The organism is Acinetobacter sp. YZS-X1-1 (assembly GCF_000804305.1).
Classification (GTDB): domain Bacteria; phylum Pseudomonadota; class Gammaproteobacteria; order Pseudomonadales; family Moraxellaceae; genus Acinetobacter; species Acinetobacter variabilis.
The window spans coordinates 1-44,549 of record NZ_JWHB01000029.1 but is presented as its reverse complement, the minus strand read 5'-3'; the positions used below and the strand labels follow the sequence as shown (position 1 = coordinate 44,549).

Here is a 44,549-nt window from a genome sequence, read left to right as displayed (position 1 = left end):
TTATTAAAAACAGTGAAACGTTTAGGAAGAACTATTTGGAAAAAATGGTCTGGTTATCTTCGTCGAAGTTTGGTCGAAACCAAGATGCATTGCATCAAATGATTAGGCGATAAATTAACAGCAAGGAGTTTTCCTAGTCAGGTCAATGAGATTCATGCACGCATAGCAGTATTAAACAGATTTACAGAATTAGGTCGTCCTCATACCCAAGTTGTCACTTGAGTTCTGTTCAGATAAGCAGGTGCTGTCTTTTAAATCTTTGTGCAACAAAGCCTTTTTGATTTATAAAATACTTTAGCTGCTTAAGTTTTCGGGCATAAAAAAACCCGCTTACGCGGGCTTTGATCAGAGTGTTTTAAGCTGACTTTTTCTTCTGCTTGCCGAGGCGGGTAGCTAAAGCCGTGACTTTCTGATAGCCAGTTGGCATGAGGCGCTGAATTAAATCAATCGTTTTGGCATCATTTCCAATCAGCAGACGGCGTTTGTCTTTTTGTACCGCGTCCAAAATTTGACGGGCTGCTTCTTCCGGTGGGCAACGCAGCAGCTTATTGAAATTCTGTACAGATTTTTCCGGATGCATTCCCAGACTACGAATGCTGTCATTCATTTTCGCTGCAATGGCGATATTGGTGCGGATTCCGCCTGGGTGTACACAGAGTGCGCTTACGCCGCAGTTTTCCATATCCAGTTCCTGACGCAAGGATTCGGTAAAACCACGCACAGCGAATTTAGTGGCATTATAAGCAGACTGGGTTGGCTGGGCAGTTAAACCAAACAGGCTGGAAATATTGATGACATGACCATCACCGGTTTTCTTGATTAAAGGCAGAAACTCTTTGGTGCCATAAACTACACCCCAGAAGTTAATCCCGACGATCCATTCCAGCTCTTCATAGCTAGCACCTTCTACGGTAGAACTAAGAGCTACACCAGCATTGTTAAAGATCATATTCACGCTGCCATGATCTTTCTCGACCTCGGCGGCCCAAGCGTGCATTTCTTCCAGATTAGCCACATTGACTTTTTTGGTTGTGACACGAACATCAGTACCTTTTAGCAGCTCAACGGTTTTAGCCAGGCCTTGTTCATTCACATCACTGAGTGCTAAATGACAGCCCTGCTTTGCTAAAAGCACCGCAAGTTGTTGACCGATACCTGAACCTGCACCAGTAATGGCCGCGACTTTATTATTAAAATTTTTCATTGAATTTCCTTGATTAGAACACTGCCCTTCCATGACAGCCTGTTTTTCTGTCGCATAGGAATACAGCACACCGTTTCAATATAGTTTTGACAATCCTTATTGTCAATAATTCCAGCATGTCTCTACGGGCCAATTTTCAGGTTTGAATTTCAGCATAGGTCAAAGCCGGATTTATTGATAAGATACTTAAAATCTCAAGCACATGAGTCTATGGTCTTTATGACGGATGCAGTAAATTCAGGACAAAAACTAGCGAGTAAAAGTAAGGAACGCCAGTTTAAAGGACTTTCTATGGCTGAGCGTCAGCAGGCGCGTCGTGAAAAGCTAATTGAGGCCGGGATTGAAGCTTATGGTCGTCATGGTTTCTTTTCAGTCACAGTGAAGGATATCTGTAACGAAGCCAAACTGACTGAACGTTATTTTTATGAATCCTTTAAGAAAAGCGAACATCTGTTCCAGACCATTTTCCTCAAGCTAATTGACCAGTTACAGCAGAATGTCATGCAGGCCATGATGCAAGCCTCTTCTGATCCAAAGAAAATGATCGAAGCCGGTCTGACTGCCTTGCTAACGACCTTACGTGACAATCCGGGTATGGCACGAATTATTTATATCGATGCGATGCTGGTTCAGGAACTGCATAATCAGGCCACGATTCATGAAACCATGGGCCGTTTCGACCGTATGATTCAGGCCTTTGTCATGCTGATGATGCCGAACCTTAATCGTTCTGAACGAGAGATTTCCCTGGTCTCGACCGGACTTAATGGTTATGTCACCCAGATTGCGATTCGCTGGGTCATGAGCGGCTTTAAACAGTCACTGGAAGAAATTCTGTCTTCCTGTAGTCTGGTGTTCTTTGCTTTATTAGACACTTTGGGTACAGAAAAACCAGCGGATCCGGTTAAATAATTTTTAAATCAAGATAAGTTCCAGATAGATTTACTTGTAAGTGATCTACAAGCCTTTGAATTAACACCCTCTTATAAAATAACAGCTTAAATTGTGAAAAATCTTTGCAAAAAGTCCCAGAACTACCTATTCTGCAATGATACTGTCATAATTAATCTTTGTAATAAGCCTGTCATAAATATAAAACGGTCCACCGTTTGCATGAAATAGGGTATTGCGCTGTGAAAGATGACTACATTCTAATTGTTGATGATGAACTGCCGATTCGTGAAATGATCCACACTTCTCTAGATATGGCAGGCTTTCAATGTTTACAGGCAGAAGATGCCAAGCAGGCTCATCAAATGATTGTGGACCAGCGTCCAGCATTGATTTTGCTGGACTGGATGATGCCGGGTGGCGTCAGTGGTGTCGATCTATGTCGTCGTTTGAAACGTGATGAAAACCTGTCCGAAATTCCTGTCATCATGCTGACTGCGCGTGGTGAAGAAGATCATAAAGTTCAGGGACTGGACGCCGGTGCCGATGACTATATGACCAAGCCGTTTTCGACCCGTGAGCTGGTTTCACGTATTAAAGCTGTTTTACGTCGCTCCAATGCCCTCAGTGGTGAAAAATCCATTGATGCTAATGGATTGGTATTAGATCCAGTCAGTAAGCGTGTGAATTTTGGCAATACTATACTGGACATGGGACCCACTGAATATCGTCTCTTGGCATTTTTCATGACCCATCCGGAACGTGCTTATACCCGTGCGCAGTTGCTGGATCAGGTTTGGGGTGGCAACGTCTATATTGAAGACCGGACCATTGATGTGCATATCCGTCGCCTGCGCAAGGTACTCGAACCTTATGGCGCTGACCGCTATGTACAAACTGTGCGTGGCACCGGTTACCGTTTCTCGACCCGTGTCGATGTTGCACTCGGTTAATTATTTTTAGGTAAATCTCGTTTTATGTATGAGCCCTATCCTGTTCCCGAACTGTCACACGAGCACAAAAGACTCCGTTACAGCAGCCTATGGGATTTTGCCAAGCAAGATTTACGTCTCCTTCTTCTCTTCCTGGTAATTGCCAGTTGTATTGGCCTAGGCATCGGTTATTTCTGGATCTGTATCATTCTGGCCTTTGTTGCCTTCTTTGGTACACAATTGCGTTCACTCTACCTGGTCAATGAATGGATCTCGAACCGTCCCTATGATGTACCGCCAAATATCAACGGAATCTGGGGCGCTTTACTGTTCAATGTTTATCGGGCCCAGCGTCAGGAACGTGTCGTTCAGGCTGAAATGGTTGAGCTGATTGACCGTGCACAGTCCTCGCTAGTCGCCCTTCAAGAAGCTGTAGTGCTGATTGATGAAAACCAGCAGATTGAATGGTGGAATCCGGCGGCAGGACGTTTACTAGGGATTGGTCAGGAAGATCGCGGCCGTAATATCCTGAGTTTGTTACGTCAGCCAAATTTCATTGATTACTATCATCATATTGATGATGCACCTGATGGCCTTAAAATGAAGTCTTCGATATTCGAAGATCATTATGTGCAAATCAAAATGACCCGTTTTGGCGGTGAAAGCCGCTTACTGGTCGCTTATGATGTGACCCGGATGCATAATCTGGAACAGATGCGTAAGGACTTCGTCGATAATATTTCGCACGAACTGCGTACACCTTTAACTGTGCTCAGCGGCTATATCGAAACCTTTACCGATCAGGAAGATATTAGCCCGCGCTGGAAACGCGCCTTTGACCAGATGCAGTCCCAGACCCGTCGCATGAATGCACTGGTGAATGACCTGTTACTGCTATCCCGTCTGGAAAATGACAAGAATATTGCCAAGAACCAGATTATTGACATGCCGAATCTGATGAACCAGCTGTTTGATGATGCGCAAGCCTATAACGTGGATTATGGCCATACCCTAAATCTGGATATTGACAGTCACTGTGACCTGATCGGCTCAGATATGGAAATTGCCAGTGCCTTTAGTAACCTGATTACCAATGCCATCAAGTACACGCCTAAAGGTGGAACCGTTACCATGGGCTGGCATGATGATGGTGAATCGGCTTATTTTGTCGTAGAAGATACCGGGATTGGGATTGATCCTAAACACTTGCCACGTTTGACCGAACGTTTCTACCGGGTAGATTCTGACCGTAGCCGCCGTACTGGTGGCACAGGACTGGGGCTGGCAATTGTGAAGCATGTACTGATGCAACATCAGGCCCAGCTCGAAATTGATTCCCGTGAAAATCAGGGATCCACCTTTAAGGTGATTTTTCCTAAAGAACGTCTCAGTTTCCCGGACTGATTCAAAAATAAAAAAAGGTGCAAGTCGCACCTTTTCTTTTTTAGCGAAGGTTTTAAGACTTTAATGCCTGCTCTTTGGATAAGGCCCGGAAATAAGCTGCTCGATGCGAGATCCGTTCCAGATAGGCTTGAATCGCCGGATAACTTTTACCAGTACGGCTTTGCATGGCTTCGAGTGGGAAGCTCATCTGAATATCCGCAAAACTGAAACGACCGGCAAAATATTCATGCTGGCTTAAATGATCTTCCAGAAACTGGATATGGTCTTTTAGACGGCTTTGTACAAACTGCTTTTTCACTCCTTCACAAATTGTTTTAGCAACTGGACGAACTAAAAATGGCACTTGCTCAGGAACTTTAGTCATCACCAGTTGCATGACCAGCAAAGGCATCAAAGACCCTTCTGCATAATGCATCCAGTAACGGTATTGCGCCTTGTTCTCGGCACTGATCGGCTGAAACTGATGGGTCGAATCATAGGTTTCTTGGAGATACTCCAGAATGGCGGCAGACTCAGCCAGTACCAGATTCTGATCTTCCAGAATCGGAGCTTTACCCAGAGGATGAACCTGTTTCAAAGAAGGCGGAGCAGAATAGTTTGGCAGGCGTTTGTAATACTTGATCTCATAATCAAGTTCCAGCTCTTCCAAGGCCCACATGATTCGAAATGATCTTGATTGTTCGAGATGATGTAAAACACGCATATTAGACTCATGATTTTATTGTTATTACTGCGTGAGCATAGCAAAAAGTCTGGCTCTAACTAAAGAGTTTATTAGTCTACTTACATTTTCCCTACCGGATATAGCGTACCCTCTTTAGCTTAAATCAGGCTAGTGCGAATCTCCAGACTGCGTAACAGGGTTTTGGTCACCGGGGTTTTGGCACAAATCTCCAGAATTTTCTGCTGCAAAGCCGAATCATGAGTAATATCGAAACTTAAGCGTCGTTCAATCCATTCCTGCCCTTCTTTATTGGCAAAAAATTCTGCTTCAACCTGAAAGTCGCCCAGTTCAATGTCCTTATGTTTGGCATACATGCGCAAAGTAATCATGGTGCAAGAGATCAGACTGCCTAAAAGCAGATCATAAGCTGCAGGACCTGCATCCTGCCCGCCGAAGGATTCTGGTTTATCGGTCAGATAATGATGCTGGCCATGAGTGATTTCTCCCTGCCACGGTATGGTTAAACTCTGTATTTTGGCAATTGCGATACGGGCCATACTGATCCTTTGTTCTTATGATTATGTAAAAGTTATTTGGAAGCTCGCATATGTTCCGGAAATGCCGGTGCTTCCATACGTGGGCCATCATAGCTTGGAATGGTGCCAAAACGCGGGTGTCCCATCATCCACTGTTCACGGGCCAGCTTAAGTTCTTCCACATCACGCCCCACTAGATTCCACCACAATAAAATAGGGCTTTCAAATGGCTCTCCACCAATCAGCAGGACTCGTCCACCGGCATGAATTTCGATATCCACATGCTGTAATCCGGGTTCAAGAATCACCATATTATCTTCAGTCAGTTCATGCCCATTAATACTTGCCAGCCCCTCAAGGGCCATAAAACCATATTCAAATCTTGGATCTAAACTCAGACGGGCACGGGTACTTTCAGCAGCGAATAGATCCACCCCCAAAAGTTCGGTATGAACCTTAACTGGTGATAGTGTATCCAGAAATTCCCCGACCAGGACCGTACATTGAATGCCCTGTTCTTCGATCACAGGTAATTCCGGATAATGATCAAACGCCGGAGCCATATTGATCTTGTCATCAGGCAGGGCGATCCAGAGCTGTGCTGCATGCATTTTGGTTTCAGTTTCCGGTGAAACCTCTGTATGCGAAATGCCATAGCCTGAAGTCATCAGATTAACCTGTTTCGGCCGGATCAATTGCCGGTTACCCAGACTGTCACTATGCATCATGGTGCCTTCAATCATCCAGGTAAAAGTTTGCAGGCCAATATGCGGATGCGGTCCGATATCCAGACCATCTCCCTGAGGAAATTGAGTGGGACCGGCATGATCCAGAAAACACCAGGCGCCAATCATACGTTTATGCCGACTCGGCAAGGCGCGTTTAATGACGGTTCCCTGCCCGATTTCCGCACGCCGTAAAGGAACTTCCTGTATGAACTGATTGATATACTTTTCACAATCATCTGAATTTGACAGTTCAATATCATTATTATTCGACATGGTTGAGCTGACCTCGGCAAGTTCATTCTGGCTGTATGCTGTATCAAGACATCTTTCCCTGATCATCACAAGATGTCTATCTCATAGAACAATGTACCGCGTCTACCCGCAAAATCTATCTTTGGAAATATTTCGATACGTATAAAATGTGCTACTCATCAGAACAGTTCAAATACTTAAAGGCTTCAGTCTTCCAAAGACTGTAATCAAGTTCTTGGTGATGAATTATATAATCATTCAAGTAATCAACATTATCTCATTTAAATCAACTTATTCATCCTGCTCATGTTTCACGTGAAACGCTTATTTTTATTTATATAAACTTTTAAAATCAGCAATCTATAAAAATGTGATCCGTCTAGCTTTATGTTCACAAAACAAAAATTTTGTTACGTTTTCTTTTTAAAAATCGTGCTACCCCCTAATTCTAGGGAGATTGTTTTTTATTCATTTGGTTCATAATAGGGCCCAATAAAAATAAGATTGGATCAGGACATGTCATCCTCGAATGAAAATATATATTCAACGGCGAATATGTCTTTTCAAAACTCGACCACGGATAGATCATTAAAGTTGGCCGAATGTGATCTGCAAAATCGCCAGTTAATTGAAGATGCGCTTGTACATCGCGCTGCACCTATTCCTGCGCAATTCCAGCAGTACTTTTATAACTATCTTTATGTGCATCGTCATCAAAATCTTCGCCAGATTAATTACATGGCACAGATCGCCTTTTTGCTGTATTTCTTTGCCGATATTTTTATTATTCCTGACATGTTTTTCCTGTCTGGCCTGATCCGGGTATCACTGGTCATTGCTGTCATGTTTTGCTGCTATTACCTGTTTAAGCATCAAAAGAATATCCGGGTTCTGGACATGATTTTGCCTGTGGGCACGACTGTGGCTGCAGCGACCTGGATTGGCCTGCTCCTGCTGTCGAGCAGCCCGCATGTGTCGACTTATATCTATGCTTCTGCGATCTTTATTTTAATTACCAACCTCTGTGTACAGACTGAGTTTAAGGGTGCCTTGTATTGTTCCATTTTTATCGCCTTGTTTATCATGATTGGAGTGACTCATCTCATGAGTCTATCGCAGGCCTTTATTTTCACCGTTGTTTTCACACCTCTCTGGGCGTTTAGTATTTATATCAACTGGAATAATATCATCAACATACGGCGATCTTTTCTACGCACTTTGCTGGATGAATGGAACTATCAAACCTTAAAGAATCTTGCCCATACTGATGATCTGACGCAGTTATTTAACCGTCGTCATTTTGTGGATATGGCGGAACGTTCAATCCATCAATGGCCAAAGCCTGCCAGCACCTGCCTATTGATGTTTGATGTCGATTATTTCAAGAAAATCAATGACAATTATGGTCATGATGTGGGTGACCGGGTGCTACAACTGATTGCTGAAATTACCCGTAAAGAAATGCGTTCTAGTGATGTACTGGCACGTTTTGGTGGAGAAGAATTTATTGCCTTGCTGGAAAATACCCAGCTACAGGACTGCCTGATGATTGCAGAACGGATTCGCTGCTCGATTCAAAAGCAGGTGATGCACATCAATTCTGACCAGAAAATCCAGTTCACGATCTCCATTGGTATTGCTGAACTTGAATCTCCACAACAGGAACTTGAAGACCTGATTAAGCATGCGGATATTGCGCTTTACGAAGCCAAAAAAGCAGGACGAAATCGGATTCGGGTCTATCATCCTAATATGCTGCAACCGACTAAACCGCTCTCTCCAAATCCTTGGAATGTATTTAAACCACTGAATAAACAGGAGCAGTCTGGCGCTCATCATAAAGCGAAACAGTCTTGGTCTGCTTTGTAAGTTGAGAGCAAAACCAAGATTGTTAGACAAGAATTTAAGAATTAGACCTAAATCTGTTTGTGATGCTTTTCAAATAATTTCTAAAAGAATAGAATATTTTTCATACAAATATAAGTATTCATCTTATTCATTTCTTTGGATTTAATGTGGGAAGGAGATATGCCAGATAAATATGAAGAAGAAGCTCGCCTCCTGCTTCAGGATACCCTTCACGATCCTCTTGTTCGTATTCCAGAGTCTTTAAAACCTGCCTACTTTAGCCATCAGAAACAGCTCACTCTAAAATATTTGTTGTAGGTAAACCTATTTGCACAGGTGGCATATGCCTCCTACACCCTTGCCGATATTCCGGTACTGAATGACATTATGAATTTGCTCATTCTGACCAAGCTAGGCTATACCTTGGTAATTCTACTGATTACCATCTGGATGTATCATTTTTACCGGAACTTACCTGTATTTGACTTGCTGTTGCCGACCTCGATTATCGGAGCAAGTGCAATCTGGTTTTTTAATCTGAATCAGTCTGAAAGTCCGCATACACTCATTTATCAATATGCTTCACTGGTCTTTATTGTCCTGGCCAATTTATGTGTGCAGATCCGCTTCTGGCCTAGTCTGATTAATTCCGGTCTGATTACATTGGTGATTTATATTGGTGTGTATTTCAATACCCAAGCTGATCTGTATCAGATGTTCTTGTTTTCCCTGATCTATATACCGGTATTGACCTTCAGTTTATATATCAGCTGGAGTTCTACACTAAAATCCCGTTTGGTATTCCTGCAACATACCCTGAATGAATATCATCGTCAGCCTTTTGAAAATCTCGCCCATACTGACTCGCTGACAGGCCTGAATAATAGACGCTGTTTTGAATATCTGGTGCAACAGCTGAGCCAAAAGAATCTCAACCAGCCTGCTCCAATCAGTTTGCTGGTCTTTGATGTCGATCATTTCAAGCAGATCAATGACCGTTATGGACATGATGTTGGAGATCAGGTGCTCCAGATGATTGCTCAAACCACATGCAATGAAATGCGACGCCATGATGTGCTGGCACGCTATGGGGGTGAAGAATTTATCGCATGCCTTACTGAAACTTCACTAGATGATGCACTCAAAATTGCCGAGCGTTTAAGACACAAAATCGAGAATATTATGGTCAATCTGGAACATGGGCATCGTCTCGATTTTCACCGTTTCAATTGATGCAGCCATTCTGGAAAGTAGTGAAACGGATTTAATGGCGCTGATTAAACAGGCTGATATTGCCCTGTATCAGGCTAAAGCCAATGGTCGGAACCGAGTCGAGTGTTATGATCCTGAACTTGACCAAGGTTTGCTTGGAGAACTTCAAAACTGGCAGGTTAAACCGGCTTAAATGTCATTTGAAAAATAATAAAAAGAGCGCCGAAGCGCTCTTTTTTATAGGTAATTTTCGTTAGAAAATTACTCCCATTCAATTGTTGCTGGTGGCTTAGATGAAACGTCATATACCACACGAGAAACTTCAGCAATTTCGTTCATGATACGTGTAGAAATACGGTCTACCAGGTCATATGGAAGATGTGCAAAACGCGCTGTCATAAAGTCGATGGTTTCAACTGCACGAAGTGCAATTACCCATGCATAACGACGGCCATCACCGACCACACCCACAGATTTCACTGGTTGGAATACGGCAAAAGCTTGAGCAGTTTTGTCGTACCAGCCGCTTGCGCGAAGTTCTTGCATGAAGATGTCATCAGCAAGGCGAAGAATATCAGCATATTCTTTTTTCACTTCACCCAGAATACGAACACCAAGGCCTGGACCTGGGAACGGATGACGATAGATCATGCTGTGTGGCAAGCCTAGAGTTGTACCCAATTTACGTACTTCATCTTTAAACAGGTCACGCAATGGTTCAACCAGGTCAAATGCCAAATCTTCAGGCAAGCCACCTACGTTGTGATGCGACTTGATGACATGTGCCTTACCTTGTTTGCTGGCAGCAGATTCAATCACATCTGGATAAATCGTACCTTGTGCAAGGAAGGTTACGCCATCGAGCTTACGCGCTTCTTCAGCAAAGACTTCGATAAATTCGCGACCGATGATTTTACGTTTTTTCTCTGGATCAACTTCGCCAGCCAAAGCAGAAAGGAAACGGTCTTCAGCATCAGCGCGGATCACGCGGATCCCCATGTTGTCTGCAAACATCTGCATCACTTGATCGCCTTCGTTCAAACGAAGCAGACCGTTATCTACAAATACGCAAGTCAACTGATCGCCAATTGCTTTGTGCAAAAGCGCAGCTACAACTGATGAATCCACGCCACCTGAAAGACCTAACAATACTTTTTCATTGCCAATCTGTTCACGAAGCTGTTCTACACGCAGGTCAATAATATGTTCTGGTGTCCACAGACCACGACAACCACAAATCTGGTGTACGAAGTTAGACAGTAATTCTGCACCTTTCGAAGTATGTGTCACTTCAGGGTGGAACTGGATCCCATAGAAACGGCGAGTTTCATCAGACACCATGGCAATCGGACAGCTTGGTGTGCTTGCAGTCACCTGGAAGCCTTCTGGAATACGTGCAACCTTGTCACCATGACTCATCCAGACATGCAGCTGGTTTTCACGGTCTTGCAGCTGACCAATCAGCTGGTCACGTACCACGATATCCACTTCTGCATAACCGAACTCATGTACAGTACCTGGCTCAACTTTACCGCCAAGCTGTTCACACATGGTTTGCAAGCCATAACAGATACCCAGTACAGGTACACCTAACTCAAATACCACTTGCGGCGCACGCGGGCTGCCTTCCAGGTGAACACTTTCAGGTCCACCAGACAAGATGATACCGTTTGGATTAAATGCGCGAATGTCTTCTTCAGACATGTCATAGGCATACATTTCAGAATATACACCAGCTTCACGGACACGACGTGCGATGAGCTGACTATATTGAGAACCGAAATCCAGAATCAGGATACGATCTTCAGTAATTTGAGTATTGGTAGTCATGACAAACAACTATGAAAGGCAAACGAAAGATAAGCGCCGTATTCTAGCATTTTTATTAGGCTTAAGCACACTATTCCCATCCGCATAATAATTAAGCAGTTTATTTTTTTAAATAGAATTAAGCTTTCGATTCAGCAGGAGAGCTTTCCCTTCTCTCCCCAGAATTCAATATATTTACGCTATTTGGATTTCAATATTTTAAGACCGGCCAGTTAAGTTGCTATTGAAGGTTTATTTCGCTTACCTCTATCACGGTCTTCACTGGGATGGCGTTTAGGGTTAAACATGGGAGCCACCTTTTGATTTTTATTTTAATGACATTTTCATGCTAAGCCTGTTTTATAGGAATTTACCGCCAATTTGTAAGATAAATTTTTAATTCACCCATCAGGGATGAGCGGGCAATTATTTTCCAGTTCGGTACTGACTTTCATGCCGCAGACTGTTAGGATTTGATCACCTTTTTGCTTGTTTTTTCCCTATGGAACTGCTTGATTTTATCCTCCACGTTGATGATCACCTGCTCGAATTCATTACCAATTACGGCATCTGGATTTATGGCATTCTTTTCCTGATTATTTTTGTTGAAACGGGACTGGTGGTGATGCCATTCCTGCCGGGAGACAGCCTGTTATTTGCATCAGGTGCACTAGCGGCTTCAACGGGTGCAATGGATCCATGGGTACTGATTCCGCTACTGTTCACTGCGGCAGTGCTGGGCGACACCCTGAATTATCATATTGGTAAATATATTGGGCCACGTGTATTTGAGATTGAATCACGTTTTATTAATAAAAAGCATTTGCTTGCTACCCAGCAGTTCTTTGTGAAACACGGTGGTAAAACCATTATTTTTGCCCGTTTCATTCCTTTTGCACGTACCTTTGCACCTTTTGTTGCTGGTGCGGGAAGTATGAATTACAAATATTTCCTGACTTACAATATAATCGGTGGCTTTCTCTGGATCAGTTCATTTGTGATCCTGGGTTATCTGTTTGGCAACATGCCAATCGTCAAAGACAACTTCACTCATCTGATTTTCGGTATCATTATTTTAAGTGTCATGCCTGGTGTGATTGGCTTTATTCAGCAGAAACTCAAGAAAAATAAAATCGCCTGAAAGCCTAGAATTATTGATTGAAAATTTATTCCAGCCAATTGATCAACAAGGGCACCAGGCAAAGCAGTAAAAACAGAGCCGACCCTTTATAAATCAGGTCGGCTTTTCTTTTTGCCGACTCTCCCGCCAGAATCGCTTGTCCAAAGATCATCCAGAACAATGCAACAAGCAAGGCAATCCCAGTAAAAATCGCAAAGACTAGAACAAAGTTACTCGGACTTTCCCAAGTAGACAGCGGCAATATCCCTGTCGCCAGAAGCGCTGCTTTGGGATTTTTCAAGGTTCCCTTAAACATCTGCCAGGGACGGATCTGAGGATGACTCTGATTATATTGTTCCAGTTGCCGTGCTTTGAATAAATGGAAGGTCATCCAGCCCACACCAATTGCACTCAGCACATGCACCAGTTCCTGAAAACTGGGCCAGATCGGTGAAAACAGATGGACCAGCAGAGCCCACCCATTGATCGCGTATAAATACCCTACCAGAATGACGGGAATATACAGACTGGTTTTGGCTGTTCCCTGCTGATAGGCAGAACTGGCCACCAATGCATTGGCAGGTCCAGGGATCATCAGCACTGCTATTGTTGCAAAAACAAAGAGCCAGTTTTCAATCATGGTAGTTAAACATATCAGACAAGGTGATTACCTTAACCAATCTCGTGTTCTGATCACAAGACGGGATCTTTCAAAATTTTATGCGCATCGGTCATTTTTTCTGGTGAATACTGTGAACTGTGTCACTTGAGCAATCATTTTTAAGATAGAAAAAATGCCGACTTAAAGTCAGCATTTTTTTGATATTTAGAGGGCTATTTATTGGTGTTTTGACGGACAACAATTGGGCAGGCTTTAAATTTTGCAGCTTGTACAATAGCTTCCTGTTCACCCAGTAGACGTGCCGTTTCAGTGCGTTTGGTATTGGAAGACTGTCCCATATTCACTGATACACTCGGACCAATGCCCCAGCCACCGCGGCTGCCCCAGCCACCACCGATGCCTACCCCTACGCCGACACCTGTACGTTTAGGCGGCTCAACACCATTATCAAGATATTGCTGAATACGGTTGTATTCCCCCTGAAGCTGCTGACAGTTGAGGGTTTGATAATGAGTGGGTGAAACATAGGTCGGTTTGACCGTCGTTGCACAGGCACTCAGCAAGCTAAGTATGCTGATCGCCAGGCTTATTTTCACAAGTTTCATAGTTAACTCGATCTTAATGCTGCTCTATCTCATTGAACAATGATTGATAGGCCTGAGTCAATTTATGATCAGTTGCCAAGTGAATTAATGGCTGATTTTTTTGATGTGACTCTTTCATCAGCACCGACGGTGGCAACATGCTGTTTAGTACCGGAAGACCTTCATCTCTTAGTTGCTGTACCACTTCGCGAGGCAGTTTTGCCTGAGCCTGAAACTGGTTGACCACGATGCCTTCAATTTCCAGACGTTCGTTATGATCATCCTGAGTTTCGATGACATTCTCAATCAGAGTTTGCAAGGCCCGTTTAGAAAACACATCACAGTCAAACGGAATCAGAACACGGTCTGCAGCAATCAGGGCTGAAAGTGTAAAGAAATTAAATGCTGGCGGAGTATCAATAAACACCCGGTCATAATGCTCAGCAAGTGGTTGCAAGGCATCGCGCAGCTTATAAATCTTATGCTTGGATTCCAGTGCATGGGCCAATGTGCCCAAACTTGGACTGGCCGGAATGACATCCAGATTTTTAAAAGGTGATTGATGCAGATAACTTTCCAGCCCTTTAGCCCGGGTCTTGAGAATGGAGCCAATCGCATTACCAATTAAGCTTTTGCTCTGCTGGTTCCCCAATACATCTTCAAAATAGTTTTCAATATTCGGCTCCAGCGCCGGCTTGTCACTCGAATAGGTTGCATCATCCCCTAGTAAATACTGGCTGGAGTTTGCCTGCGGATCAAGATCGATTAACAGGGTTTTAAGCCCCTGATGCGCACTGATTGCTGCCAAATTGACTGCAATACTCGATTTCCCCACCCCACCTTTTTGATTAAAAACCACACGAGTATGCATAAACACCCCTCTTTATTTTTCTAATGATCAGTATGTTTGAGTTCATTGACTGATGAATAATTTAGCCAAAATTCGGCTTGATCATGACCAATACCATAATCACAATAAGTGAAATCACAGCAATAAATAAGCCAGCACGGCGCTGTACTAGCAGGATTGAATCATCTTTTTTATACGCTTTGCCCAAGGATGAAATCAGCACCAGGAATAAAATGATTTTGGCATAAAACCAAGGCTGTACATCAAAATTCTTTAAAAACAGGGCAATAATCCCAGTTAAGGCAATCACGCTAATTACCAGGTGCTGCAAAGCGACCAGAAATACACGTGCTTTTGGATTCGGTTGATTGCCCTGTGTACCCATAAACAGGGTAATAGCACGCGCAAGAATGGCCACAATGGCCAGTCCTGCCGCAGACATATGAATAATCTTGACTAAAAGCTGGGTATCCATAAAGTCCTCTTAGTTTTTTGGTGCATGTGCACATTCCGGACTAGACGTATCCTGTCCTGTCCACTCTTCAGGCAAGAAAGCATGAATTGCCAAGGCATGAATTTTATCTTTAGACAGCAAATCACCTGCCGCAGCATAGACCTTTTGATGGCGTTGTACCGCACGCAGGCCGGCAAAGGCCTCACTGACAATCACCGCCTTAAAATGCGATTCCTTACCCGGAAAATATCCACCATGACCCGAAGATTCATTCACGACTTCCAGGTAAGTAGGTGACAATTGTGCCAAACGGTCTTTCAGTTGTTGTTCTAAGCTCATGGCCTGACTCCGATTCAAGATATGGGTCCAGTATACCCTGTTCTATCTGCTATTTCGGTGCAAGAAATGTCTGCAATTATTTGATTGTGCCGAGATTTCATTAAATTTTGCATAAATTTTGTCTAATTGTCTGGAAGCACAGAGAATATTGCTTTTATTTTATGCAATCGACACAAGATTTTTCATAAAGTTATTGACCCTGTTTTTGCATGCTGTATTATACACGGCATGCGGGAATAGCTCAGTTGGTAGAGCACAACCTTGCCAAGGTTGGGGTCGCGAGTTCGAGTCTCGTTTCCCGCTCCAAATTCTTTTTTGTTCATTTTTTAAAGTAAAAAATCGATCGACCCTGCGGGAATAGCTCAGTTGGTAGAGCACAACCTTGCCAAGGTTGGGGTCGCGAGTTCGAGTCTCGTTTCCCGCTCCAGATTCAAAAAGCCCTCATCGCAAGATGGGGGCTTTTTTCTTATTGATTTTATTATATTTTTTGAAAATTCCCCTTCCTTTGTTATTCGATTCAATAAAAAATATTCTTAATGTAATTTGTATTTTGTGACCAAGATGTGACCATGGCGTGCCCACGACCATAAAGATGGTCTCAATTGACCTTAAATGTCCTCAATCGATCACCACTTTCAGAGCTTTTTTGAAGGCAAAAAATCACCCTGTTCTCTTCCAAACAAGGTATTTTTTACCAAATGATCAATAATTTGTGACCATTTCACTTTTTGATGTGACCATTTGTGACCAAACTATTCACTAACAGATTGTTCTTTATTGTCTTTTTCAAAAACAAATAAATCCCCTACCTGTACATCCAAATAATCACAAATTCGATCGATGGTCTCCAAATCAATTCGAGTCAATTCGCCATTATAAAGCTTATGCAAAGTTGTCTTATTAATGCCTGTGCCACGAATTAAGTCAGCTACACGCATTTTTCTTTCAGCCAACAATATTGGTAGCTTACAAATAACCATTAATTTTTCCTCTAATACAATGAAAATTTAATTGCATTTAATTAAATTTGAGGTTATTTTAGGTCTAAGGATGAAAAATTCCTTACATCCGATGAATTACGCTAGGAATACAATTATGTCATATACCTATCTCACAGCCCAGCAACTGGCTGAAAAAATCCAGTACGACGCTCGTACCATTCGCAACCAGCTGAAAGACAGTGTCTTCATTGAAGGTGTTCACTACATCCGTCCTTTTGGTGGCCGCAAAATTCTTTTTGTTTGGGAACGTATTGAAACTGAAATGCTTAAATTCACTGGTTTAAGCATGGATGCCTTGCAATAAGGCTTAGGAGGTTTAACTGATGGCTACCATCCGGGAACGAAGTGGCAAACTGATTGCCGACTTTCGCTATATGGGCATTCGTTGCAGAGAAACAACCAATCTTGAAGATAATGCCTATAACCGTCGCATTTTGAAAAAACGTCTCGAACAGCTTGAGGCAGAAATCACACTGGGCACTTTTGAATACGAAAAGTACTTTCCAAAAAGTAAACGTGTCGATGATTTTAAGGAAAAAAGAAGTCAGCAAATCGCTGTACAAACTAAGGTTCCTCTTTTTAAAGAGTTTACTGAAGTGTGGTTTAAACAAAAACAAGTTGAATGGAGAACTTCTTATCAACAAAAGGTTTCAATTATTATTAAAAATTATTTGATTCCTGCTTTTGGTAATCAGGTTCTCTCGAAAATCAAGAAGTCAGACTTGCTGAACTTCCGTGCTTCCCTCGCCAAAGTGACACACGGAAAAGATCAAACAAGTCTGAAAGCATCGCGGATTAATCAAATCATGACGCCTTTACGTATGATACTCAATGATGCGGCTGAACGATACGAGTTTGAGTCGCCTTATAAAAATATTAACAATCTGAAGGAAAGCAAGATTGAAGTCACACCTTTTTCTCTGGAAGAGGTGCATAAAATTCTTACCACGGTGCGTGAAGACTTCCGTCCCTATTACACCATTCGCTTTTTTACGGGTATACGTACCAGTGAAATCGATGGTCTGCAATGGAAAAATATCGACTTACAGCGTCGCGAAATCCATATCAGAGAAGCGTTAGTGAATGGTGTTCTTGGTGGAACCAAAACTTATGGCTCTGACCGCACGATCCAGATGAATGACCGGGTTTACCAAGCTTTTCTGCAACAGAAAAGCTTAAATAATGGTAAATCAGAGTTTGTATTCTGTAATCGTGACGGTGGACCTCTCGATTATCGTCTGGTGAATAAACGTGTCTGGCATCCGATCTTGCGCTTTCTGGGATTAAAGCCTAGAAGAGCCTATCAAACACGTCATACCGCAGCAACGCTCTGGCTGTCGGCAGGAGAAAATCCGGAATGGATCGCACGTCAATTGGGACATTCAACGACTGAAATGCTATTCCGGGTCTATAGCCGTTACATCCCCAATGTTACCCGTCGTGATGGCAGTGCATTTGAAGCCATGTTGGAGCGACTAAATACAGAGGAGCTTGCACATGAATAGTAAAGCTTTCTTTGGTGGTGTGGTCGTCAGTCCTGAAGCAGATATGGTGGCTCGTGAATTAATCCATGAGCTACACATTCCCAAACTGCACAATCTGGCCTTTTTGCTGGAAATCAATAAATGCTTCGATGATCACCAAGCATTGAGACTCTGGTTACAGCGAATGCTGGATGAAGGGCAAGCCCATTACGATGATTTAGCCCGACAGGCTCGCATCCGGTTAATGAGCCTGGCTCCATGATCAAATAAATATACAAGGTTATCTAATTGATGACCTTAGCCCCCTCTATACCTATAAAAAGGTGAACACATGCATAAACATATTTCAATTTGGATGCCACTCTATATTGGCGACCTACAGGCGAAATTTGCACGAATGACAGCAGAACAAATTGGTGCGGCACTGCTGTTAATGATGGATTTCTGGAAAAACGGTGCTATTCCTCATGACCTAGCGACAGTATGTAGCATCACAAAATTATCGCAACATACCAAGGCTAAAACTTTGTTGAATACGCTAATAGCCCTGGAATTGTTTGAAATCGAATCTGAGCAAATTCATTCAAGTTTTTTAACCAGTTTAAAAAGCCAGGCATTGCAAAATCAACAAATGAAATCTGATAAAGCTAAAAATGCAGCTCAAGCACGTTGGGGGAAATCCGCAAGTAATGCTCAAGCATCAGCCAAGCAACGAAAAGTAAATGCTCAAGCAGCTCCTGAGAAGAGCCCGAGTATTACTCAAGTCATGCTTGAACCATGCCCTTCATCTTCATCTTCATCTTCATCTTCATCTTCAAATTTTGAAGAAAAAAATGAGAGTTTTTTAGAAAATTCAAAATGGATTTAGGAGAATGATCATGAATACCATGCTTAAAACGCTCCAGTTTCGCGCAGAAACAACAGAAGCACTCTGCCCTACCCATCATATACCCCTGATGGAAATCGCCGGTCACAGGCTTTGCAAATTGTGTGCAAAAGAAATGGTCCATCACTCACATGCAGCCTACGCAGATGAGCTGCAACAACGGTTGCTGCAACAGAAAATCAAAAACTCAGGGCTCAATAAACGCTACCTGGACCGTGGCTTCAAGAATTATGTAGTTGCATGTCCTGCTCAAGACAATGCCATGAAACTATGTCAGGCTTTTGCACAGCAGATTATTTCTGACCATTATCCAAACCTGCTGCTCATTGGTACACCGGGTACAGGAAAGACTCATCTGAGTGCGTCAATCATTCGCAACATCCTGCATAATAGTACAAAATCTGCACGCTACTATACAAGTGCAGAAATTGCTCAAAAAATGATGGATACCTGGTCAGATGCTTCACGCTCTGAAAAGGAAGTCATCGACCATTTCTCCAGTTTTGATTTATTGGTGATTGATGAATATGGCTTGCATGACCGGCATGAGAAACGTCTGGAGATGGTGCATAAGGTTCTGTATAGCCGTTATGACAATATGAAGTCCACGCTGCTAATTTCTAATTTCACATTACAGAATATGCAGCGGGATTTAGGTGTCCGATTATGGTCACGGTTGCATGAAAACAATTTGATTGTAGTGCCGTGTTATTGGGATGACAGAAGATTAACTGGGTAACAAAATCTGCATAGCCAATCACCCTAAGAGTAGGGTGATTGGCTTTTTATAATAAAAACGAATTTTATATATACAATCTAACCAGATCTAGGTTTAATTATTAAAAAAAATAACTTCCATATATATTTTTTTAACTTCCAAAAGCCAATATGCTGATATAATTTTATTTTTTAGCGGTTAAAATTTTCTTAGCATGGACGGAAATTGGTTCGAATTCATAGCAATACAAGGCTTACAGGCTCGTAAAGCCTTTTACATCATTATGGTTCCTCTCAAAGTTGTACCTAAATTTTTTAAATTTGATGATGACTCATTACCACCAGCAATGCGTGCCCAACGCACATTAAACAAAACAAGAATTCCTCAAATAAGCAGATATATAATTGATAATCCTGATGAATATATACTTTCATCTCTCTGTGCATGCGTAGATGGAGAAGTTGTATTTGAGCCCAATGATCTTTCTAATAATTTGGGTAAGTTAAAAATTTCAATGGATGCTACTGTCTTAATTAATGATGGCCAACATAGAAGAGCAGCTATAGAAGATGCTCTCAAGCATCGTCCATATCTAGGAAATGAAACTATTTCTGTTGTGGTTTATGCTGATCAGGGCTTAAAACGTTCTCAGCAAATGTTTGCTGACCTAAACATGCATGCAGTAAAGCCAGCTCAATCAATTAAATTACTTTTTAACCATAGAGATGAACAATCACATATTACTAAGGCAGTAATTGAAAATATTGAACTATTCCGCAAATTTACCGACTTTGAAAAGTCTAGTTTATCTAACAGAACAACTAATTTATTTACATTTAGCTCCTTACATCAAGCAACTAAACAACTATTAAATGATTTACCACAAGAAGCTACTCATGAAGAAAAGATTATAATTGCGACTAAATTCTGGAGCTGTGTAATTCAATATATTCCAGGGTGGCTAAATCTTTTAGAAGGTAAAGTTACGGCAGCTGAGTTAAGGAATAGTTATATCCATGCTCATGGCATTACAATCCAAGCTCTCGGTAAATTAGGCAATATTTTACTCACACAGTATTCAGAAAACTGGGAGTCTAAACTCAGTAAATTGATACATATTGAATGGTCTCGAAATAACCTAAAAGTCTGGAATAACCGCGCTTTAGTTGCAGGAAAAATAAATAAATCTCGTAATAACCTCGTTTTGGTCACCAACTACATGCAAAAAACTTTAGGAATTCCATTGAGTATTGAAGCACAAAGAGTCGAAGACCTACTTACTCACTCACTACATGCAAGCCAAGATGCTCTTAATGAGGAGATGGTCTAGATGAGCTTTTTTGAAAACAATTCTCTAAAAGATGTATATGAATCTATCCAAGAAGTCTATTTATCCGATCAAAGACCATGGGTAGTTGGTTATTCTGGTGGTAAAGATTCGACTTGTGCATTGCAATTGGTATGGAATGCTTTAGAAAAACTTCCAGCTGAGCAAAGACAAAAACCCGTGTATGTAATTAGTTCAGATACGCTTGTCGAAACTCCTATCATTGTTCGTTACATTGATAAAAACTTAGAAAATATTCAACGCAAGTCTGATGAACAAGGTATGCCTTTTATTGTACAAAAGGTCAGTCCTCGAGTGGAACGTTCATTTTGGGTGAACTTGATTGGCCGCGGCTATCCTGCACCAAGTAATAAGTTTCGATGGTGTACTGAACGACTTAAGATTGAGCCAGCAAATGACTTTATTACCCAACGTGTAGCAGAGTTTGGTGAAGTTGTCGTTGTGTTAGGTGTACGTTCATCTGAAAGTGCGACACGTGCACAAGTAATCGCAATGCACAAGATTAAAGGGACAAAACTTGCCAGACACTCGTCTTTACTAAATGCTTATGTATTCGCTCCTATTGAAGCTTTTACCACAGATGATGTATGGAACTTTCTATTACAGAATAAATCACCGTGGAATAACGACAATCGTGAACTCGTCACTATGTACCGCAATGCACAAGCTGGTGAATGCCCTCTTGTCGTGGATAAGACAACGCCTAGTTGCGGTAATTCCCGCTTTGGTTGTTGGGTATGCACAGTAGTTCAGCAAGATAAATCCATGGAAGCGATGGTTGAATCTGGTGAAGAATGGCTAGAGCCGTTGCTTGAATATCGTGACCTCTTGTCATCAACTCAAAATCCTGAGAAAAAATTTATCTATCGGGAGTTTAAACGCCGTAACGGTCAAGTTGCATTTAACCATGCAAATGGCAAGCTCGTACCTGGTCCTTACAAACTTGAGTTTCGTAAAGAGCTTCTTACAAAACTTTTGGAAATTCAGAAACAAGTACAAGCTGAAGCACCGATTGGCGAAGCACCTGTCCTTATTCATCCAGCAGAGTTGCATGAGATTCGACGTTTATGGCGTTCCGAAAATGGGGATTGGACTGATTCCGTTCCGCAAATTGTAAAAAATATATTAGGCGTTGAACTAGATTGGGAACTTGAAGATAGTGTTTTATATAATACCCAAGACTTCTCTCTACTTGATTCAATCTGCAAAAAACATGAAATTCCAACAGAACTTATGGTGAAACTCATTGGAGTTGAAAAAGCTTCCCATGGTCTCAAACGCCGCCATAACATTCATAGTCAATTAGGTAAAGTACTTAATGAGGAATGGCGCGATTTAGCTACAATTCTTGTAGCTCGCAATTCTGATCAAGACATTAACGAAATCATTGAAACAGATGATGAGGAATCTTCTTTCACCGAAGAAATTTCTTCAGGTCAGTTAGATTTATTAAATAACGCTGGAGTTAATCCATGATTATCAAATCATTAATTTTAGATAATGTTGGTTTATATAGTCAGCGTACTGAGTTTTCACTTGAACCTAAAAAATCATCCATCTCCAATCGACCAATTATTCTGATTGGGGGTCGTAATGGTGCTGGTAAAACTACATTCCTAGACTCCGTACGTTTAGCTTTGTATGGTAAGCGTGCATTAGGTTTAGGGATCAGCAACAAAGAATATCATCAGTATCTTTTAAGCAAGACAAATCAAAATCACCCTGAACGCACCTCTAATATTGAACTCAAGTTCATTTATACGGAAGGCAGTGTCCCGGCTGAGTTTACAGTTTATCGTTCGTGGGTAATTGGGTCCGATCACCAAATACATGAAAGTTTAGATTTGCAAAAGAATGGTAAGACCGTCACCTCTGTACCAAAGCAAGAATGGGAAAATTTTCTACTAGAATTGATCCCAATTGGGGTTTCTCAACTGTTTTTCTTTGATGGTGAAAAAATTCAAGATATTGCAGAGGACAACAATGCTGCATTATCAGACTCTATTAAAAATCTACTAGGCATTGATTTAATCGAAAAGTTACGCCTGGATTTACATTCATATTTAAGCCGTAATAAATCTGATGAAGCGGGAAACAATGATGTTGATTTTCTTGCCCAGCAAGTAGAGCAGTTCAAATTACAAGAAGAGCTATTAAACAATGAGTACGCTCGAATTAAGTTTGAACATCAAGCATTATTAAAAAATATTGAACGTCAAAGACTTCGTTTTGTGTCAGAAGGTGGTGCTATTGCATTGGAATATGACCAACTCAAAGCTAAACTTTCTCAACTTAATAAAGACATTAATGTCTGCAAACAAGAGCTAATTAATTTAGCAAATGGATTAATCCCTTTCTTATTTGCACCGAAACTCATAGCTAAGTTTACAAAACAGTTAGAAGGTTCATCAGCAGATCAATCTTCAAATCATCAACTTTTTGAACAAGCACTTACATCATTCCAAAATAGTTCAATCCAGAAAAAAGATCTCTGGAAAGAAGATCATTGGGAAAATCTGAATGAGTTCCTTGCGAGTTACTTTAACTCGCAACCACAGTTAAGTTCACACAAAGCGTTCACTGAATTAACTGAGCCTAAGCAAACCTTAGTCAAACTATTGAGCTTAGATACTGAAGTTAAAAAACAAGTTCAAACCTTATACGAACGATTTACATACTTAAATCAAGAAAAAGAAGCAACAGAGTTTTCAATTGCTCGTGCAGAGAATGCAGAAGACTCTAACGCCTACCTTGATGAGTTATTACAGAAAGAACGTAAACTGGGTGAGCTTGATCTTATTTTGAATCAAAAAGATGAGGAACGTCGTAAGACCAGCTGGGAGGTTGTAACAGCCGAACGGAACTTAAAGTCAGCTAGTGAAGCAGTTGCGGAGTTTGAACTACAAAATCATAAAAACTCATTGGCGGCAAAAGGTATTAAGGCTCTTATTGATTTTGAAATTGCATTACTTGAACAGAAAATTACTCAGGTTCGCCAAAACTTTGTAGAAATTTTCAACTCGTTACTACGTAAACGTAATTTCATTACTGATTTACAGATTGATGCGAAAACCTTTAACACGCGTTTAATTAAAACCAATGGGAAAGTTGTTGAGAAATCTGCTCTATCGGCTGGTGAAAAACAGATCTATGCGATTGCGATGTTATGGTCTTTGGCTAAAACAAGCGGACGTCATCTTCCAATGATCGTCGATACGCCACTTGGCCGTCTAGACCGTGAACACCGCGATAACCTGATGAAGTTCTACTTCCCTCATGTGAGTCATCAAGTCATTATTCTTTCTACTGATACAGAAATCGATGATCTCTATGTAAATCAGCTAGATGAGTTCATCTCTGAAAGTTACTTACTTGAATACAATCATGAGTTAGCCTCAACTCAAGCATTGCCAGGTTATTTTACTGATTTAAAACGTACGAATACGGAGAAAAGAATTGCACTACAGCAAGCTTAAAATTTCATCTGAGGCAACCACTCGCCTTCGTATGCTGAAACAACGTACTGGTTTAACACCAAACCTGCTTTGTCGTATTGCACTCATGATGTCATTAGAAGAAGGTCCTTTAGGTAATATTCCTCTACCAAATGAGGATGGTTCTGAGTTTAATGCCTATACGTTAACAGGTGAAAATACAGATTTATTCTTATCACTTCTAAGATATGTAGAAGACAATCAAGCAGAACCTTTAGAAAATAAAGTACTTCTTGATCGTATGCGTGGGCATATTCATAGGGGGGTTGGTGCTATGTCTGTACGCTATAAATCTTCTGAAAGTTTAATTGCTAATATATAAATTAAAAGGCAAGTCTTTACGGCTTGCCTATAATTGATGTCTAATCGAATATAAATATTAAAGACCAAATTTCAGATATAAATATAGAAAAAATTCCATAAATCATATATTTTACAGTCAACTTTACTAACTAAAAAAATTTATGATTTTTGTCATAAGTTAATGATGAATCATAGTGCTAAGAATATATTATGACCACCCCAAAAGAGACTTTTAATGGCTTCCTCGAAGGCTTTAGCTTTGTTTGGAAACAAACAAAAAATCCTATAAAGCACCCAACCTTTTGGTTATTTTTTACAATTGCAATTCTTATCTTCGGTTCATTAGGAGTATGGTACGAATGGAGAAACGTTAAAAACTCCGATTATCAAGCCCTATTTAACGCTTTTATTCTTCTCACCCCTCCTTTAATTAGTAGTGCATATCTACAACTACTTTTTAGTAAAGTTCCTTCAAAACCTGCTAAAGGTCTATTAGGTCTTTTCGTGGCTTTGGCAGGCTATATATTTTTTGAGCTCATAGGTACAACGTTTAAAACCCAAGATTGGGATTTATATTTTTTCACAGCGGTCATGGTTTTTATTACATTATGGATAACCTGGATACAACTTTCATTAAATGATGATCTCTATGATTTTGATCCTCAGGCCTTAGGACCGAATCCTAAAACTGAGTTACCACAATCAAGAAAACGTAAAGTCAAAATGTAATTAAGGTCTTTTAAAAATGAAATTTCCCATCAAAGTTCCCGCAATAAAAATCGAACAACCTATGGCAACTTTTTTCGCTGTATCTCTCCCCGCCAAAGTTTTACTAGAAACCTGCTTTAGTGATCATGTTCAAGCGAAAAAAACACAAGATGGATATGATCTTGTAGGAACTCAACGAGCTTTAAACAAGATCCGCTTAAAAGAAATTAGTGAATATATTGATAGAAACGATTCAGCTTTCCCAAACTCTATTATCCTTGCTGCTAATTATCATGAGTCGGGTTACACCCTGAACGAATATCTCGAATCTGAAAAGAATGACTCACTAAACTCTGCTAATTTTAATGAAAATCTTAAGTCAGCAGAATGGACAATTACTGAAATACAAAATCCAAACTCTGACTTAACTTTCCATATACTAACTATTCCAACACCAAATAAATTAGCAGCAATTATTGATGGTCAACATAGACTTTTTGGATTTTCAAAAGATCATCTTAAAAACTCAAAACGTTTAGATATGGAGCTTCTATGCTCTGTCTACATTGATTTACCCAAACCTTATCAGGCTCAAATTTTTGCCACTATTAACTCAAAACAAAAGCAAGTTGATAAAAGTTTAACTTATGACTTATATGGCTATAATATTTCAGATGAGGATTTAGAGTATCTAAGCCCTGATAGACTAGCAGTATTTTTTACAAGAAGACTTGCAATATTGGAGGAATCACCTTTTTTTAATAGAATAAAAATCAAACCCTATCAAGAGGACAAAACAGATAAAGAAGATTGGAGTATTTCTACAGCAGCTGTTGTTGAGGGCATCATGAAGCTCTTTTCAAGCAATCCAACTAAGGATACCAATTTCTTACTTAGTGGTGATAAGCAGAAAAAAAGATACACCTTAGAAGATGATACGAGAACAGATAATTCCCCTCTTCGAGATTTATATATTGAGTGCGAGGATAAAATATTATTCCATGTTGTGCTGAACTTTTTTAAAGCATGCCAAAACATACTTTGGAAAAATGCTTTACCAAGTTCATTCATCACCAAGACTATAGGTATTCAAGCGTTATTTGATATTTTAAAGCAAGTCAGCAAAGATGCTATTGATGGTGGAGATATTCGTCCGCAATATTTTGAAGCATTACTCTCCCCCGCAAAAAATATAAATTTCGCTGATGAACTTTATAGAAATGCTTCTGGATCAGGAAGAAAGGAAATTCGTGAAGCACTAGAGAAAAAATTAAAAATAAGAAAAGCCTGAATAATTCAGGCTTTTCTTATTTTATCAAACACGCAGGCTAAAGCGCACAGTGGCCCCGAAAGATCTAAATCACTTCTTACAAAAGTCGCTTCAATAAAAGAGCCTCTATCAGGTTCTTGATAAAGCTCTGTGACCCTTTTTACCCCACGCTTATGAAGCTCCTTACCCAATTTTCCTAAATTAGAATAATGCTTAAAGTATTCTTCTAGCTCATAACCATGCTGAGTTGAATTATACCACTCACGTAATGTCACAATTTCTGCAGCTTTTTTAGCTGCAGAAATTTGTTGTTTACGTAATTGGACTTCACTTATTGAAAATCCACAATTACTCATTGCTAATTTTCCCTATGAAACTTTGAGCTGTTGACAAAGCTCCCAAAAGGCCTTGTCTTTCATTTTTATAACTTTCTTCTTACCATCTATATATAAACTATAATGTTTATCTAAAGTCCGTATGGTCTCCATCAAACTTTCTTGATCAGCTTTATTTGTTACATTAAAAAGTGCACTAATATCAGCATTTTTAATTTGTGCAACGCGATGCACCACCCAAGTAAGAATATAGTCAGAATAATTATTCTCACCCGTTTTAAAATGGCTAATATCCTGCGTAGATAAAATTATACCCACCCCATATTCACGCCCTTCTTTTAAAATCTTACGCAAACTTGGAAAGTCTTGCGACATAAAATTATCAGCTTCATCAACCAAAATCATTTTGGTAAGTTGTCTAAAATCACCTTCAACATGAGGTTTACCTTTTTTCTGCATTTGTGCATAAAATAAATCTAAAGTTAAAGCGACAACTAAACTTTGTACTTGTAGTGGATATCCTGCTAACTCAACAACCAAAACACCATCTAGCAAATCATATAAGCTCGAACATCTACTATTAATTGATTCAAATATCTCTAGTTCATTTAAACTTTCAAGCGCTGCATATAAAGAATCAATTGTAGGGTTAGTGGCTATATATAAATCCCATACGTCTTTAATAGTAGGAGCATCTAAATACCAAGTTGCTGAGTCTGCTCGATCAATACCAACAGCCTCATAAGCATCCAAAATGAGCTTACGTAAAGTCGCTTGTTGTGCAACACCCAACCCAAAAGCTTTAGCCATAGTATCTGAGAAACCACGAGCTGTATGAACAGGCAACATTGGTGTATCACCAAATAGGCTCAATGGGTTATAAGGTAACTTATAAAGCTTATGTCGTTTTACTGAATTAATTTCAGTAAATTTAGCATCTACATAATCTGACTTATAATCGAAAATCAACATACCAATAGATGCTGCATTTACATTATTACTTTGATTCTGTATCAACTGAGTTATAAGTGACTTGGTAAATTGCGTTTTACCTGTCCCCATCGTACCAATAATCCCTGTATTAGTATTCATAAACTTAGCTGTATTGGTTGGTTCCCAATATAATTGCTGATTATTGAGAACATTTTCACCAAAATGTATTCGCAATGCTTCTTGGGATTCAGGCTCAGGCTCAGGCTCAGGCTCAGGCTCAGGCTCAGGCTCAGGCTCAGGCTCAGGCTCAGGCTCAGGCTCAGGCTCAGGCTCAGGCTCAGGCTCAGGCTGGACTGCTATTCCGAATTTGTCAAGTTGGCTCGTATCATCTCCTTCCAACGCTTCATCATCTGTAATTTCTTCAACCTCAGAGAGGTCGCCTATAGGATCAGAAATAAGATTAGGATCAACTTGTTGAGTATTTGAATCAACCATGATCTCCTTAAATAAAGTATTTCCCTTTAAAATAAACTTTTCAGGAATATTAATTAAATCTTCTGATTCACAATTTTCTAATAGTTCTCGCAATGGGGTGGATATAAATTTATTCTGGCAAGGCCCAGGGATTTTAGCCATTAGAATATTATCAATAACTGTAAAATCCTCTTGGAAGAAAGTATCATTTTCAATAAATGCAACTACGAATCCCTTTATATACCCTTGAATATCCGCTAGCTTATAATCTCCTTGTAGCAAAATTTCACGGTCTTTTAAAAGTGATTCGAAATAATTATCACTATATATTTTATACAGTTGATACTTTTCCACCTGCATCATAATTTGTTTAATAAATAGACCTCTATATAGATGACCTACTAAATCTTGACGCCCGAAAAGAACATTTTCTAAATAGCCTTTAAGTTTTTTAGCTTGCTCAATACCTTTATCATGTCTCTGCTTTTGTCCAACTTTAACTTCTAAAGGAAGTAGATACATCTGCTGATCTTTAAAACCCACAAATAAGACATCATCTGACATGACACCGTACTTGAGACCTTGGCAATAAGTACTGAAATCTGATTCACTCATTTTTAGGCCAATATTGCCAGAAATACGAACCATTTCAGCAACGCTTAAAGGTACCCAAGTAATATCACTATTAATTAACAGACAATTCACATATTTATAAGCAGCAATTATGCTTGCTTTTTCTCGACGCTCCTTTTCAGGTAAGGTAAGCATCTTAAGCAACCACTCACCATTAAATGCATTAAACTCATCTATACGTCCTACTTTACCCTGACCTAAAATTTGATCATACAAGTCTCTTCGTTTCGTAACAGTAATAGCATCATAATTTGAAGAATTGGTGTAATTATCTGAATAATGAATTAATACAACATCCTGTTGAGATTTGAAGAAATCCAATGTCACTTTTGGATCAATAATTACAGTCCATAAGCTATCTTCATAAGATTTTTCTAATAATTGTTGCAGGTCACTAGTTACTTTTAATGATAATCCGTTTGATTCATAAAAATTTTGATTTTCCCATGCTGAATAACTTAGAGCACTGTAACGTTTGACAATTTGAATAGCGGGATTATTTAAATCGGGGAAATACTTTAGTCCTGCCGTTGTGAAATATGTTCCTTGCTCATGGTAAGAGGTTTCCCCCGCCAATAGCCCATGACAAGCTATTCCAGTTTTACTTTCAATTAAATCAACAGGGGCGGTTTTTACTGGTGTATTATTACGGACAAAAGAAATATGTGAATAATTAAAAGCCTCAACTTTTGCAATTTCAAATTTACTATATGTAATATTTCGACGAACAATATCTGTAATCTGATCTGCATCAGCATCATTAGGACTTAACTTGCATAAACTCTTGAGCTCCTTTTGACTAATAGAATCTGCCACAATATCAAAGTATGTATTATTCAATTTATCATCGTATATACTTACATGAATATTTGGGATATTTTTCTGTTTATGTTTTTTTATAAAACCAATAAGTCCAAGGAAAAGATCTTTATTATCACCATTATGAATAGAATTAATTAGTAAAGTATCTCTGTCACCCTGGCTAAATAAAACCTTAAAGGCTTCAACAAATTCACTAGTCTTTTGTCGTACTAAAGGCTGTGTATAGCTGAGTAAATTATCTTTTTGAGGAATGACTTCAATCCACATAGGGTGCTCAGCAACTACCTGACTATAACTGAACCTATGCTCACTCGAGGCATGCCAATTAAATGGAATTAACCCTTCTGCATTTAAGCGACGGATTGTAGTAGAAGATAACTGAGTAAATGAATTAGAAAAGTCTTGCTGACATTTATTTACTAGTGTCAAGAAATATGCAAGATTAATTGGATGAAAAGGCGTTAAATATTCTTGATCATCTATTAAAGAAAAACCTAGGTTAACAAGCATTTTTTCATCTTTTGAAAGCAGCTTAGCTGTTTGAATATTATTAATCAAATCAACATATTCATTAACTAATTTTTCTACAATTTCTAAAAAGTCATTTCCCCAAGAAACTAAACTTAAAAGTGTCATTTTCTCCTTTAGGTAGGTAAATAACTCTCTATACACCTCCGCTAATCTTGGATAAGCTGAATTAAGTTCATCAATACTAATTTGTGATCGCTCACCTATTACATTTGATAGTAGTCCTTTTTCAATGAAATCTAGCTCATAATCAAGAAACTTTTTATACTCATATCTTGTTTTATATTCTCTACCTAATAAGGAAATTTTAGAACTAGATGAGTTATATATGCCATTAACTTCTTCGTCAAAAAAGTGACTATAAAGTTCTTGATTAAATATCAGTGGAAGTTTTAAAGAACTTACAGATACAATACCTTGAATTTCAAAATTGAGAATATGATCAGAGTTTTTTAATGAAAAATTGATAAAATCTTCTGTAAGTAACAAATCTTCATAATTAACAGCCCCATACTGATTAATATCTATAATTTCTGAAGATTTTTTCAACGTGTAAGTATTTACATTATTTATATCAAATTGAAAAATAGATTCATCAGTCTGTAGTATTAAATTCTCTTTTCGAGGGCTTATTAAAAACTTAGTAGCTAACGAACTAATAGAAAAAGTATTTTCAGGAATAAGTAATACTCTGAATTTAAAACATTCCTTAGGTTTAGGCCTCTTTATCTCAATATTTAAAAATTGAATCTCATTATCAAAATCCGCCTCAAGCTCAACAATCGATTTACCCTGACGCTTTTTTACTTTTCCAGTTATAATATTTTTATATTTTCCAAATTTAACATCTTTAGCTGCTAATTCACCATTTTCAAAATTAAGATCAATTTGAATTTTTTTAACACGCAGAGGGACTTCAATTATCAAGTGATGATCACGAGATGCAGAAGTATTTTTTTGTGTAGAGTTCTCTCTTACACGTTTATAAATTTTCCCTTCATTAACTTTACAATCAGAAAAAGTAATTAAATCTAAAATATTTTTTTTCTGTTCTTGAAGACAACTTCCATAATCCAACTTAGATTTCCAGCTATCTGAATCATTGGAAGGAAAATATTGATCTATAAAACGCTCACTAAAATCTAGCTCAATTAATTTTTCTTTATACTCAGTAGGGAATTGTTCAAAAATATAATCAATTTGATCCTTTAATCTTTTATTCTCATTTAATCGGCGCTCGATTTGATCATCTTTTGAATTACTCCATGATACCATTGTAGTATCATTCAGATATCCTAATTCATTAAAATCTATTTTACCATCTTGGACTGCTTTAAAAAGCTCTCTAAAACCAAACATTGTTGCACCATCTGCTTGAATTAAATCAAACTGGTGATTTAAAAGATGTTTGGAAATTTCATTATCTTTGAGTGAGCTAGTTGTAATATATTTTTCTAATGCAGCATAGATTTCTTTAGGGTTCCAAATATTATTAGTTAAACTCAAATCTTTTGATGAATTATTAAGTGTATCTAATGATGAATTATGAATAATCAATAGAATACTATTTTTAAAATCATTTTTCTGACCAGAAACCAAATCCCTAATTAAAGAAATATAATTCTCAGAATAACCAGGATCAACCATTGAATGTAAAACTGGAATTACTTTAAAATTATTTATTTCGAAATAAATAATTTTTTCTTCTTCCAATATAATGCAAGAAGTAGCTCTACGTTTAAAAGCCTCATATAACTCTAAACTATTATTATCATCTGGGGATTTAAAATGTAACTTTTCACCTACTTTTAAATGATCTTCAGCCCATCCAAAAAATAATTCAACTAAAAAATCTTCATATTGTTTTTTTGACATAGATCGCATCCCCACTATCACTCATTTTTTCAACATTACCTAGTCTCTCGTAAAATTCGACTAAGGCCTTTTGACTTTCTTTATCGAAGAAGACGCCTCTCTGTTTGAATTCATCAATAATTTCATAAAGTCGTAATTTTTCTCTTTCGCCAATCGCTATATTAGTTAAAAGTAAAAGATATTCCTGATTTAAAACAAAAATTGTTCCCGCACTGCCCCGTGTTTGAGTAAAAGGTTTTAAAATTTTATATTTAATTGTATTAACAACCTTATTTCCCGCACTTGCCCTTGTCTGTCCTTTTGCAAATTGTTCTTTAAATAAGTACTGAAGTTCACTCATGATATCGATACAATCATGAAACTCCTCAATGGATAGCGGCAGTTCTCTATCTGCTGCAAAATCATAACAATATTGCTTAAGAGGATAAAAATGCTCTTCAGTAAGCTGTTGAACTAACGCCCAAAGAGGTATCTTCTTTTCTAAATTCGTTTGTAAACTCTCAGTTAGAGCTAGTATAGGAAAAATTGACTCTAAACTTTTCTCTACTTGCTTATAACCTCTTTGCAGGCAAACCCTCTCTCTACTAGCTTTTTCACTATCTAAAATAAAATAGCATTCCTTCACTGAAGGCTCTTTAACTTCTTTCCACCCATTGATAGATAAAGACAATTGAGAGGTGTAGATGAACATATATAGTTCTAAAAATAACTGTATATTTTCTAAAAAATATTTTGATTTAGTCGTTAAAAAATCTAAATCCTTAGAAAATATATTTGATATTTTAGGTAAATAACTTATTACATCTGCAGTATTAGGTTTTTTTGTTGGAAAATATGTATTGAATACTTCATTGATTTTATTTTCAATGAAATTGAGGTTTGGCACATTATCTTCATAAATTTTATCTTTGGAGAATAATGTTTTCATTAAGGACACTATTCTTTTCTCCACTGCAGAGTTATCTACATTATCTGCTAATGAATATATACTCAGCTTAGGTGAAACTTTGGCAATATTTTTTCCATTGAAATAAATTTGCTTAATGAAAGAACAAGCATCATCACTACTAAGTAAAACTTTAAACTCATCCTCGCATATATTTTCAAAACTTTCTAATTGATCGCGAATTTCTGAAGATTTTTTTTCAGTGAAATTCAAACCATATAAATTACTTAAAAATAACCCCGATATAATACTCCAATTAAAATCATCACTATTTTCTTGTGTTCTAATTGGATAAAATGAAGCCATACTAGTCCTAGTATCTACCTTAAGATCAAGATTTAGACTCATTTTACATACTCACTTCAATATAATCATCTTCAAAGGTAAATGTCATTTCTTTAATAGAATCTTTCTCTATATTTTTAAAAGTTAACTCTTTTGAGTTATTACCTAAAGTAATAATTCGATTAACTATCTCATTTAAGAGTATTACAACACTTCTATCATTCTTATTGGGTCGATAACCAGATTTAAGTTTCATTAATAGTTCAAAAAGATTAATATCTACTGGAAATTCAACCTTCCCACAATCTTTTACTTTTAAAAATACATAAAATGAGGATCCATTCACATTGACTACATTTTGTTTCAATACACCCAAATCAGCTGAAAACTTTAAATTAGCAATAACCTGATAACTTCCATATTCGCGTATCAAATATTGATCAATACTCAAATAAGGAGATTTTTTATTAAGATAATTTCTCAAAGATGCTAATAAATCATTATTATAATAGTCTCTCAGTTTCTTTATTAAAGAACTATCAACTTCTAAAAATTTATGATATCGATAAATATTTAAAAAATCATTCAAAAGTTTCTCTGAAAAATCATCTTCGAATTCCTTGTGGAAATTATATTTTAATTCATAAAATTTCAAAAAATAAAACAATCTAATATATGAATGAGAACTATATAACTGTTCAAGATGAAATTTTTCAAAAATTTCTCTCTTAAATTTTTCAAACTTTTCACTAGTTTCTTTTAATTGATAAGAAATCAAGAACCGATCAATTAGTTTAGTTTTTAAAAAAACTGGGTCAAATTCACTTAAATTTTCTAAAATCTCATTATTTCTTGAAATAAAAATGTTATCAAATATATACCCTTCCCCTATTACTAGTTCATATATCAAATCTAATAATGTACGTGTAGTTATGAACTGGTTCCGATATAATCTTACTTTTAACAATAAATCAATTATCACCTTTTGAATTTCATTAGAACAAAGAAGGTTATAATTAATAAATATTCTTTTTTCCTGTGATTTAAGTCCGATATCTTTACTTTCACTATAAACTTTATAAATTAGGGATTCTGAATTAGTTATTTTTTCAAAAATTTTAGATATGAATTCAGCATGATAATCATCTCTAGTAATATCAAATTTTGGATAATCTTCAAAACTTAAAAATTCATAACCATCTGAAACTTGTTTTTTTTCTAAATATTTTTTAAGAACACAACCTATATTTTTATTTTCTGCTGCTGCCGCATAGTTTCCCAACATCCCAATATTTATTGCTATTACTAGTGAATGGTGTCCAACTTCATATTCATTAAATAATTTATTTAGAGTATCGACTGCAGAATCATGCGGAGCAAAACTATGTGTGGCATCTAAATGAAATTTGATATATGGCGTATTGAATTTTTCTCGAGCCCTTAATAAAAGTTCAGATTTTCCATCGCCACTACTACCACAAAGGAATATGACTTTTTTAGAGTCTTCTTTAATGGATTCTAATAATTCAAAAAGATGCTCTTCAATTGGCATCACAACATATAAATCAGATTTTATTGCAGATAAAGCCGCATCAAGGTCACTTTCAGTAGAAACTGCGTAAGAAGAGGATTTAGACAACACACTTATTGCATCAATAAAATTCATTCTTAACCTGTGTTATATAAATATTTTTAAATTATTCTATTCTGCCATGCCCCAACCCTGAAATCACTAACTAATATCTAATAATCTTTTTAAACATACAAATACGTATACCAACATAACTCTAATCTATTTCAACCCAAACCCATCTAGGGTCGAAGGGTCAAAATTTTCATCAAACATAAACTCATCTGCTCGCTCTTTTTTTAATGTCGCCAGGGCATAAAAGAAACATTTTTCACATAACTGCAATTCATATCTTTCCCCGTCATGCTTGGAACCATAGCCCCAATGCGCCGATAAAGTGCCAAACTCCAGTTTCGTTGATTGGTTGCATACATCACATACAACATCTGTAACGACTTCTACCTGTTTCAGTTGTTTAATTTCCATATACGGCTCCCGATATCAATCAAGTTAAATTTGTCTACATACTTATCAAAAATTGATTCCTGTTTGGTTTTAATTACCATTAAAAAAAGATTAAAAATACTATATATAGGGGATTTTATAATTCAATAGCACAATATATGGAACTTCAAGCCATTGCCCTACTATTGACAATTATATGAATATTATTGTTCTATTTTCAGCCATTTGGCACAAATATGGGGTGGCATCACTGTATGTCTGTAAAAAAGAAAAGCATACCAAATTACCGCGTATCTGCAAAAAATCTGCAATTAATATGCTACCCAAACTGTATGCACGCCTACCAAGTTTGGATCGCTTTATTTTTTCAGCTTAATGAAAAACAGCAAAACTATCATTTGAATTTTACTTTTAAACAGAATATCGACATCCCGCTCCTTACCACTAACACACCGGATCACTATTTTTTTAGTAGTCATTTCAGCTGGATCTATGCTCATTTTCACCATAAAAACAAAACTGAATTGAAGTTCAGAGCTTATGAGAAAAATAATTCCTACGAATTCATCATCCAGGCTTTAAGCGAAGTAAGGGGCTTACTGTGTTCCGGATTACATCACTCAATTCATGGCTTAGATATCATCGCACATTGGCTAAATGAACAATACTCAGCTGCACATCTTCAGGAAGTTTTCGGTCAGGAAGCCTTAACTGTTAATCATCTACGAGAACTATCAGGGCTGTCTAAATCCAAAAGTCCGGTAAGTTCTGTTTCAAATTATGCAGGCCCCCTGTCATTAGAAAAGATTCTGAAGGGAATTGTATAATGAACGGATATAGTTATTTAGAAGATACTCAAAAATTAAAGCTTGAGCCATTTCGAGACTTCTATCAAGCACTGGCGAAAGCAAAACTGAAAAATGATCAGGACTTCTTTAAGCTTAATGATTTCATTCAACCAACTGAAGTCGTTGAAATCAACAATATTATAAATCAACAACTTGCAAACAAATCAATTAGTGAATACCCTCTGGTTCATTATCTTGTTGCAGTCATTAACACCCCTTCAGCATATCAAGCTAATGCACTGAAATGGGCCATTTTCAATACCCAATGTATTGAATTACTTGATAGCAAAGAACATGCAGCTACTGTAGCTAATCTTTGTAGACGTTTTCGTTTAGCCAGTACAAAGCAGGAATACCATTGGCTTTACAATTTTTTACCTTCTCTTCCGATCGAATTAGACGATCTTGTTAAATTTCTAAAAGAAGCTGAAACTGAGAATGGAAAATTATTTGAAGAATCCAAAGAGAGTTTAAAGAAAACGGAAATGGGCCAATTGGCAGAAATCCGCGTTATTTATACCTATGCGCATACTCAATCAGAACGTCAAAAAAGAAATCGTCAAAGTAATCCACCTCCCCCAAAATCGTCTCAAACTGACGTTAAAAAGACATTAAGAATTTCACTTGATGGAGAAAAAACATATCAAACTCATTTTGAGCGAGGTGTGGCAAAACAGCCACCTGAGGATAAAACTATAGAAAAAGTTGAAGATCATAATTTTGAATTTAACTCATTAGAGCAATGTTCTATTACAGCTCAGATCAATAATCTCAAAAATAAAATTCTGCATCAAAACAAGAATGAGCTAATGAGCAAGCTGAATCCTCGGGTGTTCGATTTGCCTACCGCACAGTACATTATGCAAATTTTATTAGAACAGGCAGAGAACTCTCCAATTCATACCCTGCTTTTATTTTCAGTCCTCAGTCTTACTCATTATAAAGACCTGCCTGTATTTCAAAAAAATTTACGAGTCAGTACAAAAAACAAAGAGGTATCACTGAAACCCCAAAAATGTTTCTTTAAGCAAAGCTTTGAAGTCTCTAAATTCAATGATTTTGTTTTAAGGGAACATAGGTTGAATACCGTGAATTCTTTTACGATTCCTCTGCCTAAATATTATCTGGAAAACCTAAATCAGTTGAAAAGAATGGATGGTGTTGAGATTGATTTCAAGATACAGGAGTATTTACGAAAAATTAATAAAGGGCTGACCTTCCAGTTAACATCACAAAATCTTCCTCGCTTACTCAGTGATATTGCATTGAATGAAATGGGGTATGAGCTGGAAAGCAAATTACTGAATGGAGAAAGTGTTCAGCACTATATTCCATGCCATTACTTTTCAACACAGATCGTAGATATTCTTGATATTTATACTCAAACTCTAAGTTTGACTGTTCCTCAGCTGGAAACTGAATATCTTGAAGAATTCAGCAATCCGCATTCTTTTGGTAGCCAGCAGACACCTAATCTCCCATTCGTCCAGTCTTTTTTTTACCAGCTTGACCACCAAGTTCGGAATAATCCCAATCCCTTTCAGACTTTAAATCATTATTCAATCTGGCTGTGGCATATTTGCATGCTGACAACTTCAGCACGGCCGAGTGAGTCCTTCCCACCCAATCTAGATTATATTGACCTTGACAACCAATTGATGGCTGTTGCAGATAAAGTGCAGCGTTATTCTGGCACCATTGGACGCTATTTACCTTTTAATAATTTTCTTCGTGATGAAATACAGCATTACCTAAAGTATTTGAAACATTTTCTGCACCTCACTAAAGCCTATCTGTCGCAAGAACAAGTACAAGCAATCCAAGAGGTCTTCGAGGGGGAACGCCCCTTTCTATTATTTTACGATCCACAAGGATATATCCGAAATTTAGAACTTTCTGATATTCAAAAATACTGTACAGAAATAGCCCTTCAGCGCAATTGGACCCGCCACTTTGCTCGTTATTTTTTTGCCCAATACTGCAGTGAAGATGTAGTTAAGGGCATCTTTGGTCATGACGAAGCAATGCAGGGACTGTTTGACCGCTATTCAGCTTTTCAGGCGACTGATTACGACCAAATCAGAGCAGCACAAGACAAGCTGGTCGAAATCTTAGCGCTTAAAAGTATGTCGACATTCAACGGGATCATGATTAAATGAGCAGACATCCACACTCGCTAAAACGATTAAAGAAGCATAGAGAGAAAAAAGTTTTTCTTTTGCAATTATTTAGCGAAAAATGCACAGAACTGACACCCGAAAACTATCCAGAAATTTTTCGACAAGTTGACGATCGACTTTTAGAGCACTGTAAGTCAAATATCCGAAGCTACCAAATAGCACGTATAGAATTTGCTAAATATATCAAGCGCTTTAATCTTTCATCAGATCACCACTATCCGGTGCCTGCCGCCCCCGTGAGGCACGAAAGGTCTCTGCCACTACAAAATATTGAAACCTTAAAACATGGCAAAAAGGTGACTCAATTTGCCAAAAATATGATTGCTTACTGGACACAACATAATGACTTCAGTCCAACCCAATCACTTGGCTTCTGCTTGATCAGTTCAATATTATTTAATGGCATTTATAATCATGCCGAACTGCAAAAGTTTTTAAAAATCATTTTAAAAACAAAGAAATTTCAAATTTTTTTAAAGAAGAATCATATAGTTACACTCGAAATCCCGAACCGGTATTTTGGTAATCAGCGTATAAATGACCCTGATTTTGCAGTTAGCTATACAAAAATGTTTGTGCTACACGATATTGTGAAATGCTGGATCTACAGACTAAAATATCAGAAATTTGATTTATTTTCAGATATTGAAGATGCAGAACATCTGATTAACGCTTGTATTATCGAATGTTTTCCTGAGGAAAAAGTGCGTTGTAAAGATCTGTTAAAACACGGTTTTTACTATACACAGTTCCTGAAAAACAGCGGGCTGGATCAAATGTCCATCTGCATCTTAAAAAATGAAATTTACAGTTCCAGCCCTCTCGAAAAACAATTAACAGCTTATTTTATTCAGCCTGAACCCACGCCTACCCATACGGTTCAGAATATTTGTGAAAAACCTCAAGACCAGCCTACGGTCACTATTACGTTAGATGAAGTCGATATTTTAGTAGAAATACGTCAAGCTATTCGTGCAAAAGACTATAGTGATAAACTCATAAAGTTATATTCCGGAGAACAATCTCCGGCCTTGGAACGTTTGCTGCTGTGGACCATTCTGCGCTCAAAATTAACGGAGACAGAACTGGACGATCTCAATAATATTATTCAGCAGCAGCAACGATTTAAGCGCAAGCTTATACGTGCAGATTTTCAGCCAATTAAACAAAGCTCTCTAAAAACCATGTTTTCACAGTTTGCAGTCCATTGGCTGCAGGCAATGCAAGACAAAGATATTTCGTCATTTTCAGATGCTGATTTTAAAGACCTCTATGGGGAAATGCTTCTATTAAAGAAAGAAACAACTCGAGCGACTTTACAAAAACGTCTACAGGAGTTTCATCACAAACAGACCTTATTCTTTAACGCACCCGCTGTCGATCTGGATAATTTAATCCAGGTAAAAATTTGTAAAACAGCACTGATATCGCCCCATCTTTTTCACGGCATGCTACAGCAGCTCGAAAATACTCAAGGTATTTCAGTTCGGGATAAAAATATGTTTAAACTGATTTTTATTCTGGGGTTCAGAGCCGGACTTCGGATCAATGAAACATTGAATATCTTCGTACGTGATCTATTTATTAATGAAGAGACAGTGATACTCACCATTCGCAACAATCGCAATAAAAATCAAAAAAGCTATTCAGCTTACCGTAAGATTCCCTTACATCATCTGCTCAAAGCAGACGAATTACACGCATTTAAAACATATAGTCAGAATAGAAAACGTCTGCTAAAAGAACAAGGAAAATCAGTTACACAACCGCTATTTTTAAAACAGTCGCTGGAAGAAACCCATGAAAATGAAGTCAATGCTCTACTGAAACAATTGATCCAGTCATTTTTCGGCGAGCACAATTTTACTTATCACAACCTGCGCCATTCTGCATTTAATCATCTCTATCTGGTTTTAAAACACTCACCGCTTGCTGATGCATTTACCGACTATACGCCAAATGAGCAACTACGTATCCGTTATGCATTGCTGCGAAACAAAAATACTCAGCAAACTTGGTATGCGCTTTCTCATTTTGCCGGGCACCTGACACCTGAAACCACTTGTTCAAGCTATCTGCATTTAATGCATCTCGCAATTAGCTACCAGCTGAATCAAATGCACAGCCCGCTTCCTAAAGAAGCCTATTTCAATATTCTGAAACATGATGATGCTATTAAATATCCTGTACAGCAACGGGCGATCAAACAGTTTTTATTTGACCGACTTACTAAAGACCGTTACAGGGAACATGATCATCAATATCAACCAAGGCAACAGAAATCACCTGATTCACTGATGCTAGGAGCTCATGACTCAGAGATGACTTTTGAACTATTGCATCACATTCTTGTAGTAGAAAAAGAGCAAGACCTTCTGTTACCTGAAGCAATTCCTTTGCAAATCGCGCAAAAATTACGTGCCAGAGCTCTGCATTTGAAAACCTCCTGTGTAAACCAAAAAAAATCATCGAGGTTATTTACCACAGATTTTTTAAGGAGAACTCCCGATGCATTGGTCACCATGTTTCCAACCAATCAGGAGGAAAAAAATGTCATTCACCATGTTCAGGAGCGTTATGCAAATGTACAAAGTAAATACAAAAAACAGCTCAATGCGATCTACTCAATTTATCTTGAAAAAGTCCAGCCCAATTCAGCCCAGTTAATTTTTGAACTGAATGAGAAACGGCAACTGAGGAAGCTTCTTTCTTTTATCAGCGGTTTATTTCCCAAGAAATATCTTCATTTAGAACTCTCTCAGCAGAGCAAGACAGAGCTCAAAAAGACATTACAGGATTTAACATTACGGGCAGAAAACTTCAGTATAAATGAGGGTGAGCAGCGAATTAAGTTTTGCTTCAAGTGTAAAGATGCGAAGGCACTCGGTGTATTCAAGCTACTGATGTATCTAATAATTGTTTCTCATATTTAAGATGTTTACAGTAAAAATTGGATGTCTGATCAACGATGATTAAATAGTATAAACTCTATGAATTAGCAGCGTCTGAAACAGGGATCGGTCATGCATACAACATCAGAAAAAACTGCAAAACAGAAAATGATATTAGCTAAGGCAGTTTTAGCTGCTGCTGAGCGCCTTGGTCTTGCACAGGATCAACTAACCTTAATACTGAATATAGATTCGGTGAAAACTTTAACCTCTCTTGAATTAGATCCCACTTCAAAACAGGGAGAAATCGCAGTCATTTAATCCGCATTCCCACATCACTGGATGCTCTTACAGGTGGGGATACAGCCTGGATGCAGCATTTTATGAAATCACCCAATAAATTGATGAGTGGCATACCAATAGAAGAGATTCAGAACCCTCAAGGATTGGCCTCTGTTTTACAATTGGTGGAAGGTCTTCGGGCTAAACTTTAAGATAAGCAAAGTATTACAGAAAAATTTGAAAGTGATAGCCCTCTCCAATAATTCAAATGTGAGGTATAAGAATCCCCCTTCTTCTCAAGATGTATATATCTGGTCTAATTCCATCAATTGATTACGAACTGCTGCTATATATTAGATTTATTAACCTGATGCGAGGCAAAATCGAATCTTATAGATCAATAACCATTCAAAAACCAGTATACAAAGTTTGCTATATAGCGAACATTCACCATAATTAGCTAAAAGTTTGCTATATGGCAAACAAATTTCGGGAGAAAAAATTGATATGGCTACAAGACGTGAAATAGGTAAAGAAATACGTTTGGCGAGAAAAGAATTAGGCTATACACAGAAAAGTCTTTCAGAAAAGACTGAAGTCAATAAAACAACAATTTCAGAGATAGAGAATGGCCGTTTTACAGGTTCATTTGACATATTTGAACGTGTGCTTGATAGCGTAGGGTTAGAATTCGAAGTGAATAAAAAAAAGTTTAACTTGCCACATTGGGATGAAATTGAAGCAATATTTGCAGAAGATGATGAATGAAATTATTCAGAGGCTCTTATCATTTGGTATTTACATCCAACAACACAGACATAACAGCTGCATACATACAAGTAGGGCTGTTTTACAGATCGAAATGATAAATTCATAAATTGCTTTTCAAAAAAAAAAGAAACTAATATGTTTCTTATATCACCCAAAAGCAATAAATATGTCTACATTGAATAAGTCTTTACTACAGCAAGTCAAAAAAAGACGAACCCAATTGGGCTTAAAAAAAATTGATATGCAATCTCGTACAGGCATGTCAAGACAGCAGTACCAAAAGCTGGAAAGTCAGGGCAATCCTCGATTAGAGACCTTAGAAATTATGGCACCAGGATTAAATGCTCAACTGATGCTCATCCCTGATGATAAGGTTCATTTGATCAGACAATTATTGAATGATGAAATTAAAGTCACTATTGAAGATCAGGATGACTTAATGACTAACCCATGGAAGGGTCTTCTCGGAGGAGAGGAACCATGAATACTGTTGCCGTCCTGAAATTAAAATTACATCACGGTATCGTTGGATACTTGGCAGGATTTCAGAGTGGAAAAAATATTCTGGTTTTTACAGATTCTTTCCGCTTTGATCAGCAACGTCCGACCTTGCGCCTGCTGACTTCCCCCTTGTATCCTCAAGCGGATAAAATTTTAGAAAAGACCTATGTTACACATCAGCGCTTACACCCCTTGCTATCAAACTTGCTACCAGAAGGTGCATTACGTGAACTGATTGCACAAAGCCTCAAAGTACATATAGACAATGAATTTCAGTTATTGGCAGCTTTAGGTCTTGATTTACCTGGAGCACTCATTGCGACTCCATTAGATCCAGAAGAAATTCCAGATGAAATAAAATTCAAACTGCAGATCTCGAATCCAGATCAAATTTTAAAGCAAGAGATTCGAACAGATAATAAGTTTTCCTTGGCCGGCGTCCAAATGAAGTTTTCCATGAAAGCCAAAGATGGGCGTTTTACACTAGCACAGGCAACAGAAACGACTCTACTCGGGGACTGGATTATCAAAGCTCCTTCTTCCAGACATGCTTTTGTTCCACTGAATGAATATTCTATGATGCCCCTTGCCAAAATGGTCGGAATAGATGTCCCTGAGATTCGGTTGGTGGATATGGCACTCTTACAAGACCTTCCACCATTAAATTTACCCCAAGAGCAATATGCTTTTGCAATTAAGAGATTCGATAGACAGAGTACTGCTAACACTACAGAGCTTATTCATATTGAAGATTTTGCTCAAATCTTTGATGCATACCCACATCAGAAATACAGCACCACAAATTATGAGCAGATAAGCAAGATCATTTACCAGTATTCAGATAACAAAATTTTTGATATTCAGCAATTTGCCAGCCGTTTACTCATAAATATTTTACTTGCCAATGAAGATGCACACTTAAAGAACTGGAGTATGATTTATCACGATAAAAGAACACCAAGATTATCTCCCGCATACGATATATTGATGACAAGTGTATATATTGAAAATGAGCGTCACTTCGCATTGGATCTTGCCAAAAATAAAGATTGGTATTTAGCTGAGATGAAACACTTTGAACAATGGGCAGAAAAAGTCGGTGTTCCATGGCGTGTAATTGAAAAACAACTTCACGAGATCATGGACAAAGCACGGTCCGTATGGCCAGCGCTATTACTAGATTTACCAATGGGTTCTGCCCATAAAGAAAAACTAAGAGAACATTGGAAAAAATTGCATCCAGACTTTCAAATACTTGCAAATGATTAGAACCCGTAAATACGGTAAGTCTGATAACTGCTATGGTAGCTTATCGTTTTTGACTGGGAAAATCTTGATGGTAGTCATCTCAATTACGCCGCAACGATTGGTTCCTTGCAATAGATTCCATTAGATTGTAAATGTCTAATTAGATTTCTTTAATCTAATAGGATCTAATCAGCTAATAAAGCACCTTTTCACCGATCAACCGACACATTTTATAACTCCATTATTTTTTGGCTTAATAGCCATATCGGTTTTGTTGCATAAACCTAGCCTAGAAAGATTA

General features: G+C 38.1%; 41 protein-coding genes, 2 tRNA genes and 2 pseudogenes. 29 read left to right on the top strand and 16 right to left on the bottom strand.

The window, feature by feature from the left end; all coding sequences use genetic code 11:
- A pseudogene (locus RJ01_RS16630) lies at positions 1-222 on the top strand (IS5/IS1182 family transposase); the annotation flags it as partial.
- A 133-nt stretch (positions 223-355) separates the two neighbouring features.
- Here the strand turns inward: RJ01_RS16630 and RJ01_RS13305 are convergent.
- Positions 356-1,204 (bottom strand): SDR family oxidoreductase, encoded by an 849-nt coding sequence (locus RJ01_RS13305; protein ID WP_005233350.1) that lies wholly within the window; start codon positions 1,202-1,204, stop codon positions 356-358.
- A gap of 219 nt (positions 1,205-1,423) precedes the next feature.
- Between RJ01_RS13305 and RJ01_RS13300 the strand changes: the two genes are divergently transcribed.
- The 3 genes from RJ01_RS13300 to phoR all read left to right on the top strand — a co-directional run bounded on the left by RJ01_RS13300 (position 1,424) and on the right by phoR (position 4,431).
- Complete coding sequence (locus tag RJ01_RS13300; protein WP_034171440.1) at positions 1,424-2,116, top strand: TetR/AcrR family transcriptional regulator; 693 nt, start codon at positions 1,424-1,426, stop codon at positions 2,114-2,116.
- A 221-nt stretch (positions 2,117-2,337) separates the two neighbouring features.
- A complete protein-coding gene (gene phoB, locus RJ01_RS13295) occupies positions 2,338-3,048 on the top strand; it encodes a phosphate regulon transcriptional regulator PhoB (protein ID WP_004780667.1) in 711 nt (236 codons plus the stop codon).
- Positions 3,049-3,072: 24 nt separating this feature from the next.
- Positions 3,073-4,431 carry a phosphate regulon sensor histidine kinase PhoR gene (phoR, locus tag RJ01_RS13290; protein ID WP_034171438.1) on the top strand — a complete coding sequence of 453 codons (1,359 nt, stop codon included), beginning with the start codon at positions 3,073-3,075 and terminating at the stop codon, positions 4,429-4,431.
- A 52-nt stretch (positions 4,432-4,483) separates the two neighbouring features.
- On the opposite strand, the gene RJ01_RS13285 is transcribed toward phoR, so the two are convergent.
- The 3 genes from RJ01_RS13285 to RJ01_RS13275 form a co-directional block, all read right to left on the bottom strand.
- Positions 4,484-5,134 (bottom strand): glutathione S-transferase, encoded by a 651-nt coding sequence (locus RJ01_RS13285; RefSeq protein WP_004780664.1) that lies wholly within the window; start codon positions 5,132-5,134, stop codon positions 4,484-4,486.
- 119 nt (positions 5,135-5,253) lie between these two features.
- Positions 5,254-5,652, bottom strand: coding sequence for an OsmC family protein (locus RJ01_RS13280; RefSeq protein WP_034171437.1), 399 nt, complete (start codon positions 5,650-5,652; stop codon positions 5,254-5,256).
- Positions 5,653-5,684: 32 nt separating this feature from the next.
- Positions 5,685-6,632 (bottom strand): pirin family protein, encoded by a 948-nt coding sequence (locus RJ01_RS13275; RefSeq protein WP_034171436.1) that lies wholly within the window; start codon positions 6,630-6,632, stop codon positions 5,685-5,687.
- 495 nt (positions 6,633-7,127) lie between these two features.
- Here RJ01_RS13275 and RJ01_RS13270 point away from each other — a divergent pair, with 495 nt between their 5' ends.
- The 4 genes from RJ01_RS13270 to RJ01_RS16750 all read left to right on the top strand — a co-directional run bounded on the left by RJ01_RS13270 (position 7,128) and on the right by RJ01_RS16750 (position 9,864).
- On the top strand, positions 7,128-8,480 hold the full coding sequence (locus tag RJ01_RS13270) for a GGDEF domain-containing protein (RefSeq protein ID WP_034171435.1): 1,353 nt from the start codon (positions 7,128-7,130) through the stop codon (positions 8,478-8,480).
- Between the two features lie 144 nt (positions 8,481-8,624).
- Positions 8,625-8,777, top strand: a complete 153-nt coding sequence (locus RJ01_RS16625) for a hypothetical protein (RefSeq protein ID WP_227504438.1) — start codon at positions 8,625-8,627, stop codon at positions 8,775-8,777.
- An 18-nt stretch (positions 8,778-8,795) separates the two neighbouring features.
- Positions 8,796-9,692 (top strand): GGDEF domain-containing protein, encoded by an 897-nt coding sequence (locus tag RJ01_RS16755; protein WP_264673495.1) that lies wholly within the window; start codon positions 8,796-8,798, stop codon positions 9,690-9,692.
- Positions 9,658-9,864 carry a diguanylate cyclase domain-containing protein gene (locus RJ01_RS16750; protein WP_264673494.1) on the top strand — a complete coding sequence of 69 codons (207 nt, stop codon included), beginning with the start codon at positions 9,658-9,660 and terminating at the stop codon, positions 9,862-9,864. The genes RJ01_RS16755 and RJ01_RS16750 overlap by 35 nt, the downstream gene beginning before the upstream one ends.
- A gap of 68 nt (positions 9,865-9,932) precedes the next feature.
- Here the strand turns inward: RJ01_RS16750 and guaA are convergent, their stop codons facing one another.
- Entirely contained in the window at positions 9,933-11,501 is a 1,569-nt protein-coding gene (gene guaA, locus RJ01_RS13260; RefSeq protein ID WP_005233328.1) for a glutamine-hydrolyzing GMP synthase, read from the bottom strand.
- 481 nt (positions 11,502-11,982) lie between these two features.
- Between guaA and RJ01_RS13255 the strand changes: the two genes are divergently transcribed.
- On the top strand, positions 11,983-12,621 hold the full coding sequence (locus tag RJ01_RS13255) for a DedA family protein (RefSeq protein ID WP_004780651.1): 639 nt from the start codon (positions 11,983-11,985) through the stop codon (positions 12,619-12,621).
- Positions 12,622-12,646: 25 nt separating this feature from the next.
- On the opposite strand, the gene RJ01_RS13250 is transcribed toward RJ01_RS13255, so the two are convergent.
- From RJ01_RS13250 to RJ01_RS13230, 5 genes are all read right to left on the bottom strand, one after another.
- Complete coding sequence (locus RJ01_RS13250) at positions 12,647-13,240, bottom strand: hypothetical protein (RefSeq protein ID WP_005233326.1); 594 nt, start codon at positions 13,238-13,240, stop codon at positions 12,647-12,649.
- 194 nt (positions 13,241-13,434) lie between these two features.
- Positions 13,435-13,827: a hypothetical protein gene (locus tag RJ01_RS13245; protein WP_005233324.1), complete on the bottom strand. Its 393-nt coding sequence runs from the start codon at positions 13,825-13,827 to the stop codon at positions 13,435-13,437.
- A 13-nt stretch (positions 13,828-13,840) separates the two neighbouring features.
- Complete coding sequence (locus tag RJ01_RS13240) at positions 13,841-14,677, bottom strand: ParA family protein (protein WP_005233323.1); 837 nt, start codon at positions 14,675-14,677, stop codon at positions 13,841-13,843.
- Positions 14,678-14,738: 61 nt separating this feature from the next.
- Entirely contained in the window at positions 14,739-15,131 is a 393-nt protein-coding gene (locus RJ01_RS13235; protein WP_034171434.1) for a SirB2 family protein, read from the bottom strand.
- A 9-nt stretch (positions 15,132-15,140) separates the two neighbouring features.
- A complete protein-coding gene (locus RJ01_RS13230; RefSeq protein ID WP_004780643.1) occupies positions 15,141-15,449 on the bottom strand; it encodes a BolA family transcriptional regulator in 309 nt (102 codons plus the stop codon).
- 230 nt (positions 15,450-15,679) lie between these two features.
- On the opposite strand from RJ01_RS13230, the gene RJ01_RS13225 reads away from it, so the two are divergent.
- Positions 15,680-15,755: transfer RNA gene (locus tag RJ01_RS13225), tRNA-Gly, on the top strand.
- A gap of 45 nt (positions 15,756-15,800) precedes the next feature.
- Positions 15,801-15,876: transfer RNA gene (locus tag RJ01_RS13220), tRNA-Gly, on the top strand.
- Positions 15,877-16,201: 325 nt separating this feature from the next.
- On the opposite strand, the gene RJ01_RS13215 is transcribed toward RJ01_RS13220, so the two are convergent.
- Positions 16,202-16,429: a helix-turn-helix transcriptional regulator gene (locus tag RJ01_RS13215; protein ID WP_004895349.1), complete on the bottom strand. Its 228-nt coding sequence runs from the start codon at positions 16,427-16,429 to the stop codon at positions 16,202-16,204.
- A gap of 115 nt (positions 16,430-16,544) precedes the next feature.
- On the opposite strand from RJ01_RS13215, the gene RJ01_RS13210 reads away from it, so the two are divergent.
- The 11 genes from RJ01_RS13210 (at position 16,545) to RJ01_RS13160 (ending at position 26,682) form a co-directional block, all read left to right on the top strand.
- Positions 16,545-16,754: a hypothetical protein gene (locus RJ01_RS13210; protein WP_000122748.1), complete on the top strand. Its 210-nt coding sequence runs from the start codon at positions 16,545-16,547 to the stop codon at positions 16,752-16,754.
- Between the two features lie 19 nt (positions 16,755-16,773).
- On the top strand, positions 16,774-17,955 hold the full coding sequence (locus RJ01_RS13205; protein WP_034171433.1) for a site-specific integrase: 1,182 nt from the start codon (positions 16,774-16,776) through the stop codon (positions 17,953-17,955).
- Positions 17,948-18,196 carry a hypothetical protein gene (locus RJ01_RS13200; RefSeq protein WP_034171432.1) on the top strand — a complete coding sequence of 83 codons (249 nt, stop codon included), beginning with the start codon at positions 17,948-17,950 and terminating at the stop codon, positions 18,194-18,196. The genes RJ01_RS13205 and RJ01_RS13200 overlap by 8 nt, the downstream gene beginning before the upstream one ends.
- A 69-nt stretch (positions 18,197-18,265) precedes the next feature.
- Entirely contained in the window at positions 18,266-18,802 is a 537-nt protein-coding gene (locus RJ01_RS13195; RefSeq protein WP_034171431.1) for a DUF1376 domain-containing protein, read from the top strand.
- Between the two features lie 10 nt (positions 18,803-18,812).
- Positions 18,813-19,559, top strand: coding sequence for an ATP-binding protein (locus RJ01_RS13190; protein WP_034171430.1), 747 nt, complete (start codon positions 18,813-18,815; stop codon positions 19,557-19,559).
- Between the two features lie 193 nt (positions 19,560-19,752).
- Positions 19,753-20,868, top strand: a complete 1,116-nt coding sequence (gene dndB / locus RJ01_RS13185) for a DNA sulfur modification protein DndB (protein ID WP_034171429.1) — start codon at positions 19,753-19,755, stop codon at positions 20,866-20,868.
- Positions 20,869-22,362: a DNA phosphorothioation system sulfurtransferase DndC gene (dndC, locus tag RJ01_RS13180; RefSeq protein WP_034171428.1), complete on the top strand. Its 1,494-nt coding sequence runs from the start codon at positions 20,869-20,871 to the stop codon at positions 22,360-22,362.
- Positions 22,359-24,362, top strand: coding sequence for a DNA sulfur modification protein DndD (dndD, locus tag RJ01_RS13175; protein WP_034171427.1), 2,004 nt, complete (start codon positions 22,359-22,361; stop codon positions 24,360-24,362). The genes dndC and dndD overlap by 4 nt, the downstream gene beginning before the upstream one ends.
- Positions 24,363-24,393: 31 nt before the next feature.
- Positions 24,394-24,702 carry a DNA sulfur modification protein DndE gene (dndE, locus tag RJ01_RS13170; protein ID WP_264673493.1) on the top strand — a complete coding sequence of 103 codons (309 nt, stop codon included), beginning with the start codon at positions 24,394-24,396 and terminating at the stop codon, positions 24,700-24,702.
- Positions 24,703-24,893: 191 nt separating this feature from the next.
- Positions 24,894-25,412, top strand: a complete 519-nt coding sequence (locus RJ01_RS13165) for a hypothetical protein (RefSeq protein WP_034171425.1) — start codon at positions 24,894-24,896, stop codon at positions 25,410-25,412.
- Between the two features lie 16 nt (positions 25,413-25,428).
- A complete protein-coding gene (locus RJ01_RS13160; RefSeq protein WP_034171424.1) occupies positions 25,429-26,682 on the top strand; it encodes a DGQHR domain-containing protein in 1,254 nt (417 codons plus the stop codon).
- Between the two features lie 5 nt (positions 26,683-26,687).
- Here the strand turns inward: RJ01_RS13160 and RJ01_RS13155 are convergent, their stop codons facing one another.
- The 5 genes from RJ01_RS13155 to RJ01_RS13135 form a co-directional block, all read right to left on the bottom strand.
- Positions 26,688-27,017: a hypothetical protein gene (locus RJ01_RS13155; protein ID WP_034171423.1), complete on the bottom strand. Its 330-nt coding sequence runs from the start codon at positions 27,015-27,017 to the stop codon at positions 26,688-26,690.
- Between the two features lie 12 nt (positions 27,018-27,029).
- The gene (dptH, locus tag RJ01_RS13150) at positions 27,030-32,261 is read right to left on the bottom strand and encodes a DNA phosphorothioation-dependent restriction protein DptH (protein WP_034171422.1); all 5,232 of its coding nucleotides are present in this window, start codon (positions 32,259-32,261) and stop codon (positions 27,030-27,032) included.
- Positions 32,242-33,513 carry a DNA phosphorothioation-dependent restriction protein DptG gene (dptG, locus tag RJ01_RS13145; RefSeq protein WP_227504437.1) on the bottom strand — a complete coding sequence of 424 codons (1,272 nt, stop codon included), beginning with the start codon at positions 33,511-33,513 and terminating at the stop codon, positions 32,242-32,244. The genes dptH and dptG overlap by 20 nt, the downstream gene beginning before the upstream one ends.
- Before the next feature lie 43 nt (positions 33,514-33,556).
- Positions 33,557-35,158, bottom strand: coding sequence for a DNA phosphorothioation-dependent restriction protein DptF (gene dptF / locus RJ01_RS13140; RefSeq protein ID WP_034171420.1), 1,602 nt, complete (start codon positions 35,156-35,158; stop codon positions 33,557-33,559).
- Positions 35,159-35,284: 126 nt separating this feature from the next.
- A complete protein-coding gene (locus tag RJ01_RS13135) occupies positions 35,285-35,548 on the bottom strand; it encodes a hypothetical protein (RefSeq protein ID WP_005094670.1) in 264 nt (87 codons plus the stop codon).
- A 311-nt stretch (positions 35,549-35,859) separates the two neighbouring features.
- Between RJ01_RS13135 and RJ01_RS13130 the strand changes: the two genes are divergently transcribed.
- The 7 genes and pseudogenes from RJ01_RS13130 (at position 35,860) to RJ01_RS13100 (ending at position 44,269) form a co-directional block, all read left to right on the top strand.
- Positions 35,860-36,354, top strand: coding sequence for a hypothetical protein (locus RJ01_RS13130; RefSeq protein WP_034171439.1), 495 nt, complete (start codon positions 35,860-35,862; stop codon positions 36,352-36,354).
- Positions 36,354-38,534, top strand: a complete 2,181-nt coding sequence (locus RJ01_RS13125) for a hypothetical protein (RefSeq protein WP_034171419.1) — start codon at positions 36,354-36,356, stop codon at positions 38,532-38,534. The genes RJ01_RS13130 and RJ01_RS13125 overlap by 1 nt, the downstream gene beginning before the upstream one ends.
- A complete protein-coding gene (locus RJ01_RS13120; RefSeq protein WP_034171418.1) occupies positions 38,531-41,488 on the top strand; it encodes a site-specific integrase in 2,958 nt (985 codons plus the stop codon). The genes RJ01_RS13125 and RJ01_RS13120 overlap by 4 nt, the downstream gene beginning before the upstream one ends.
- A 90-nt stretch (positions 41,489-41,578) precedes the next feature.
- Positions 41,579-41,940, top strand: a pseudogene (locus RJ01_RS13115) (antitoxin Xre/MbcA/ParS toxin-binding domain-containing protein).
- A gap of 295 nt (positions 41,941-42,235) precedes the next feature.
- On the top strand, positions 42,236-42,496 hold the full coding sequence (locus tag RJ01_RS13110) for a helix-turn-helix domain-containing protein (protein WP_034171417.1): 261 nt from the start codon (positions 42,236-42,238) through the stop codon (positions 42,494-42,496).
- A 178-nt stretch (positions 42,497-42,674) separates the two neighbouring features.
- Complete coding sequence (locus RJ01_RS13105) at positions 42,675-42,983, top strand: helix-turn-helix transcriptional regulator (protein ID WP_171248481.1); 309 nt, start codon at positions 42,675-42,677, stop codon at positions 42,981-42,983.
- A complete protein-coding gene (locus tag RJ01_RS13100) occupies positions 42,980-44,269 on the top strand; it encodes a type II toxin-antitoxin system HipA family toxin (RefSeq protein ID WP_034171415.1) in 1,290 nt (429 codons plus the stop codon). Before RJ01_RS13105 ends, RJ01_RS13100 begins: the two co-directional genes overlap by 4 nt.
- Positions 44,270-44,549 lie beyond the last annotated feature (280 nt).

What these genes read in the sequence shown, in the direction of transcription:
- guaA (WP_005233328.1), bottom strand. Translation starts at nt 11,501, where the DNA reads ATGACTACCAATACTCAAATTACTGAAGATCGTATCCTGATTCTGGAT.
- RJ01_RS13165 (WP_034171425.1), top strand. Translation starts at nt 24,894, where the DNA reads ATGACCACCCCAAAAGAGACTTTTAATGGCTTCCTCGAAGGCTTTAGC.
- dndE (WP_264673493.1), top strand. Translation starts at nt 24,394, where the DNA reads ATGCTGAAACAACGTACTGGTTTAACACCAAACCTGCTTTGTCGTATT.
- RJ01_RS13210 (WP_000122748.1), top strand. Translation starts at nt 16,545, where the DNA reads ATGTCATATACCTATCTCACAGCCCAGCAACTGGCTGAAAAAATCCAG.
- RJ01_RS13305 (WP_005233350.1), bottom strand. Translation starts at nt 1,204, where the DNA reads ATGAAAAATTTTAATAATAAAGTCGCGGCCATTACTGGTGCAGGTTCA.
- RJ01_RS13120 (WP_034171418.1), top strand. Translation starts at nt 38,531, where the DNA reads ATGAGCAGACATCCACACTCGCTAAAACGATTAAAGAAGCATAGAGAG.
- RJ01_RS13195 (WP_034171431.1), top strand. Translation starts at nt 18,266, where the DNA reads ATGCATAAACATATTTCAATTTGGATGCCACTCTATATTGGCGACCTA.
- dptF (WP_034171420.1), bottom strand. Translation starts at nt 35,158, where the DNA reads ATGAATTTTATTGATGCAATAAGTGTGTTGTCTAAATCCTCTTCTTAC.
- RJ01_RS16750 (WP_264673494.1), top strand. Translation starts at nt 9,658, where the DNA reads ATGGGCATCGTCTCGATTTTCACCGTTTCAATTGATGCAGCCATTCTG.
- dndB (WP_034171429.1), top strand. Translation starts at nt 19,753, where the DNA reads ATGGACGGAAATTGGTTCGAATTCATAGCAATACAAGGCTTACAGGCT.
- RJ01_RS13250 (WP_005233326.1), bottom strand. Translation starts at nt 13,240, where the DNA reads ATGATTGAAAACTGGCTCTTTGTTTTTGCAACAATAGCAGTGCTGATG.
- RJ01_RS13255 (WP_004780651.1), top strand. Translation starts at nt 11,983, where the DNA reads ATGGAACTGCTTGATTTTATCCTCCACGTTGATGATCACCTGCTCGAA.
- RJ01_RS13280 (WP_034171437.1), bottom strand. Translation starts at nt 5,652, where the DNA reads ATGGCCCGTATCGCAATTGCCAAAATACAGAGTTTAACCATACCGTGG.
- RJ01_RS13135 (WP_005094670.1), bottom strand. Translation starts at nt 35,548, where the DNA reads ATGGAAATTAAACAACTGAAACAGGTAGAAGTCGTTACAGATGTTGTA.
- RJ01_RS13275 (WP_034171436.1), bottom strand. Translation starts at nt 6,632, where the DNA reads ATGTCGAATAATAATGATATTGAACTGTCAAATTCAGATGATTGTGAA.
- RJ01_RS13230 (WP_004780643.1), bottom strand. Translation starts at nt 15,449, where the DNA reads ATGAGCTTAGAACAACAACTGAAAGACCGTTTGGCACAATTGTCACCT.
- RJ01_RS13285 (WP_004780664.1), bottom strand. Translation starts at nt 5,134, where the DNA reads ATGCGTGTTTTACATCATCTCGAACAATCAAGATCATTTCGAATCATG.
- RJ01_RS16625 (WP_227504438.1), top strand. Translation starts at nt 8,625, where the DNA reads ATGTGGGAAGGAGATATGCCAGATAAATATGAAGAAGAAGCTCGCCTC.
- RJ01_RS13160 (WP_034171424.1), top strand. Translation starts at nt 25,429, where the DNA reads ATGAAATTTCCCATCAAAGTTCCCGCAATAAAAATCGAACAACCTATG.
- RJ01_RS13190 (WP_034171430.1), top strand. Translation starts at nt 18,813, where the DNA reads ATGAATACCATGCTTAAAACGCTCCAGTTTCGCGCAGAAACAACAGAA.
- RJ01_RS13110 (WP_034171417.1), top strand. Translation starts at nt 42,236, where the DNA reads ATGGCTACAAGACGTGAAATAGGTAAAGAAATACGTTTGGCGAGAAAA.
- RJ01_RS13200 (WP_034171432.1), top strand. Translation starts at nt 17,948, where the DNA reads ATGAATAGTAAAGCTTTCTTTGGTGGTGTGGTCGTCAGTCCTGAAGCA.
- dndC (WP_034171428.1), top strand. Translation starts at nt 20,869, where the DNA reads ATGAGCTTTTTTGAAAACAATTCTCTAAAAGATGTATATGAATCTATC.
- RJ01_RS13100 (WP_034171415.1), top strand. Translation starts at nt 42,980, where the DNA reads ATGAATACTGTTGCCGTCCTGAAATTAAAATTACATCACGGTATCGTT.
- RJ01_RS13205 (WP_034171433.1), top strand. Translation starts at nt 16,774, where the DNA reads ATGGCTACCATCCGGGAACGAAGTGGCAAACTGATTGCCGACTTTCGC.
- RJ01_RS13215 (WP_004895349.1), bottom strand. Translation starts at nt 16,429, where the DNA reads ATGGTTATTTGTAAGCTACCAATATTGTTGGCTGAAAGAAAAATGCGT.
- RJ01_RS13155 (WP_034171423.1), bottom strand. Translation starts at nt 27,017, where the DNA reads ATGAGTAATTGTGGATTTTCAATAAGTGAAGTCCAATTACGTAAACAA.
- RJ01_RS13130 (WP_034171439.1), top strand. Translation starts at nt 35,860, where the DNA reads ATGCACGCCTACCAAGTTTGGATCGCTTTATTTTTTCAGCTTAATGAA.
- phoR (WP_034171438.1), top strand. Translation starts at nt 3,073, where the DNA reads ATGTATGAGCCCTATCCTGTTCCCGAACTGTCACACGAGCACAAAAGA.
- RJ01_RS13245 (WP_005233324.1), bottom strand. Translation starts at nt 13,827, where the DNA reads ATGAAACTTGTGAAAATAAGCCTGGCGATCAGCATACTTAGCTTGCTG.
- RJ01_RS13240 (WP_005233323.1), bottom strand. Translation starts at nt 14,677, where the DNA reads ATGCATACTCGTGTGGTTTTTAATCAAAAAGGTGGGGTGGGGAAATCG.
- RJ01_RS13300 (WP_034171440.1), top strand. Translation starts at nt 1,424, where the DNA reads ATGACGGATGCAGTAAATTCAGGACAAAAACTAGCGAGTAAAAGTAAG.
- RJ01_RS13270 (WP_034171435.1), top strand. Translation starts at nt 7,128, where the DNA reads ATGTCATCCTCGAATGAAAATATATATTCAACGGCGAATATGTCTTTT.
- dptH (WP_034171422.1), bottom strand. Translation starts at nt 32,261, where the DNA reads ATGTCAAAAAAACAATATGAAGATTTTTTAGTTGAATTATTTTTTGGA.
- RJ01_RS13235 (WP_034171434.1), bottom strand. Translation starts at nt 15,131, where the DNA reads ATGGATACCCAGCTTTTAGTCAAGATTATTCATATGTCTGCGGCAGGA.
- RJ01_RS13125 (WP_034171419.1), top strand. Translation starts at nt 36,354, where the DNA reads ATGAACGGATATAGTTATTTAGAAGATACTCAAAAATTAAAGCTTGAG.
- dndD (WP_034171427.1), top strand. Translation starts at nt 22,359, where the DNA reads ATGATTATCAAATCATTAATTTTAGATAATGTTGGTTTATATAGTCAG.
- dptG (WP_227504437.1), bottom strand. Translation starts at nt 33,513, where the DNA reads ATGGCTTCATTTTATCCAATTAGAACACAAGAAAATAGTGATGATTTT.